Genomic DNA, 55,123 nt, shown 5'->3' on the forward strand with positions numbered 1-55,123 from the left:
GCGCGGGCTTCTTGATTCCTGACCGGTCTGGTGACGCGTTTCGAGACGCACGGCGGGATCCCCCCGGACAGGTCCGAGGCGCGCTCGCGGTAGGCGCTGGGCGGCACCCCGACAAGCTCCCGGAAGCGCGTGCTGAACGTCCCCAGGGAGGAGAAGCCGACGGCGAAGCAGATCTCGGTGACGCTCAGCTCGCCCCGGCGCAGCAACGTCATCGCGCGCTCGATGCGGCGGGTCATGAGGTAGGAGTAGGGCGGCTCGCCGTAGGCGCGGCGGAACTCCCTGCTCAGGTGCCCGGCGGACATGTGGACGCCACGCGCGAGGGCGGCGACGTCGAGGGGCTGCGCGTACTCCCGGTCGATCCGGTCGCGGACACGGCGGAGCAGCACGAGGTCCTGCAGGCGCTGCTCGGCGGCCGTGTCCACGGCGCCGATCGTGCCACGTCCGGCCCGGCCTGCCTAGGCCCCGTCGTCGTGGCTGGGGTCCCGGTGCGGGCGACCGCCGGGAGCTCGCGGTCCCTGCCGGGTCTTGCCCGGTGACCGCCCTGTCGTCACCGGGGCGTGCCGTGAGACCGTGGGCCGCGCCACGTCGTCGTGCCGGCTCCCGACTCCCGGCGAAAGGTCCACGTCTCGTATGGATGCTCGCCCCTCGCCACCGGGCCGCCGCTGGGAGGCCCTCCTCGCCGTCGCGCTCGTGGGTCTGGCCCTCGTCCCCGGTGTGGCGCGCCAGGGCGTGGACCTCGCCGAGCTCCCCGACCGGGCGATGGACCCCGTGGGATGGGCGCTGCTCGTCGCCCAGGGGGCGTCGATCGCCCTGCTCCGACGCTGGCCTGCCGCCGGCCTCGCCGTCGTCGGCACCGCGTTCGGCGCCCACCAGCTCCTCGGGTACCCGACGACGTTCGCCGCCCTCGGGCTCCTGGTCGCGCTCGTGGCGGCGGGAGCACTGACGCAGCGCCGTCGCGTGGTCACGGCCGGGTGCGCGCTGGCCGGCTACGTGCTCCTGTCCGCGGCACTGGCGGCCGCCGACTCACCCACCGGTGCCTGGGACTTCGTGGTGTTCGGGCTCATGCTGGCGTCGCTGTGGCTGGTGGGGAGCTGGCTGCGCGGTCGGGTCCGGGCCCAGGAGGGCCGCCGTCGTGAGGCGGAGCGAGCCGCCGTCGAGCGGGAACGCAGCCGCATCGCACGCGAGCTGCACGACGTCGTCACCCACCACGTCACCGCCATGGTCGTCCAGGCCGACGCCGCACAGTACAGCCCGGACCGCGACGCCACACGGACCGTGCTCACCACGATCAGCGACACCGGGCGGGCGGCGCTCACGGACCTGCGCGGACTCCTCGGCGCGTTGGACGGAGCCGACGACGGGACCACCAGGGAGCCCGCCGTCGTCGACGTCGAGGAGCTGGTCGCGAAGGCTCGTGCGGCCGGTCAACCCGTCGACCTCGTCCAGCTGGGTGAGTCACCGCCTCGCGGGGCGGCGACCTCTCTTGCGGTGTCGCGACTGGTGCAGGAGTCCTTGACGAACGCGATGAAGCACGCCCGCGGTGCCGCGACGCAGGTGCGGGTCCAGTACGAGGAGAGCGGGGTGGAGGTGTCCGTGACGACGGAGCGGGCTCTCGAACCTGGCCTGGGCCGCGGCAGCGGACAGGGACTCATCGGCTTGCGTGAGCGCGTCGCCCTGCTCGGCGGGGTCCTGGACGCTGGCCCGGTCGACGGCCGGTTCGTGGTGCACGCCCGGATCCCGGCATGAGAGCGGAGTCCGCCGCTCGTCCCGTCCGAGTCGTCGTGTGTGACGACCAGGAGCTCGTCCGCACCGGGTTCGCCACGATCATCGGCGCGCAGCCCGACCTGCAGGTCGTCGGGGAAGCGGCCGACGGCCTGTCCGCCGTCCATGTCGTCGCGCGGGAACGTCCCGACGTCGTCGTCATGGACATCCGGATGCCCCAGCTGGACGGCATCGAGGCCACGCGCCGGATCGCCGGACCGGACGTGAGCGGTCCCGCCAAGGTCCTCATCGTCACGACGTTCAACCTGGACGCGCTCGTCTTCGACGCGCTCCGGGCGGGGGCCAGCGGGTTCCTGCTCAAGGACGCCCGGCCGGCGGAGCTCCTTCACGCGATCCGGGTCGTCGCAGCGGGAGAGTCGCTGCTGTCGCCCGCGATCACTCGCGGTCTGATCGGGCGCTTCGCCGAGCGTGTGCGGCCCGCCGAATCCGACACCGGGGCGCTCGACACCCTGACGGCACGGGAGCGGGAGGTGCTGGCCCTCGTCGCGGAGGGGCTGTCCAACGCGGAGATCGCACGCGCTCTGGTCATCAGCCACGAGACCGTGAAGACCTACGTCTCCCGCATCCTCATGAAGCTCGACCTCCGGGACCGGGTGCAGGCGGTCGTCCTCGTCCACCGCCTGGGGCTGGCCGGAGGTCACTGATCTCCGGTCCTGGCGTCCCTCTGGAGAGCTACCCGAGATGTCCTCCCCGGGGTGACTACCCGGGCGCGCGTCGTCCGTAGCGTCGTTCTCGATCCCATACCGAACGAGAGGACGCACGATGAGCAGGACCCTCGATGTCACGCCACCGCCACCGCCCGGCCCCCGGACCACCGGCCCCACGGCCGATCCGGGGCGGACCGGAGTCTGGTCGACGGGCTGGGTGCGGACCGCGGCGCTGGTGGTCGCGCTCGTGGCGGGGATGGTGGTGACGAGCTCGATCGCCGCGGCGCTCGGCAACCCCGTCGTCGCGCTGCTGTCGGGCCCGCTCCTGGCGGTGCTCATGCTGTGGCTGTACCGGTTGCTCGTCGGCCGGATCGAACGGCGGCCCGTCCTGGAGGTCGCGCCGCGAGGCGCTGCCCGACGCGTCCTCACCGGACTCGTGGGCGGGCTCCTCCTGGCCACGACGACGATCGGCGTGCTCGCGCTCCTCGGCGGGTACCAGGTCACCGGCTGGGGCTCGGTGACCGGCGCGCTCACGGTCATCGGGATGATGTGCGCCGTCGCGGTCGCCGAGGAGGTCGTGTTCCGCGGCGTGGTCCTCCGCCTGCTCGAGCCGCGGTGGGGCACGTGGCTCGCCCTCGCCGGCTCCGGAGCCCTCTTCGGCCTCGTGCACCTGGTCAACCCCAGCGCCTCCCTCTGGGGCGCCACCGCGATCGCGGTCGAGGCGGGCCTCATGCTCGGCGCCGCCTACGTCGCCACGCGCTCGCTCTGGCTACCGATCGGGCTCCACCTCGGCTGGAACGTCACGCTCGTTGCGGTCTTCGGCACCGTCACCTCCGGCGCGGAGGCACAAGGCGCCCTGGTCACCGCCGGAACCTCGGGCCCGGCCTGGCTCACAGGTGGGAGCTTCGGCCCTGAGGCGAGCGTCGTCGCCATCCTCCTGTGCTCCGTCGTCACCGCGGGGCTCCTCGTGGTCGCGCACCGGCGGGGACGCCTCGTCGGTCGCCGGAGCTGAGGTGGTCGAGGGGGCGGCCGACACGAGGGTCCGCCCTCCTTCCGCCGGCCGCGCGTCCACCGGGGCACGGTCAGGACCCGGGGAGGCGACGCAGCCGCTGGGCCTTCACCTCGTAACGTGAGCCTCGTGCGCCGCCCGTGGCGAAGAAGCGGCGCCGCAGCGCGCCCTCGACGGCGACGACGGTCCCCTCCCCCACCCGTCCGGCGACCCGACGCGTGCGGCCGCTCCAGCAGGCGACGTCGATCGTGTCGACGCGGGCGCGTCCCTCGTCGCCGTCCGAGCGTGGGACGACGAGCCGGAAGGTCGTGAGGCGGTCACCGCTCGGCAGCTCCCGCTCCACGACCTCCCCGCTCACCCGGCCGACAAGGCTGACGGCGTTGTGCCCGATCTCCTCCATGGTGGCTCCCCTCCTCCACCGAGGGTGCCGTCAGCCGGACCCGCAGCGGGGACGCACCCTGGTCGTCCGTGGACAGCACGTGCCGGGAGGCGCGCTGTGGACCACTGCGGGAGATGTCAACAGGTCAGCAAGGGCGCGGCGCCGTCCACAGGCTGCACCGGGGCGGCGGACGTGAGCCCCTCGCTACTGGCACGGTGCAGGCATGACGACCGACGACGCAGTGTGCGAGACCACGGACGCCTGGGGCCGACCCGTCCTCGAGGAGGGACCCCGCTACGGCCCGCTGGACGGCGACGAGAACGCCTGGCCGGCGCAGCCGATGCTCGTGCTCAGCGACGAGGACGTGGTCGCCTGTGCCGTGGGGTTCGCTCGAGCCTTCAGTAGCGAGTACTTCTTCACCGTCTGGCTCATCGCCGTCGGCCCCGACGGATGGACCACCAGGGGCGCCGCCGAGCTGCTCGACCTGCCGCAGCGCCCGCCACGGGACGCGCGGCACCTCCTCGACCACATGGGTGCAGAGCTGGACGGTCTCTCGCCCGGGTGCGCCGTCGTCGCGGCGATCGCCTCACCGGACGGTGGGGACCGCGGCGCGCGCGAGGTCGCCTGGACGCGCGCGCTGCTCGACGCCGCTGGAGAGTGTCACCTCCCCGTGCTCGGGATCGTCGCCGTCGGCGCACACCGGGCCCGGTTGCTGCACGCGACGGTGCCGCGATGACCCGCTGCCCGGGAGTGAGCCGGCTCAGGCGGAGGTCGGGCCCGGGGCCGCCTCGTCGATCGCGACGAGCACGTCGGCGTCAGGCTCCCAGAGGCCCGCCGCGACGTTCTGCGCCACCTGCTCCGAGGTACGGGCGCCGGCGATGACGCTCGCGACGCCGGGCTGGGCGGAAAGTCCGCCCATGGCGAGCGTGAGGAGGGAGACACCGGCGTGCTCGGCGACCGCCTCCAGGGCCTCGATGCGACCGAAGTCGGCGTCCTCCAGGCGCTCCGGACGCTTCTCCAGGCGACTGCCTGCGGGGGCGTGCTCACCGCGCCGGTACTTGCCGGTGAGGAGGCCGGAGGCGAGGGGCCAGTACGGGAGGATGCCGGCGCCCACGTGCGCGGCCGCCGGGACCACCTCGGCCTCGATCCCGCGTGAGAGCAGGGAGTAGTCGTTCTGGACCGAGATGAACGGGGTCAGGCCGGCCGTGCGCGCCGTCCAGTCGGCGTCGACCAGCTGCCAGCCGGTCACCTGCGAGCAGCCGGTGTAGAGCACCTTGCCCTCACGCACGAGCTCGTCGAGGGCGCCGAGGGTCTCCTCCAGCGGCGTGACGGGGTCCATGCGGTGCAGTTGGTAGAGGTCGATGTGGTCGGTGCGCAGCCGGCGCAGCGAGCCCTCGACGGCCCGGCGGATGTAGCGGCGCGAGCCGCGCACCCCGTGGTCCTCGCCGTTGAGCCCCCGGGTGTCCATGCCGAACTTCGTCGCGATGACGACGTCGTCCCGGCGGCCCTCCAGAGCAGCGCCCAGGAGCTCCTCGCCCTGGCCCGGCTCCCCGCCGTAGACGTCGGCCGTGTCGAACAGGGTGATACCGGCCTCAATGGCAGCGCTCACCACGCGCGGAACCTCGTCCGGCGGTAAGGTCGCTCCGAAACTGTTGCACCCCAGGCCTACAGCGGACACCACGAGGCCGCTGGAACCCAGCTGGCGATACGTCATCTCGGTCACACCGGGACCCTACCCGGCAAAGGTCTGCGGGACCTTCACAGGACTTTCACCACGACCGTGGAACAACTCGACACCATCGTTCGTTGGGCCCAGTAGAAGCTTTCACACCGGCGCGTCTCGCACGCGCCCGAGAGGAGACGCGTCATGGCAGATCGATCACTGCGCGGAGTCGGGATCGGCGCGAAGAGCCTGGAGAGCGAGGTCGGCGTCCAGTACGCGGACCGCACCGAGGCCCACTACGAGTGCCCCAACGGCCACACCATCGTGCTGCCGTTCGCGGCCGACGCGGAGATGCCGGCCCTGTGGGAGTGCCGCTGCGGTGAGGAGGCGCTCCTGCGCGACGCCACCCGCCCCGAGCCCACCAAGCCCGTCAAGAAGCCGCGTACCCACTGGGACATGCTGCTCGAGCGTCGCACCGTCCCCGAGCTCGAGGAGCTGCTCACCGAGCGGCTGGAGCTGCTGCGCAGCGGTCAGCTGCGTCGCCGCAGCGCCTGACACACCCGAACCTCGAGAAGGCCCGCAGGCCCAACCTGCGGGCCTTCTCGCACGTCCGGAGGCGTCAGCGGCGTCCGAGGAGCCCGGCGAGCTGGCGGGTGCGGTGGGACAGTCCCCACACCGTCGTGCGGACCAGGGCCTCGGTGATGATCGACCGGCTCATCTTCGACACGCCCTCCGCGCGCTCGACGAAGCTGATCGGCACCTCCGCCACGCGCCCGCCGGCGCGGTGGACCCGCCAGGTCATGTCCACCTGGAAGCAGTAGCCCTGCGACTCGATCTCCTCCAGAGGGAGTGCAGCGAGCACGTCGGCGCGGAAGACCCGGAAGCCCGCGGTCGCGTCCCGCACCGGCAGTCCCAGCGCGAGCCGCACGTAGGTGTTGGCCCCCCGTGAGAGGAGCTCGCGGTGGCGGGGCCAGTTGACGACCGCTCCCCCGGGCACCCACCGTGAGCCGATGACGAGCTCGGGCGCGTCCGGCCGCTGAGCGCGGGCGAGGAGGTCCGGCAGCTGCTCGGGCCGGTGCGAACCGTCGGCGTCCATCTCGACGACGAGCTCGTAGCCGCGCTCTAGCGCCCACTGGAAACCGGCGACGTACGCCCGTCCCAGTCCCTGCTTGCCCGGCCGGTGCAGGACGTGGACCTGGTCGTCGCGGGCCGCCGCGGCGTCGGCGACGGCACCGGTGCCGTCGGGGCTGTTGTCGTCCGCCACGAGGACGTCCGCGTCCGGGACGGCCTGCCGGGTGCGCTCGAGCGCACCGGGGAGCGACTCCCGCTCGTTGTAGGTGGGGATGATGACGAGCGTCCTCACGCGGCCCTCCTCAGGCGACGGGACCGGACGGTGGCGACGACGCCGGCCACGGCCGCGAGTGCGGCGACGGCGGCAGCCACGAGCGTGGGCCACACCCCCAGCCGGTCGGCGACCGTGAGCGAGGTGCGCAGCGGCAGGTCGGCCACGAAGCGGTCGGCGGTGAACAGGCCGGAGGACTGGGTGACGACCCCGTTGGGCGAGATGACCCCGCTGACACCCACGGTGGAGATCTGGACGGTCGCCCGGCCGTGCTCCACGGCGCGGAAGACCGACATCGCCAGCTGCTGGGTCGACTCCTGGGTGTAGCCGAAGGAGGCGTTGTTGGTGGGGACGACGATGAGCTCGCCGCCGGCCAGGACCGCGTCGCGCATGAGACCGGCGTAGGCCACCTCGAAGCAGATCCCGACGGCGAGGTCGACCACCCGCTCCAGCCGCGGGCTGTCCAGCTCGATGATCCCGACCTCGTCGCCGGGCAGCATGTCGATGGACACGAGGTCGACGGCGTCGGTCACCTTCCGCGCGAGGTCGCGCAGCGGGATGTACTCGGCGAACGGGGCGGGGTGCTGCTTGGCGTAGACGTCCACCTGGCCCTCGCCGGGCTCCCACAGGATCGCCTCGTTGTACCGGTAGTCCTCCCCGTAGCGCTGCCCGCCGACGAGGATCGGTGCCTCGACGGCGGCGGCCGCACGGTCGACGAGGCGGCCGGCCTCGGCGTCCTCGCGCGGGTCGATGTCGGTGGAGTTCTCGGGCCACAGCACGACGTCGAGCTCTCCCGGCTCCACGTCCTCCAGGAGCGCCTCGGTGCCGGTGACGTGCCGCTCGAGGACGTCGCGGCGCACGGCGAAGGCGTCCAGGCCTGGGCCCGGGACGTTGCCCTGGACCGCGCCCACGCGCAGCGTGCCGCTCTCGGCGCGCGTGTCGACGGGCACGACGAGACCGACGGCGACGACCGCGGCGGCCACGACGAGCGCGCCACTGGCGCGTCCGACCCGGGCACGGCGCAGGTGGCTCAGGGCCAGGGCGACCAGCGCGCCGAGAACTACGACGGCACCGGACACGAGCGGCTCCCCGCCGAGGGAGGCCAGGCGCAGCAGCGGTCCGTTGGTCTGGGAGAAGGCGAGCTTGCCCCACGGCATGCCCCCGAAGGGCACGAGCCCTCGCGCGGCCTCGGTCGCGGCCCACAGGCACGCGACGACGACGACGCCGAGCGACGGGTGCCGGACGACCGGTCCCCAGCGGGCCGCGAGCACCCACCCGGCGGCGAAGACGGCGACGAAGAGGGCCTCGGCCACGCCGAGCAGCACCCACGGCGCCGCGCCGGCGGCCTCCTCGGCCCACCACAGGTGGATGAGGAAGAAGACCGCTCCCCAGATCCAGCCGTAGGCGAGGGCGCGCGGCACCGTGGCCCCCCGCAGCGCGAGGAGGAGCAGGGCCACCCCGACCGGGGCGAGGGGCCACCAGGAACGCCCGGGGAAGGCCGCGTCCGTCGCCAGGGCCCCGAGGACGCTGAGGAGCACGGCGACTCGACGGGAAGGCAGGGGCACCCGACAAGGATAGGTGCCCGCGAGAGCGGTCCTGACCCCGGTGACGACCTGCCGGGAGGGGCGGACGTGACCGACCCGCGTGTCCTTCGGACCGACGCTGCGGGGGCAGCTGTCGTTATCTACTGAACACGCGGGCCTGGCCACTGTCCGCCGCGGCGCGCGTCCCGGTCGGCTCCATGGCCGCCGGTCCGGGCGGGCGGTACGAGAGACGAAACTAGCGCCCGGCGACCCCGGCATCAAGCCCGCGAACGCGCAGGTCAGGGGCATGCACGCAGGTCAGCACCGGTGCTCGGCAGGCTCCGTGATCTCGCCGTGACCGGCGTGTCGCGGCGTGTCGTGGGATGTCTCACGGGCGCCCGGCCCGGTCGGCCCCGATTCGTCTCAGACGCTGGACCACGCGACGACGCCGCGTCGCACGAGCTCGATGGCGCGCCGGGCGGTGCGGCGTCCCTCGGCGTCGGGTGCGGCGGTGGCGAGCTGGTCGAGGACGTCGAGGATCTGCTTGCACCACCGCACGAAGTCCCCGGCCCCGATCTCGGTGCCGTCCAGGACCGAGTCGAGCGGCGCGCCCTTGGCCCACGCGTGGACGATGGACACGATCCCGGCGTCGACCGGCTCCGAGGACGGCACCCCGTGCTGGGACTCCCGCTCGGCGAGCTCGTCCGAGACACGCACGGTCTGGCGCACGGCGTCCCCCAGCGCCCCGCCCCCGGCGCCGGTGGGCGCACTGAGGGCGTCGTTGCGGGCGCTGTAGACGACGGTGGACACCACGGCGGCGAGCTGGGCGGCGTCGAGGCCCGCCCACAGGCCGCGGCGCAGGCACTCGGCCAGGACGAGGTCCTTCTCCGCGTACAGGCGCGCGAGCCAGCGGCCGTTGTCGGTGACGACCATGCCGCCGGCGCCGTCGGGCTCGAGGTAGCCGAGCTCTGTGAGAAGTGCGCAGACCTTGTCGAAGTCGCGGGCGATGGACGAGGTCCGGGTCTCGATGCGCTGGAGCAGGCGCTGGTGCTCGGCGTCGAGCGAGGCCCAGCGGTTCGCCCACCGGGCGTGCTCCTCGCGGTCGCTGCACCCGTGGCAGGGGTGGGCCCGCAGCCGGCGGCGCAGCTCGTCGATCTCCTCACCGATGTCGGCGCCCGCCTCGCCGGCCCGCGCGACGGGAGCAGCGGGCGGCGCGGCCTGGACGGCGCTGCGCAGCCGGGCGGCCAGGTCCCGGCGCTGACCGGCGTCCCGGAGGTTGGCGTGCTTGGGCACCGGCACGGTGGCCACGGTCGTGGCCCCGTGGGGCAGCTCGGTGCTCGTGAGGGTCCGCACGCGTGGCTCGGGGGTGAGGACGCGGACCACCGGGGAGTCGAGGCGGTCGGCGTCGACGTCCAGCACGAGTGCCCACAGGGTGCGCCGCCCGCGGCGGTACTCGAGGACGTCCCCGCGCCGCACGGCCGCGAGGGAGGCGTGGACGGCACGCTGCGCGGCCCGGGACCGTTCGCGTGACCGGTCCTTCTCCAGCTCGGTGATCTGCCGGCGCAGGCGTGCGTACTCGGTGAAGTCCCCGAGGTGGCACGTCATCGCGGTGGCGTACCCGGCCAGGGCCTCCTCGTTGCGCCGCGCCTGGCGGGCCAGCCCCACGACGCCGCGGTCCGCCTGGAACTGGGCGAAGGAGCCCTCGAGGGTCTCCCGCGCCTGCGGGTAGGCGAGCGTGCCGAGGAGGTTGACGGCCATGTTGTAGGTGGGGTGGAAGCTCGAGCGCAGCGGGTAGGTGCGGCGCGAGGCGAGGCCGGCCAGCCCGCCGGGGTCGACGTCCTCGCCGTACAGCACGATGGCGTGGCCCTCGATGTCGATGCCACGGCGACCGGCACGCCCGGTGAGCTGGGTGTACTCCCCCGGCGTGAGAGCGGCGTGGGCGGTGCCGTTCCACTTGTCCAGCCGCTCGAGGACCACCGAGCGCGCCGGCATGTTGATCCCCAGCGCCAGCGTCTCCGTCGCGTACACGACCTTGACCAGCCCAGCCGCGAAGAGCGCCTCGACGGTCTCCTTGAACACCGGCAGCAGGCCGGCGTGGTGGGCCGCCACGCCTCGCTGCAGCGCCTGCGACCACGCGTGGTAGCCCACGACCGCGAGGTCCTCCGGCGGCAGCGCCGCACAGCGCTCCTCGACGACCTGGGCGATGGCGCGGGCCTCGGCGGCGTTCGTCAGCCGGACGCGCGAGCGCAGGGTCTGCTCGACGGCCGCCTCGCAGCCCGCGCGGGAGAAGACGAAGACGATGGCGGGCAGCAGCCCCGCCTCGTCGAGCCGCTCGACCACGACCGGGCGCGGCGCGGGGCGCACGTGCCCCATCCGGGCGGGTGGACGGCCCCGCCCGCCCCTCGGGTCGCGCCGGCGACCGGGCGGTGCGGAGCCGGTGCGGGCGGCGCGCCGCACCGCCTCGAGGAGCTCGGGGTTGATCGGCGGGTTCGGGCCGGGGTCGGTGGGGTCCACGCGGGCGCTGTAGAGGTCGAGGACGCGGTCGCGGACCATGACGTGCTGCCACAGCGGCACGGGCCGGTGCTCGGACACGACGACGGCGGTGTCCCCGCGCACCATGCTGAGCCAGTCGCCGAACTCCTCGGCGTTGGAGACCGTGGCCGACAGCGAGACGAGGAGGACGTCGTCGGCGAGGTGGAGGATGACCTCCTCCCACACCGGGCCGCGGAAGCGGTCGGCGAGGTAGTGGACCTCGTCCATGACGACGTAGCCGAGGTCCACCAGGGTGGGCGAGCCCGCGTAGAGCATGTTGCGCAGCACCTCGGTGGTCATGACGACGACGTCGGCCTCCCCGTTGATCGTCGTGTCACCGGTGAGCAGGCCGACCTTGCCCTCCCCGTGCGCGGCGACGAGGTCGAGGTACTTCTGGTTGCTCAGGGCCTTGATGGGCGTGGTGTAGAAGGTCTTGCGGCCGGTGCGCAGCCCGAGGTGGACGGCGAACTCCCCCACGACCGTCTTGCCGGCGCCCGTGGGCGCCGCGACGAGGACGCTGCGTCCCTCCTCGAGCTGCTCGCAGGCCTCCCGCTGGAAGTCGTCGAGCTGGAAGCCGATGCCGGCGGCGAAGGCGGCGAGCTCGCTGCGCTCGGCGCGGGCCCGCCTGCGGGCGGCGGCGTACCGCTCGGCGGGGCTGGGCTCGGTGGAGGTGTCAGCCGCCTCGACCGTGGTCTCGGGGCGACGCTTGCGTCGTGGGCTCACCCCTCGACTGTATGCGTCAGCACCGACAGTGCACGCGGGTGCACGTCGCACTGGAGGGGCAGCGCGGTGAGCGGCTCGCCGTCGACGATCGCCACCGGCGGGTTGGCGCCCAGCGCGGTGAACGGCTCGACCCGCACGCTGCGCGCCCGTCGCACGCTCACGGCGGGGTGGTCGACGTGCCGCCCGGAGAACAGGAGCGGGAAGAGCCGCACGACGGCGGCACGCGACAGCCCGCGGGCGGTGACGAGGTCGAGCAGGCCGTCGTCGGGCACGGCGCCCGGCGCCACCCGCATCCCGCCGCCGAAGAGCGGGGTGTTGGAGACGGTGACGAGGGTGGCGTCCTGCTCCCACGTCTCGCCGTCGGCGGTGATCCGGAAGCCGTAGGGGCGGAAGGCGGACAGTTCGGCGAAGATCGCGCGGACGTACCGCCCGCCGTTCCCGGGCCAGCGCAGCCGTGAGGCGTGGTGCCCGACCGCGGCGTCCAGGCCCGCGCACAGCGAGCTCACGTACCAGCGGCTGGTCGGCTCCCCAGGGGTGCTGACGGCGACGGCGTCGACCTGCCGCACGCCGTCGTCGGCGGTGAGGGCGCGGCGCAGGACGGCGAGGGCCGCGGGGATGTCGTGGACGGGCAGGTCCAGGGCGCCGGCGATGTCGTTGCCGCTGCCGACGGCGACGATGCCGAGCGGCACGCCCGTCCCGGCGAGGACGTTCGCCCCGAGGTTGACCATCCCGTCCCCGCCGACGACGACGACCGCGTCCAGCCCCTCGGCGAGGGCGGCCCGGGCCCGGGAGAGCGCGTCGTCGTAGTCGCGGCCGGTGAGGTCGAGAGGCGTGTGGCCGGCCTCGCTCAGACCGGTGAGGACCTCGCTGCGGGCCCGGGCGGCCCGGCCGCGCCCCGCCGTGGGGTTGCAGACGACACCGACACGCCGCCTCACGCGTCGGGCTCGAGGAGCTCGGCCTCGTGGGCGGCACGGCGGCGTTCGGCCCGGCGGTCGTGGAGCGCCGCGATGCCCACGGCCCCGAAGTAGAGGGCGCACATGGGCACGGCCAGCGCGATCATCGTCCAGGGGTCCGGGGTGGGGCTGGCGATGCCGGCGAAGACGAAGACGAGGAGCACCGCCCAGCGCCACCCCCCGAGCAGCGCACGTGCCGACACCAGCCCGATCGCGTTGAGCAGCACCATGACGAGCGGGACGAGGAAGGCGATGGCGAAGGCGAGGACCACCCGCATGACGAAGCGCACGTAGTCCGTCGCGGGCATGTAGTTGAGCGCGCCCTCGGGGGTGAACTGGGTGAGCACCCGGATCGCGTTGGGCAGGACCATCCAGGCGAGGACCGCACCGGCGAGGAAGAGCGGCACCCCCGCGACGACGAAGAGCATGCTGCGGCGCTTCTCGCTGCGCGTGAGGCCAGGGGCGACGTAGGCCCACAGCTGGTAGAGCCACCACGGGCTGGCGAGGAACACGGCGAGCCACAGCGAGACCCGGACCTGCATGTCGAAGGCGGCGGCGGGGCTGGTGAAGTTCAGCGCCGCTGACAGCCCGGAGTCGTCGACCGCTCGGACGGGCGCCTGGATGGCGTCGAAGACGGGCTCGTAGAAGAACCAGCTGACGACGGCCATGACGACGATCCCCGCCAGGGCGAGCAGCACACGGCGGCGCAGCTCACGCAGGTGCTCGACCAGCCGCATGCGGCCCTCGGGGTTGCGGGCGTGCCCCGTCCTCAGCGCCACGGAGTCCTCGTCCTGCGGCGGGTGCTAGCGGCCCGTCCCGCCCGGTGGTGTGGTGCCGGGGTCGTCCGCGGACGGCGGGGCCGTCGTGGGGTTGGGCGTGGCGCTCGGGGAGGTCGGGCCGCCGGACGCGGGGCCGGAGGGCGGCGGCGTGGAGTCGTCCTCACGCAGCTCGGTGACCTCCTTCTTGAAGATCTTGAGGGACTTGCCGATGCTGCTCGCCACGTCCGGGAGCCGCTTCGCGCCGAAGAGCAGCACGATGATGAGGACGATGATGAGGATCTGCAGCAGAGAGGGGGGTCGCATGACGTGCCTTCGCGTCGGGTCCTGGGACTTCGAGTCTACGCCGCGGGCTCAGCGCAGTCCGACCCGCCGCCACCGGGCCATCGCCCGGGCGGCGCGGGCGGCGCGTCGCTCGCGGCGGGCGCGCAGGTTGTCCTCACGCCGGTGGCGGGCGTCGGCGACCTCCGCGGGCGGCGCGAGGTAGGCCGGGACGATCGGCGCCGGCGGCTCGGTGCCGGTCACCGCCGCCAGCCGCTCGCTCACCTGCTCGAGCCCGCGCAGCTCCGCGAGCAGCGTCTTGCCCCGCCGCCACAGGCCCAGGCCGATGACGGCGTACAGGGCCAGCGCCGCGAGCACGAGGAGGAGCCAGAGCCACCAGGTCATGAGCCCGAGGATATGTCGTCGTAGGCGGCGAGTGCCTCGGCGGCCTGCTGGGCGACGGCGGCGGCCAGCTCGGGCGGCGTCACGGCGCGCACCTCGGCGCCGAGGCCGAGGACGACGTTCGCCAGCCACGCCGGGTCTGCCACCCGCAGGCGCACCCGCATCCCGCCGTCGGGCAGGTCCTCGTGGTCGACGACGGGCACCCGCTCGGCCAGCCACCGTGCCCGGGGGGCGAGCTCGAGCTCGGCGAGGAGGTCGTCGTCGTCGAGCTCCGGCTCGGTGGTCCGGCCGGTGGCCTCGGGCGCGTGGACGGCGGCGGTGGCGAGGACCTCGGCGGCCAGGACGCGGTCGAGGCGGAAGTGGCGCAGCCCGTCCACGCGGTGGCACCAGGCGCGCAGGTACCAGCGGCTGCCGTCCCAGACGAGCTCGAGGGGGTCGACGTCGCGCTCGGTGACGACGTCGGCGGCCGAGACGTACCGCAGGTGGAGCCGGCGGCCGGCCGCGAGGGCCTGACGGACGGGGGCGAGGGCGGCGCTCGCGTCGCTCACGTGGACGTCCACGGCCTGCGCGGCACGGGCCGCCTCCCCGGCGGCGGCGGTGAGCTTGGCGGTGGTGCTGCGCAGGACGTCGTCGTCGATGCCGCCGTCGGCGCTCAGCGCCTCCAGCGGACGCAGGGCGACGAGCAGGGCCAGGGCCTCGTGGGCACCCAGGCGCAGCGGGCGGTCCATGCCGCGCGGGTTCGTCAGGGTGAGGACCTGGCGGTCGTACTCGTCGGCGGCGAAGTCGATGAGGTCGTCGGGCAGGTAGCCGGGCGTGCCCGTGACCCACAGGAGGTTGACGTCGGCGAGGACCTGCCGCTCGCTCACCGCGAAGTGGGCGGCGACCTCGGCGACGGGCACCCCGGGGTTCTCCCCGAGGTAGGCGATGAGGGCGAGCAGCCGGGTGAGGCGCTCACCGGTGGTCTCAGGCACGTGCGGCCTCCCCCAGGGCGGCGACGGCGCGCAGGCGGGCGAGGACCGCCTCGCGCAGCGCGGGCGGCTCGATGACGAGGACGGCCGGTCCGTAGGCGGCGATCTCCGCCGCGAGGGAGAGCTCGTCGTCGGTCTCGACGACGACGACGTCGCGCCCGTCCCGCTCCCCCCGCTCCTCGACGGCGCGGGCGCGCAGGGCGGCACCGCGCTCGGGGAGGACCGCGAGGACGGCGTGCACGCGGCCTCCGCCGCTGCCGGCGAGGATGGCCTGCGCGTCGTGCTCGGGCACCTCGTGGGCACCGGTCGGTCCCGTGGCTCGGACCGTGCCGACGACGCGGGAGAGGCGGAAGACGCGCGGGGCGTCGCGGTCGGCGTCGTAGCCGATGAGGTACCAGCCGCGGTCGCGGCTCACGAGGCGCCACGGCTGCACGCGGCGGGCCGTCTCCTCGCCGGTCGAGGCGGCCCGGTAGGTGAAGGAGACGGCCTGCCGGGCGCCGATCGCGTCGAGGAGCGGGCCGAGGGCCGTCTCGGCGGCCTGCACGCGCAGGGCGACACCGATGTGGGCGTCGGGGTCCGCGCCGGCGGCGACGGCGCGCAGCTTGGTGAGGCCGCGGTGCGCCGAGCCGTGGAGGTGGGCGTCCTGCCAGACCGTGGCGGCCAGGGACAGCACACCGATCTCCGCGGCGGTGAAGGTCACCTCGGGCAGGGAGTAGCCGGCCGTGTCGAGCCGGTAGCCGACGGCGTCCTCGTGGACCGGGTCGACGTCGGTGACGATCGGCACGCCGAGGTGGCGCAGGAGGTCCTTGTCGCGCTCGAACATCCGCTCGAAGGCGACGTCGTTCGCGGCGTCGTGGTAGCCGTTGACGGACGCGCGGATGTCCGCCTTGGTCAGCCGGCCCGGGGCGTGCCGGAGCGCGATGAGGAGGTCGAGCAGCCGCTCGGCCGGGTCCACGCGAGTCACGGTGCCCACCGTACTTGCTGGAGACACCCTCCCCCTCCCCGGCGCCCCCCTTCTCGCCGAGCGCCGCGCCTCCAACCCGCCGACAGCGCACTTTCCGCCGACAGCGCACTTTCCGCCGAGAGCGCACTTGCCGCCGAGAGCGCACTTTCCGCCGAGAGCGCACTTTCCGCCGAGAGCGCACTTTCCGCCGAGAGCGCACTTGCCGCCGAGAGCGCACTTTCCGCCGAGAGCGCACTTGCCGCCGAGAGCGCACTTTCCGCCGCCCCTCCCCGCCGAGCACTGACGTGTTCCTACGGCGCTCCCGGCGCCCGAGGGCAGGCGACGGTAGCGTGCGCCAGGTGATCTCCTGGCGTGACGGTGTGGTGAGGGCGGTGCGCGGCTCGTGGGCCGGCGCCGTCGAGCTCGAGGTCGACCTGGACCGGCCGGCCGGGGACCGCTCGTCGGTCCGCGCGCTGGCGTACACCGCCCTGGTCGGTGAGCCCGAGGTGGGCTACCGCGTGACCCTGACCGTCTCCGCGCTCGTCCGCGGGCTCGGCACGGGCGGCTACGCGATGGTCGTCGCCCTCCCCGACCGCCTGCCCGCCGACCCGCCTCCGGGCCCCGGCCACGTCGTCAAGGCCCGGTACACGCCGCTGCAGCCGATGCTCCTCGGGGTCGACGAGCAGGAGTCGCCCTGGCACGAGCGGATGCGCGACGCCGACGACGTCGGCGGGCTCGCCGTCGTCGTCGCGGACCTGCACTCCGCGCTGCCCGCGGTCATCGCGGGCGTGCGCGCCGCCGGCGGGGACCGGAAGGTCGCCTACGTCATGACCGACGGCGGGGCGCTGCCGCTGGCCTTCTCCCGCTCGGTCGCGCAGCTGCGCGAGGCGGGCTGGCTGGCGGCGACGATCACGGCGGGGCAGGCCTTCGGCGGGGACCACGAGGCCGTCAACGTCCACACGGCGCTGCTCGCGGCGCGCCACGTCGTGGACGCGGACGTCGTCGTCGTCACGCAGGGGCCGGGCAACCTCGGCACCGGGACGCGCTGGGGCTTCTCGGGCGTCGCCGCAGGCGAGGCCGTCAACGCGGCCGCGGCGCTGGGCGGTCGGCCGGTGGCGGCGCTGCGCGTCTCGCAGGCCGATCCGCGCGACCGCCACCGCGGCGTGTCGCACCACTCGACGACCGCCTACGGACGCGTGGCCCTGGGCCGCGCCGACGTCGTCGTGCCCGTGGCCGACGGCGAGCTCTGGACCCGGGTGCACGAGCAGGCCGCCGGCCTGTGCGAGCCGGTCGGCCGCCACCGCCTCGTCGAGGTGCCGGTGACGGGGCTGCGTGCCGCGCTGGAGGACTCCCCCGTGCGCCTGTCGACGATGGGCCGGGGCCTGGAGGAGGACGAGGCCGCCTTCATCGCCTCGGCCGCCGCCGGTGCCCACGCCGCCACCCTCACCACCTGACCCCGTCCACGAACGTCGCAACTGGTCGGTCCGACGACGCGGCAAGCGATGGCCGCCGTCGCCCGACCGACCAGTGGGGCGAGCGTGGTGGGAGGCGGGACGGACCCGTCAGGTGGGCTCGTCGGACTCGTGGAGCTGGACGAGGGCCGCGAGGCGACCGACCTCGCGGCGGGCGTAGTCGCCGTCGGCCGCCTGGATCGCCATGACCGCCAGGGTGGTGCCGTCGGAGAGGTCGAGCTGCGCCCACGGGCTGTTCGGGCCGAACCGCACCTCCACCACCTGCTCCCACGCCAGGCGGCGGACCTTGACGAGGTTCCGCACGGTCAGGCCGTCGTCGTCGGGCACGGCACGGACGGCCGCCTGCCGGAAGCACAGCCAGGCGAGGACAGCGGCGGTGACAAGGATCCCGACGACGTCGAAGAACGACATGTCGAGGTCGTTAGCCGCCATGACGGTGAAGAGCACGGGCGGGCCGAGCGCGGTGAGGACGAGCAGGACCGAGGCCACCCATCGCGCCGCCAGCGGGCGGAACGGGCGCAGCAGCTCGGCCGACAGGTTCACAGCCGCGAGGCGTGGATGGAGGTGACGATGATCGCCCGCGCCCCGACCTCGTACAGCTCGTCCATCACACGGTTGGCGTCCTCGCGGAGCACCATGGCGCGCACCGCACGCCAGTTGCCGTCGTGCAGCGGGGACACGGTGGGCGACTCGAGGCCCGGGGTGACCGCGACGGCCTCGTCGACGTGCTCGACCGGCACGTCGTAGTCCATGAGGACGTAGCGGCGCGCGACGAGGACGCCCTGGAGACGGCGGTCGAGGACGTCGACGGCGGCCTCGGCGGGACGGTCCGCGGGGCGGATGAGCACCGCCTCGGACTGCAGGATCGGGTCGCCGAAGACCTCGAGCCCGGCCGCGCGAAGGGTGGAGCCGGTCTCGACGACGTCCGCGACGGCGTCGGCGATGCCGAGCTGGACGGAGGACTCCACGGCGCCGTCGAGGTGGACGACGCTCGCGTTGATGCCGCGCTCGGCGAGGTAGTTGCCGACGAGGACGTCGTAGCTCGTCGCCACGCGCGCCCCGGCGAGCTCCTCGACGGAGCGGACAGTCCCGGCCGGCGCCGCGAAGCGGAAGGTGGACCGGGCGAAGCCGAGGGGCCGGTGCTCGACGGCGGAGGTGCCGGAGTCGAGGAGGAGGTCGCGGCCGGTGATGCCGACGTCGACGGTGCCGGTGCCGACGTACACGGCGATGTCACGGGGACGCAGGAAGAAGAACTCGACGCCGTTGGCGGGGTCGGGCAGGACGAGCTCGCGGTCACGGCGACGGCGGTAGCCGGCCTCGGCGAGCATCTGGGTGGCGGGCTCGGACAGCGAGCCTTTGTTCGGGACGGCGATACGCAGCACGGGGGGATTCTCTCCGGTCGGTCGGTCAGAGCTTGCGGTAGACGTCCTCGAGGCTGATGCCGCGAGCGACCATCATGACCTGGACGTGGTAGAGCAGCTGGGAGATCTCCAGGGCGGCGGCGTCCTCACCCTCGTACTCCGCGGCCATCCACACCTCGGCGGCCTCCTCGACGATCTTCTTGCCGATCGCATGGACCCCCGCGTCCAGCTGGGCGACGGTCCCCGAGCCCTCGGGTCGCGTGTCCGCCTTGTGCTTGAGCTCGGCATAGAGGTCGTCGAAGGTCTTCACGCCACTCAGGATAGGCCCCCGGCGCGGGCCGCCGGGGACGCCGTCCACGAGGTCAGGGGTGGGCCACGGCGTCGTTGGTCACGGCGGCGGTGACGTCGACCTCACCCTCGAGGAGCCCGGTCTCGGACATGAACGTGGCCATCGCCTCCCACCGCGCGAGGTCGTTGCCGCCCGACGCCGAGCCGTAGAGGGGGACCGTGGCCTCGACCGTGGCCAGGGCCGCGTCGCGGGCGGCGGGGTCCGCGAGCCCGGGGACGTGCTCGGCGGCGACGTCGACCGCCGCGGCCGGGTCCTCGACGACGTCCTGGACCCCGCGCATGGTGGCCGAGACGACCGCCGCCACCGTACCGCCGTCGTCCGCGAGGAGGTCCTCGTGGGTGCCGACACCGATCCCGACGAGGGGAACCTCACCGAGCGGGATCGTGCGCACGTCCACGCCCGCCTCCGCGAACTGGACGGCGTCGTTGTTGGCGTAGCCCATGACGGCGTCGACGTGACCGGCGCTGAGCGCAGCCTGCTGCGTGAAGCCGATGTGCTCGACGGTGAGGTCGTCCTCGGTCAACCCGGCGTCGGCCAGGAGGGCGAGGAGGCCGAAGTACGTCTCCCCGAACGGTCCGGGGATGCCGACCGAGCGGCCGGCGAGGTCCTCGGCACTGGTGATGTCGGAGTCGGCGGGCACGATGAGGACGACGGGGTACTCCTCGTAGAGCGTCGCGACGTTGACCACCGGGACGCCGGCCGAGCGTGCCTGGAGCATCTCGTCCCCGCCCGCGACGACGAGGTCCTCCTCCCCCGCCTCGAGGGCACCGAAGAGCGACTCGGAGGCGCCGTGGTGGCGCAGCGTGACGTCGACGCCCGCGTCCTCGTAGTACCCGCGCGCCTCGGCGACGTAGAAGGGGGCGAACTGGACGTCCGGGGTGTAGGTGAGACCGATGACCATCTCCTCCCCCGCGTCGGTGCTGGTGTCGGAGGACTCGTCGGGGCTCGCGCAGGCGGCGAGGACGACCGCGGTCGCGGCGGTGAGGGCGAGGACGGTGCGGCGGCGGGTCACGGGGTGGCGGGTCACGGGGTGCTCCTGGGTGAGGGACGGACGGCGCGGCGGGCGCCGAAGCGGGTGCGGACCGTGGGGCGGTCGTCGACGGCGAGGCGCTCGACGAGCCGCAGGGCGGCGTACATGAGGACGGCGAGGAGGGCGAGGACGGCGAGGGTCGCGAAGAGGCCGGTCGTGTCGGCGGAGTTCGCCTGGACCGACAGGACCATTCCCAGGCCCCGGCCACCCATGACGAACTCCCCGACGACGGCCCCGGTCACCGAGAGGGTGAAGCCGTTGCGCAGCCCGGTGAGCAGGCTGGGCAGCGACATCGGCACCTCCATGTGGCGCAGCATCGACCAGCCGTGGGCGCCGTCGAGGCGGGCGGCGTCGATGACCTCGGGGTCGAGGGTGCGCAGGCCGAGGATGGTGGCGAGGAGGATCGGGAAGAAGACGAGCAGCGCGCAGAGCAGGACGATCGGCAGCAGGCCGTAGCCCACCCAGATGACGAGCAGCGGGGCGAGCGCGACGGCGGGCAGGGCCTGGGAGGCCGCGACGTACGGCTGCAGGCCGGCCGCGGCCCAGCGGTTGCGGGCGATGAGGTAGCCGAGCGGGAAGGCGACGGCGGCGCCGAGGACGCTGCCGAGCACCGCCTCCACCCAGGTGATCCACGTGTAGGCGAGGAGGTTGCCCGCGGTGAGCTCGGTCCACAGTCGCACGGCGACGGCGCTGGGCGCGGGCAGGAAGAACGGGGAGACCACGCCGGAGCGGGTGACCGCCTCCCAGGCGAGGAGGACGACGGCGCCGAGCGCCAGCGGCGTGAGCCACACGACGCGGCGGGCGCGACGGTGGATGGCGAGCGTGCGCGCGAGCGGTGCCTGCTCCATGTCGTCCCTCCGGGTCACTGACGGTGTGATCCGGGGTCGGCGGACGCGTGAGCGTCCGCGGCGTGCACCGAGGGGTCGACGCAGCGCCCGTGCATCCTCCCATCCGGACTTTCACCGTCGGTCCTGGAGTTCCACCAGGTCAACCACCTCGGAAGGTGGGTCGCGGACTGTCACCGCCGGTTCGGAATCTCACCGACCCCGGAGCACGTTCTTGCAGCATCAAGCATGCCACAGACGGGATTGTTCCCGGGCAGGTGGGGGCGTGTGCCACAAGCGGGTCTGGTGGGCGCGGCGCGCCGGGCTACACGTCGGTCAGCGGGCTGCTGCTGCGAGCTCGCGCAGCGCACTGACCTCGGCGTTGGGGTCCTCGGCACCGTAGACGGCGGAGCCCGCGACGAAGGTGTCCGCACCGGCGCGGGCGGCGATCGCGATGGTGTCGCGGGAGATGCCGCCGTCGACCTGGAGCCAGATGTCTCGGCCGGAGGCGTCGATCGCCTCCCGGGCGGCGGCGATCTTGGTGACGGTCGACTCGAGGAAGCGCTGGCCGCCGAAGCCGGGCTCCACGGTCATGACGAGGAGCATGTCGAGCTCCTCGAGGTAGTCGAGGTACGGGGTGATGTCGGTGGTGGGACGCACGGCGACAGCGGCGCGGGCGCCGGCGTCGCGGATCTCGCGGGCGAGCCGGATCGGGGCGACCGAGGCTTCCGCGTGGAAGGTGACCGAGGCGCAGCCCGCCTCGGCGTAGCCGCGGGCCCACCGGTCGGGGTCCTCGATCATGAGGTGCGCGTCCACCGGCACCGGGCTCGCCGCGACGATCCGCTCGACCACCGGCAGCCCGACCGTGAGGTTGGGGACGAAGTGGTTGTCCATGACGTCCACGTGCACGAGGTCGGCGCCCGAGATACGCCCGAGCTCCCCCGTGAGGTCGGCGAAGTCGGCGTTGAGGATGCTGGGAGTGATGCGTACGGCCACGTCCCGAGCCTACCCATGCCGGGCACGGCAGGCCGTGCTCGCACACAAGACCGTCGGACGTCGGTGGGGTACGGGCTGCTGGACCGGCGGCACGACGGAGGCTCGGCGGTGGTGGACGGGGTGGCCTGGATGGTCGCCGGCACAGGGCCCGACTCGAATGTCAGTGGCCCCTGAGACGATGTGACCAGCAGCACATCGAGCTTGGCAGGGGGTGGGGACAGTGGCCGCAGAGGTGGCCGACGGCGCGGGCTCGGGCGGCGCGGGCGGCGGGGAGGCGTGGTCGCCCGCTCACCTGGTGGAGGGGCTGCGGTCCATGCTTGCCGAGTCGGGCGGCCTGGCGGGGACGAGCTGGCACGAGGTCGACGGCCACCAGCTGCACGAGGCGCTCGGCGTGCTGGAGCAGGTGGAGCGGCAGCTCTCGGGGGCACGTGCGGCGATGCTGGCGACGATCGAGGCCAACGGGCTGTGGGCGCTGGGCGGTCAGCGGACCTTCAGCGCCTGGCTGCGGACCCGGACCGACGCCACCGCCCCGAGTGCCTCGCGGCAGGTGCGCCAGGCGCGGGCGCTGCGGGACCTGCTGCCGTTGACGCGGGCGGCCCTGGAGGCGGGCCGCGTCAGCGAGGACCATGTCGGCGTCCTGGTGCGTGGGGCGATCACCACCAACCGGCTGCGGGCTCAGCTGTCCGATGATGAGTTCGGTGAGGCGTTCCTCGTGGAGCAGGCCCAGCGGATGGATGCCGGGTCCTTCGCCAAGCTCGTGGCCACCTGGGCCATCGCATCGGATCCCGAGGCCGCCGACGGCGCATGGCGGGACGACACCACCAAGGAGCAGCTGACGCTCTCGCGGACCATGGACGGCTACCACCTCAACGGGTGGCTGGACGAGCTGTCGGGGCAGAGCGTGGACACCGCGCTGCGCGCGCACATGGGCCGCAAGGCCAAGGACGATGAGCGCACCCCGGCCCAACGGCGGGCCGCGGCGCTGACGTCGCTGGCGCGGCAGTCGCTGGACGCCGGGGAGCAGGGCAAGGGTGCCCGCATCCGCCCCCACGTCACCGTGACCGCCGACATCGAGACCCTGCGGGCGCTGGCCGCGGCCACCGGTTCGCCGCGGCCGCCGGTCACCTCCGGTGGGCGCGAGCACGAGCCGGGCGGCGGGTTCGGCTTCTGGGAGGAGGCCACCTTCACTGCCTCAAGCGGCCCGCGCGACCCCGACCGCTCCCAGGAGGACCTGTTCCCCCTGTCGCCCGAGGCGCAGGCGTGGATGGACACCTGGCAGCCCGGCGACACCCATGTCATCTCCGCGGCCATCGACCCCCAGGCGATGATCGGGGTGCAGCCGGCCACCCTGGAGGACGGCACGCCCATCCCACCGGCCATGCTCGCCCGCCTGGTGTGCGAGTCGAGCCTCTCCCGGGTGGTGTTCGGACCAGAGTCCACGGTGCTGGACGTGGGTAGGGAGCAGCGGATCTTCCCCGCCCACATGGTGCGGGCGATCATCGCCCGCGACAAGACGTGCCAGGTCCCCGACTGCGACGAACCACCCGGTAACGGGGAGATCCACCACTCCATCCAGTGGTACCGCGACGGCGGGGCCACCTGTGTGGAGCACGGCATCCTGCTGTGCTGGCACCACCACGACTGGGTCCACGCCTACGGCATCACCATCGTCAGAGCCGCCGGCCGCTGGTACTTCTACACCCGCCACGGCCAGCTCATCACCGCCAAGCACGAACAGACCTAGCAGCCCCAGGGGACAGGTCTGCCCACCGGCCGGTGAGCGAGCGGCCGGAGCTCGGCGTGGACCGGGCGCGGGCGCGGCCGCGGCTGGCGGTCAGGCGTTCTTACGCAGCAGCGCGAGGAACATCGCGTCGGTGCCGTGCAGGTGGGGCCACAGCTGGACGTCGGGGCCCTCGCCGAGGTCGGGCACCTCCGTCCCTGTCGCGACGGTCAGGGCCTCGCGGGCGTCGAGACGAGTGACGTCCTCACGGCCGCGCAGGACGTCCTCGACCACGGCGCTGGTCTCCGCCAGGTGCGGCGAGCAGGTCACGTAGGCGACCACTCCCCCGGGCCGCACCGCTTCCAGCGCCGAGCCCAGCAGCTCGCGCTGCAGCGACGTGAGGCCGGGCAGGTCGCTCGGCTGGCGCCGCCAGCGTGACTCCGGTCGACGGCGCAGCGCTCCCAGGCCCGTGCACGGCGCGTCGACGAGCACCCGGTCGTACACGCCCGGCTCGGCCTCACCGACCTCCCGGCCGTCCCCGGTGCGGACGTCGACGCTCTCGCGAAGCGCGGCGGTGGACTGACGCACCAGGCGGGCACGGTGCGGAGCGACCTCGTTGGCGAGCAGGTGGACCTCGCGCTCCGCGGCGATCGCGCCGAGCAGGGCCGACTTGCCGCCCGGCCCTGCGCACAGGTCGAGCCAGCGGCTCTCCTGCTCGCCGTCCGGCCCTGGGAGCGTCTCGGCCGCGGCGAGAGCGAGGGCAACGAGCTGGCTGCCCTCGTCCTGGACCCCGGCGAGGGCGTCACGCACCGCGGGCAGGGAGGCCGGGTCACCGCCGGCGAGCCGCAGCGCCGTGGGGGCCCAGCTGCCGGGCGTGCCGCGCTCCCCCAGCGTCTGAGTCACCTGCTCGGCGAGCTCCTCGGTGGAGACCAGGCCCGGGCGGGCGACGAGCGTGACCGCCGGCGGGGTGTTGTCCGCCTCGAGGAGCTCGGCGAGCTCGGCGCCGGGCCGGTCGGCCGCGCGCAGCGAGGAGCGCAGGGCGCGCACCACCCACGCGGGGTGCGACTCGACGGCCGCCAGGTACGCGCCGTCGTCGGGAATCTCCTCGCGGAGCTGGGCCAGCCAGGTGTCGAGGTCCTGCCGGCCGACCGCGCGGAGCACCGCGTTGGCGAAGCCGCTCGCCCCGGTGCCGACACGGGCCCGCACGAGGTTGACCGTCTGGGAGACGGCGGCGTGCGACGGCACGCGCATGCCGAGGATCTGGTGGGCGCCCATGCGCAGCAGGTCGAGGACGGGCGGGTCGAGCTGGTCGAGGGGTCGGCCGTTGGTGCAGCGCGCCAGGATCGCGTCGTATCTGCCGCGCAGGCGCAGCGTGCCGTAGACGAGCTCGGTGGCGAAGGCCGCATCACGGCCGGTGAGCCCGCGCTCGCGCAGCAGCTTGGGCAGGGCGAGGTTGGCGTAGGCGTCGCTCGTCGCGACGGCCTCGAGGGTGTCGGCGGCCGCGGTGCGGGCGGCGTCGGCGGCCTCCCGACGGCGGGGGCCGGTCGGGCGGCCACCGCCGCGGCGGGGACCGCGGGAGCCCGGGCGCTGCTCGCTCATGCTGCCTCCCCGCCGAGACGCGCCTCCTCGGGCAGCCGGGCGCCGCGTGCCCAGTCGGCCGCGGCCATCCACGAGCGACCGGCCGGCGCCACCTGCCCGAGCTCGACGGCGCCGTTCCCCGTACCGACGAGCACCTCCGCCTTCGCCGCGTGCAGCGCGCCGGGGGCCAGGTCGTCGACGTCGGCGCGCACCTGGACGGGGCCGAGCTTGAGCCTGGAGCCGTCGGGCGCCGTCGTCCACGGGCCCGGCGCGGGCGTGGTGCCGCGGACGAGACGGTCCACGGCGACGGCTGGGGCCGCCCACTCCACCCGCGCGTCGGTGACCTCCAGGCGCGGGGCGTGGCTCACGCCGTCGGCGGGTTGCGGGACGGGGACCGCGCTGCCGGACTCGAGCGCGTCGAGGGTGGCGAGGAGGAGCGGCGCGCCGGACCCGGCGAGGCGGGCGAGGAGGTCGCCGGCGGTGTCGGTCGGGCGGACTGTCTCCGTGAGGGTGCCGAGCACCGGGCCGGTGTCCAGGCCCTCCTCGATGCGGAAGGTGGTGGCGCCGGTGACGTCGTCGCCGGCGATGACGGCGTGCTGGACGGGTGCGGCACCGCGCCACGCGGGCAGCAGGGAGAAGTGGAGGTTGACCCAGCCGTGGCGCGGGACGTCCAGCAGCGCAGGCGGGATGAGGGCGCCGTAGGCGACGACGGGCGCGGCGTCGACGCCGAGGGCGGCGATCTCCTCCTGCGCCTCGGCGTCACGCAGGGTGCGCGGCGTGAGGACCGGGATGCCCTGCTCGCGGGCCCACGCGGCGACGGGGCTCGGGTGGAGGGTGCGGCCGCGGCCGCGTCGGGCGTCGGGCCGGGTGAGGACGGCGACCACCTCGTGCTCGGACTCCGCGAGGGCACGCAGTGACGGGAGGGCGACCTCGGGGGTGCCGGCGAAGAGGAGGCGCATGGGCCAAGAGTCTAGGCGCCCGAGCGGGGCGTCAGACCGGCAGGCCGAGCTCGCGCAGGTCCGCCCGCAGCTGGTCCGCGCCGGTGAAGTGACGGGCCACGAGACCCGCGCCGGAGGCGGCGTCGACGTTGCGCAGGGAGTCGTCGGTGAAGAAGGTGAGCGGCGGGTCGAGCTTGAAGCGCTGGATGAGCAGGTCGTAGATCGCCGGGTCCGGCTTGGCCACGCCCACCTCGCCCGAGACGAGGACGCCTTCGAGCCGGTTGATCACCGGGGCCGACGCGGCCGCCTCGTGGAAGTTCTCCGCCGACCAGTTCGTCAGGCCCAGGACGCGGATGTCGGCGGCGATGAGCTCCTCGACGATCTCGGTGGTGCCGGGGACCGGACCGCCGAGCGACTGCGCGAAGTTCGTCACGTAGTGCTCGAAGTCGGCGGCGCGGTGGGGGTGGCTGCGCTCGAGGGCGGCGCGGGCGTCGGCGAAGCTGCGTCCGGCGTCCTGCTCGTGGTTGAAGCTCGGGAAGTCGATCTCGGCGTGGAAGGCGTCGAACTCCTCGCGGGTCCAGCGCTCGGCGAAGGCCTCGTAGGGGTCCCACCTCACCAGCACCTGTCCGAGGTCGAACACGACGGTGGTGATCGGGCCGGTCACCGGGACGGAGGACTGCATCGCGGATCGCCTTCCAGTAGGGGTCGTCCCGACCCTAGACGACGCCGTCATTCGGCGCGGCACGGTGCCGGAGGCGAGGATGGAGGCCATGTCGACCGACCGCAGCGCGCCCGCCGTCCCCGCCACCGGCACGTGGCGCGCCAAGGTCCCCGGTCTCGCGCTGGCGGTCGCGCTGGCTCTGGTCGCGACGGCGGTCGGGACCGCGGTGCCGGTGGTCGGCGGCCCGGTGGCCGGCGTCGTCCTCGGGGTGCTCGTCGGCGTCCTCGTCCGACGGCGTGCGGACCCGTCGTCCGTGGCGGTGCTGTCCCCCGGGCTCACGCTGGCGAGCAAGCTCGTGCTCCAGGTCGCCGTCGTGCTGCTGGGCGCCCGGCTGTCGCTGGCGCAGGTGGCCCAGGTGGGAGTCGGCTCGCTGCCCGTCATGCTGGGAACCGTGGTCGTCTGCCTCGTCGCGGCGGCCGTGCTGGGGCGGCTGCTCGGCATCGACCGCGAGCTACGTGTCCTCATCGGGACGGGGACGGCGATCTGCGGGGCCTCGGCGATCGCAGCGGTCACGCCGGTGGTGCGGGCCTCGGGCAGCAACGTCGCCTATGCGCTGTCCACGGTGTTCGCCTTCAACATCGGGGCCGTGCTGCTGTTCCCGCCGCTGGGGCAGCTGCTCGGCATGGACCAGGAGACCTTCGGCCTCTTCGCGGGCACGGCGGTCAACGACACCTCCTCCGTGGTCGCGGCGGCAACGACCTTCGGCTCCGTGGCCGCTGACCACGCGGTGGTCGTCAAGCTCGTGCGGACGCTGCTCATCATCCCGATCGTCATCGGCCTCGCCGTGCTCGTCGCGCGGCGCGACCGCCTGGCTGCCGGGGACGCGGTCGGGGCACCGCGGCCGCCGGTGTGGCGGCTCGTGCCGTGGTTCCTCGTCGGCTTCCTCCTGCTCGCGACGCTCAACAGCATCGGGCTCGTGCCCGAGTCGTGGCACGGCCCGCTCGCGACGGCCGCGGCCTTCCTCATCACCGTGGCGCTCACCGCCATCGGCCTCTCGACCGACGTGCCGGCCCTGCGGGCTGCGGGGCTCAAGCCACTGCTGTTCGGCGGAGCTCTCTGGCTGCTCGTCACCCTGAGCGCGCTCGGCCTCATGGCGCTGACCGGCGCGCCCTAGCGCACCGACGGCCCGCTGTCGCGGACGGCTGCACGCCGCACCCGTCGGCATTGCCGTGGTGGGGCGCAGCGAGCGGCATGATGTCGGGATGCCGACGAGTGCCACATGAGGATCTGGCCCAGGAGGACTGCTGACGCTCCTGCCGTCGAGCCGGAGCTGGAGCGGTTCCGCGACGGTCTTGCCGTCCTGCTGCGCGACGGTCGACCGGCCGGCCACGTGGCGACGTCACTGGGTCACTTCACGACGCCCTTCGCTCCCCGCACGCCGAGACCTTGGGTGTGGATGGTCGTCGTCTGGGCTGACGGGACGAAGGAGCCGTCGGTCGAGGACTACCCGCCGTGGTCCTACGTCGCAGACATGCGAGATGGCTTCCTCGACTGGCAGGACGGCCGCGACCGGCAGCGCTCGGGTCACTACGAGATCCAGTGGGTGACGCACGAGCGGGCGCTCGCCGAGCGTGAGCGGCTCGGTATCCACCTCCGCGACTTCTGACCAACGGCCGCGTGTCCCCCTCGCAGGCGGAGCGGTGCCGCGCACGAGTCAGAGCCCGGAGCGCGAGACTGCCGGGGGCCCGGGGTGCCCAGCCGTGGGTGAGCTCACGGAGGGCGGGCGTCGCCGCTTCGAGTCGATCCGCAGGCAAGTCCTGGACATCGCAGCGCCCGGAGCTCGAGCCGTCCCGGTCACGGCCACCGCCCTCCTGGGGCTCCTCTCCCCACTCGTCGCGGCGCTTGCCGGGGCCGTCGTCCTCGGGGAGACCCTGACGCCGGTCCAGCTCTCAGGCTTCGCGATCGCGCTCGCCGCGCTCGTCGCCGGGCAGCTCACGGTCGGCGCAGCACGCGGGCAGCGCCGGGACGCTCAGGACGTCTCGTCCGCCTCGTACCCGATGAGCCACTGCACGCCGTAGCGGTCGATGACCTGTCCGTCGGTGGCTCCCCACGAGCGTCCCTGGAGGTCGTCGACCACCTGACCGCCCTCGGCAAGCTTCTGGAACCACTCACGCAAGGTGTCCGGAGGGGCTGTCCCGAGCAGCGAGAGCAGCATGCCTTCGCAGCGCAACGCACGCTGGTCCCCCGTGGCGTCGGCGGCGTACAAGGTGATCGGCCCGTCGGAGAGCACCCCGTGGGCGATCGCCTCGGGCGGGCCGTCCGTCCTGCCGAAGTCCCCCAGCGTGTGCAGCTGCACCGAGCAGCCGAAGACCCCGGCGTAGAAGTGCAGTGCCTCCCGCGCAGTGCCCGGGAGGAACACGTACGGGACCGGTGCGGTCATGTGCGGCAGCGTAGTCCGGTCCACCGTGTCCACGCCCCTGAACATGCTGAGCCCCGTACCCGCCGCTCAGAGCTCGGTGGGGTCGACCTGGATACGCACGGAGTCCGGCTCCTTGTGGGCGCTGCGCACGGCGGCAGCCTGCGCCAGGGCCTTCGTCAGCCGGCTCCCCTGCCCGAGGTCGCTGCGCACGAGCGCCTGAACCTCCTCCTCCGTGAACGGCACGGGACCGAGGACCTCCACCCCGTCGGGCCGTTCGAGGTGGCGCAGCAGGCCCGCCACCGCGCGGGCGCTGCCGCGGACCGAGGCCATCCGGCTCGCCGGTGGCAGGTGGAGCTCTCTCCGCTCGGCGAGCTCCCGCTCGGCGAAGCCGGCCGGGTCCCACCGCACGAGCGCCTGCGCGGGGACCGGGGCCGGGTCACCGAGCAGCATGACCCGTCCGCCCTCGGACGCCGGTCGCACGAGCGCGGCCGCCGCCAGCCAGCGGCGCAGCGCCTCCGACGGCGCGGCGAGGTCCTGCCGGCCCGAGATCGCCGCGGCGTCGAGCAGCAGCGCCCCCTGGTAGCCGCCACGGGCGACCGGCTCGGCCCCCGGCGTGGCGACGACCAGCCGCGCCCTCTCGTCGACCTCCCGCACGATCCCGTGGTCGGCGCGCGCGCCGGACAGCACCACCGGCACCTTGGGGAAGGCACGGCCGAGCTCCTCGGCGGTGCGGGCCGAGCCCACGCGGCTGGCGCGCATCGCCGAGCTGCCGCACGTGGGGCAGGCCCACGTGCGGTCGGGGCGCCCGCACCAGCGGCACGAGGGCACGCTCGTGCGCCCGCCGAGCTGGAGCGGACCGTGGCACTCGCGGCAGCGGGCGGGCTCACGGCAGCCCTGGCAGGCGACGACGGGCAGGTAGCCGGAGCGCGGCACCTGGACGAGGACCGGCCCCTTCTCCAGCGCCTTGCGCACGAGCTCCCACGCCGGGCGCGGGATCCGCGCCGCGGCCGCGGGACCCTCCCGGGCGAGGTCGACCTCCCCCGGTGCCTCGACCCGGGGCGTGCGCTCACGCACCGTCGCGCGGGAGGCCGTGACGGAGGCGGCCCATCCGGTGGCGACGAGCAGCCCGGCCTCGACGCTGCGCGACCACCCGCCCAGCAGCAGGCCCGCGCCCTCCTGGGCCGCGCGCAGCGTGAGGACCTCCCGGGCGTGCGGGTAGGGCGCCCGCGGCTCGGCGAGGAGGTCGTCGCCGTCGTCCCAGCACACGAGCAGTCCCACGCGCTGCACCGGCGCGAAGGCGGCGGCCCTCGTGCCGACGACGACGCGCGCCTGGCCCGTGAGCAGCCGGACGAAGGCGCGGTACCGGCGCGAGGGCCCGTGGTCGGCCTGCAGCGACACGACCGGCTCCCCCGGCAGCGCCGCCGTCAGCGCCGCCTCGACCACCTCGGCCTCGTGCGCCGAGGGCACGACGACGACGACCCCGCGCCCCGAGGCGAGGGTGGCGGCCGCCGCCTCCGCGATCGACGCGAGCCGGTCCGCGACGCCGGGCTCGTGCGCAGGCAGCGCCGACCACACCGCCCGCGGCGACTCCCCCGCCGCGAGCCGCCGCACGTAGGCCGCTCCGCCGACGTAGTGGTCCCACGCCGTGCCCGGCAGGTGGGCGGCCGTGGTGCCGGTGCGGTCCGCCGCGGCGCCCTCGAGGACGGCCTTCTCCGTGGTGGCGTGCCGCGGTGGCACGGCGAGCCGGGCGACGTCCATGAAGGTGCCGGCGTAGCGGTCGGCCACCGCCCGGCACAGGGCGGTGATCTCCGGCGTGAGGACCGGCAGTGCGGAGACCACCCGGCGCAGCGCCATGAGCGTGCCGTGGTGGTCGGTGGTGGCGGCCCGCTCGAGGACGTAGCCCGTGCGGTCCTTGCCGGCGAAGCGCACAGAGACGCGTGTGCCGGGCTGCGCCGCGGCGTCCTGCTCGGGCGTGACGCGGTAGTCGAAGGGGCGGTCCAGGTGGGGCAGCGACATGTCGACCGCCACCCGCGCGACGGGCAGCTCGACACCCGCCGCCTCGGCGCCGGAGACCGTGCGCACGGCGACGGTCTGCTCGAGCAGGGCGGGCTGGTGCACCGGTCTCACCTCCGCTCCCATCTCACCACGCGCCACCGACACGGCGGGGGCCGTCCACAGGAGGACCGCCCCCGGGCCGGCGGACGTCAGCCGACGGCGCGGCGCAGCTCGTCGACGCGGTCGGTGCGCTCCCAGGTGAAGCTCGGCAGCTCGCGCCCGAAGTGCCCGTAGGCGCTGGTGTCCCGGTAGATCGGGCGCAGCAGGTCGAGCGCGTCGACGATCGCGGCGGGGCGCAGGTCGAAGACCTCGCTGATCGCGGCGTTGATCCGCTCGACCGGCACCGTCTCGGTCCCGAAGGTCTCGACGTACAGGCCCACCGGGTGGGCCTTGCCGATGGCGTAGGCGACGTGCACCTCGCAGCGGCGGGCGAGCCCGGCGGCGACGACGTTCTTCGCCACCCAGCGGGTGGCGTAGGAGGCCGAGCGGTCCACCTTCGAGGGGTCCTTGCCGGAGAACGCTCCCCCGCCGTGACGGGCCATGCCCCCGTAGGTGTCGACGATGATCTTGCGACCGGTGAGGCCGGCGTCGCCCATGGGTCCGCCGACGACGAACTTGCCGGTCGGGTTGACGTAGAGGGTGTGCCCGGCCGTGTCGAGCTCACCGGCGTGCTCGGCGAGCACGGGCGCCACGACCTCCGCAGCGACGGCGGAGCGCAGCCACTCGGAGGTGACGTCGGCGTCGTGCTGGGTGGAGACGACGAGCGAGTCGAGGGCGACGGGACGGTCGCCGTCGTAGCCGATCGTCACCTGGGTCTTGCCGTCGGGGCGCAGGCCGGGAACGATCCCCTCCTTGCGCACGTGGGTGAGGCGCTCGGCGAGCCGGTGGGCGAGCCAGATCGGCAGCGGCATGAGCTGGGGGGTGTCGTCGCTCGCGTAGCCCACCATGAAGCCCTGGTCACCGGCGCCCTGCGCGTCGTACGCGTCGCGGCTCTCCCCGGCGCGGTCCTCCCACGAGGTGTCCACACCCGTGGCGATGTCCGGGGACTGCTGGCCGATCGACACCTGCACACCGCAGGAGTGGCCGTCGAAGCCGATGGACGAGGAGGTGTAGCCGATGGCGTTGATTTCGGCGCGCACGAGCTGGGGGATCTCGACGTAGGCGGAGGTCGTCACCTCCCCGACGACGGTCACCAGACCGGTCGTCACGAGCGTCTCCACGGCGACGCGGGCGCCGGGGTCCTCCCGGAGGATCGCATCGAGGATGGAGTCGGAGATCCGGTCGCACACCTTGTCGGGGTGGCCCTCGGTCACCGACTCGGAGGTGAACAGACGCAGGTTGGGCTTGGAGGTCACCGGTCGATCCTAGTTCAGCGCAGCCGCGGCACGACGAGGTCCCACAGCCCGCGGGCGACGTCGTCCTTGGTGCCGGCGGCCTCGCCGACCACCTCGCCCGCGCCGTCGATGACGGTCACGGCGTTGGCGACGTCACCGAAGCCACGTCCCCCGCCGACGGCGTTGACGGCGAGCAGGTCCGCGCCCTTGCGGCGCGCCTTGGCGCGCCCGAGCTCGAGCACCTCGTCCCGGTCCCCCGTCTCGGCCGCGAAGCCGACGACGACGAGCCGCGCCCGCTCCCGCCGGGCGACGGTCGCGAGGATGTCGGGGTTCTCGACGAGCTCGACAGCCGGCGGGCCCGAGCCGTCCTTCTTGATCTTGCGGGCCGCCGTCGTCGCGGGGCGGAAGTCGGCGACGGCGGCAGCCATCACCAGGACGTCCGCCTCGGCGGTGGCGGTGTCGACGGCGTCGGCGAGCTCACGCGTGGTCTCGACGTCGACGACGTCGACGGCGGGGTGCTGGGCGGCGCGGCGGGCGGCCTCGTCGACCGAGGCGGCGAGCAAGGTCACACGGGCGCCGCGGCGGGCGGCCTCGAGGGCGATCGCGGCGCCCTGGCGGCCCGAGGAGCGGTTGCCGAGGAAGCGCACCGGGTCGAGCGGCTCACGCGTGCCGCCGGCGCTGACGACGACGGTGCGCCCGGCCAGGTCCTGCGGCGCCACCAGCGCGAGGGCGGCGGCGGTGATGGCCTCCGGCTCGGGCAGCCGGCCGGGGCCGGTGTCCGAGCCCGTGAGCCGCCCGGAGTCGGGCTCGAGGACCGTGATGCCGCGGGCGCGCAGGGTGGCGACGTTGGCGACGGTCGCCGGGTGCTGCCACATCTCCGTGTGCATCGCCGGGGCGAGCAGCACGGGGGCGGTGACGGTGAGGAGCGTCGTCGTCAGCAGGTCGTCCGCCCGGCCGGTGGCGGCCCGTGAGAGCAGGTCCGCGGTGGCGGGGGCGACGACGACGAGGTCGGCGCTGCGACCGAGGGCGACGTGGTCGACCCCGGTGGCGCCGTCGAAGACGCTCGTCGTCACCGGCTCACCGGACAGCGCCTCCCAGGTGGGCCGCCCGACGAACTCGAGGGCGGCCTCGGTGGGGACGACCCGCACGCGGTGCCCGGCCTCGCGCAGCGCGCGCAGCACGAAGACCGCCTTGTAGGCGGCGATCCCCCCGGTGACCCCGAGGAGGACGCGCAGCCCGGCCGCCCCCGGCACGCTCACTCCTGGGTCGGGTTGACCGTCAGCAGTCCCTCGTTGATCTCGCGCAGCGCGATCGACAGGGGCTTGTCGGTCTGGCCGTGCGGGACGAGCGGGCCGACGAACTCGAGCAGCCCCTCCTGGAGCTGGGAGTTGTAGGCGTTGATCTGACGGGCGCGCTTGGCGCCGTAGATGACGAGGGCGTACTTGGAGTCCGCGGCCTCGAGCAGCTTGTCGATCGGGGGATTGGTGATGCCAACGGGCTGGGCAACGGTTCCGGACATGCTCACCTCACGTGTTCGTTTCGGGGCGCGCCCGTACGGGGCGGGCACGCGCAACGTCCGAGTCTACTCGGTCGGCAGTCCCATGAGGGAGACGAGCTCGTCGGTGGCGCGTGTCACGACGTCGTTGACGACGACGTCGTCGAACTCGTCGGCGTGCGCGAGCTCCTCGCGGGCGGTGCGCAGGCGGCGTTCGCGCTCCTCCGGGCCCTCGGTGCCACGGCCGACGAGCCGGCGCTCGAGCTCCTCGAAGGACGGCGGGGCGAGGAAGACGAAGTGGGCGTTGGGCATGGTCCGGCGGACCTGCCGCGCGCCCTGCAGGTCGATCTCCAGGAGCGCGGGCTCGCCGCTGCGCAGCTGCTCCTCCACGGGGCCACGCGGGGTCCCGTAGCGGTTCTGGCCGTGGACGACGGCCCACTCGAGCAGCTCCCCCTCGGCGGCCATCCGCTCGAACTCCTCCTCGGAGACGAAGTGGTAGTGGACGCCGTCGACCTCGCCCGGGCGAGGTGCCCGGGTGGTCGCGGACACCGACAACCACACTTGCGGGTAGCGACGGCGGATGTCGGCGGAGACGGTGCCCTTGCCGACGGCGGTGGGCCCGGCGAGGACGGTGAGCCGCGCCTCGGAGGCGGGTGACGTGTCGGGCACGGTCACCCGAACCGCTCGACGAGGGACTCGACCTGGTTGTGGCCCAGGCCGCGGACGCGGCGGGCCTCGGAGATGCCGACCTCGGCCATGATCGCCCGGCTCTTGACCTTGCCGACGCCGGGGAGGGACTCGAGGAGCTCGACGACGCGCATCTTGCCGAGCGCCTCGTCGTCGGCGGCGTCGGCGATGACCTGGGAGAGGGAGGTCTGGGAGTACTTGAGGCGGTTCTTCACCTCGGCCCGCCGGGTGCGGGCGGCCGCTGCCTTGGCCAGCGCGGCGGCGCGTTGCTCGGGGGTCAAGGAGGGCAGAGCCACGGTCATCACCTCGGGGACGGGGACACGGGAGGGGCTGAGGGCAAGGTACCCAGCGACCGTCTCAGTGTGCCAGTACCCGCAAGGCTCGAGAGCCGGCCCGGCGGGAGCGGCGGCGTCGTCTCCACCACACTTCACCGGCCCGCGCCACCGGAACGCGCTGACCTCCCCGGTTCTCCTCTCACCTCCCCGGTTCGCAAGGGCTGTGGTGAGGAGAAGCGGGGAGGTCGGCGACGGCGTCGGCCGGTCAGTCGGCGAGGGCGGCGCGGACGTCGGCGACCGCCTGCTCGGCGGCTGCCACGAGACCGTCCGGGCCGGCGGCGAGCACGGCGCGGGAGGTGCTGGCGAGCACCGCCTGCTCGGCACCGGCGAAGACCTCGGCGACCTCGGCCCGCCCGGCGCCCTGGGCACCGAAGCCGGGGGCGAGCAGCGGGGCCCGCGAGCCCGCGAGGTCGATGCCGAGCCGGCGTGCGGCGTCACCGATGGTCGCGCCGACGACGAGACCGACCGACCCCAGCCCCTGCGGTGCCGGGCCGCTCGCGTTGAGCGCGCCCACCCCGTCGACGATGCCCGCCGCCACCGCACGCCCGTCGGCGCCGACGGCGTGCTGCACCGCAGCCCCCTCCGGGTTGGAGGTGAGGGCGAGGACGAACACTCCCCTGCCGGTGGTGTGGGCGAGCTCGACCGCCGGCGCGAGGGACCCGAGGCCCAGGTACGGCGAGAGTGTGACGGCGTCCGCGGCGAGCGGGGCGCCGTCGGCGAGGTACGCCTGGGCGTAGCCGGCCATCGTCGAGCCGATGTCCCCGCGCTTGACGTCGAGCACGCTGAGGGTGCCGGTCCCCCGGCACGCCGTGAGGACGTCCTCGAGCACGGCGACGCCCGCCGACCCGTGCCGCTCGAAGAGCGCCGACTGCGGCTTGAGGGCTGCCACCCGTCCGCCGAGCACCTCGACGACCCGCATCGCGAACACGCGCAGGCCGCTCGCGTCGTCGGGCAGCCCCCACGCGGCGAGCAGGCTTGGGTGGGGGTCGATGCCTACGCACAGCGGGCCGTGCTCGGCCATCGCCGACGCCAGGCGGGTGCCGAAGGGGGTCGGAGAGCCGGCGGTAAGTGCGCTGTCGGCGACAAGTGCGCTGTCGGCGGGAGGGGTGGGGGGCGTGGGGGCGGCGGGCGTGGGGGCGGCGGGCGGGGTGGCGGCGGCGGCCCGGTGGTCGGTCACCGGGCCGCCCGGGCGGCGTCGTGCTCCTGGAGGGAGGTGACGGTCATCGGGCCGAGGCCGGCGGCCTCGATCGCCTGCACCGCGGCGGAGAGCTCCTGGACGGTCGTGATGATCGGCTTGTCGGCCGCCGTCGTCGCCGTGCGGATCTCGTAGCCGTCGGCGCGAGCACCCTGGCCGGACGGGGTGTTGACCACCATGTCGACCTGGCCGGTCTCGATGAGGTCGACGATCGTCGGCTCGCCGTCCGGGCCACGCCCGTCGGAGGCCTTGCGCACGAGCCGCGCGGCGATCCCGTTGCGGCGCAGCACCGAGGCGGTGCCCTCCGTCGCGAGGATCTCGAAGCCGAGGCTCTGCAGGCGCGCCACCGGGATGGCCAGCGCCCGCTTGTCGCGGTCCGCGACGGACACGAACACGGTGCCGGTGGTCGGCAGCCCGCCGTAGGCGGCGGCCTGGGACTTGGCGAAGGCGCGCGGGAAGTCGACGTCGTACCCCATGACCTCGCCCGTGGAGCGCATCTCCGGGCCGAGCACGGTGTCGACGACGGAGCCCTCGCGGGTGGCGAAGCGCTTGAACGGCAGCACCGCCTCCTTGACGGCGATGGGCGCGTCGAGGTCGAGGCGCGTCGCGTCGTGCCGGGGCAGGATCCCCCGCTCCCGCAGCTCGGCGATCGTCGCGCCGGCCATGACGAGCGAGGCGGCCTTGGCCAGCGGCACCCCGGTGGCCTTGGCGACGAAGGGCACGGTGCGCGAGGCACGCGGGTTGGCCTCGATGACGTAGAGGACGTCGGAGACGAGCGCGAACTGGATGTTGATGAGCCCGCGCACCCCCACGCCGTCGGCGATGGCGCGGGTGGACTCGGCGATCCGCGCGATCTCCCGCTCGGAGATCGTCACCGGCGGCAGCACGCAGGCGGAGTCGCCGGAGTGGATGCCGGCCTCCTCGATGTGCTCCATGACGCCGCCGAGGAAGAGCTCGGTGCCGTCGTAGATGGCGTCGACGTCGATCTCGGTGGCGTCGTCGAGGAAGCGGTCGATGAGGAGCGGGCCGGTCGTGGCACCGATCCCGGCGCGGACCGCGTAGTCGCGCAGCTGCTCGACATCGTAGACGATCTCCATGCCGCGCCCGCCGAGCACGTAGGACGGGCGCACGAGCACCGGGTAGCCGATGCCCTGGGCCACCTCCTCGGCCTGCGCGAGCGTCGTCGCGGTGCCGTACGCGGGGGCGGGCAGACCGGCCCGGTCGAGGACGGCGCCGAAGCGCCCGCGGTCCTCGGCGGCGTCGATCGCCTCCGGCGGGGTGCCCATGATCGGCACGCCGGCGTCGGCCAGGCGCTGGGCCAGGCCGAGCGGCGTCTGCCCGCCGAGCTGGACGACGACGCCGGCCACCGGGCCGACGGCGAGCTCGGCGTGGTAGACCTCGAGGACGTCCTCGAAGGTGAGCGGCTCGAAGTAGAGCCGGTCGGAGATGTCGTAGTCGGTGGAGACCGTCTCCGGGTTGCAGTTGACCATGACGGTCTCGAACTGCTCGGCCAGCGCCATGGTGGCGTGGACGCAGGAGTAGTCGAACTCGATGCCCTGACCGATCCTGTTCGGCCCGGAGCCGAGGATGATGACCGCGGGGCGCTCGCGCGGCTCGACCTCGGTCTCCACGTCGTAGGAGGAGTAGTGGTAGGGCGTCTGCGCGGCGAACTCCGCGGCGCAGGTGTCCACCGTCTTGTACACGGGGCGCAGGCCGTAGGCGTGACGGACCTCGCGGACGGTGTCCTCCGTCAGGTCGCGCAGCTCCCCGATCTGGACGTCGGAGAAGCCGTGCCGCTTGGCCTCGGCGAGCAGCTCCGGGGTGAGGGCCGGCGCCTCGCGCAGCTCGGTGGCGACCTCGTCGAGGAGCACCATCTGGTCGAGGAACCACGGGTCGATGGAGGTGGCCGCGAAGAGCTCCTCGACGGTGGCGCCGCCGCGGATGGCCTGCTGGACCTGGACGAGACGCTCCGTGGTGGGCGTGCGCACCGCCTCGAGGAGCGCGGCGGTCTGCTCGGCGTCCGGCCTCTCGCCCTGCCAGTGGAAGACGCTGCCCTTGGCGTCGATGGAGCGCATGGCCTTCTGCAGGGCCTCGGTGTAGCTGCGGCCCAGGGCCATCGCCTCGCCCACCGACTTCATGGTCGTCGTGAGGACGGGGTCGGCGGCGGGGAACTTCTCGAAGGCGAAACGCGGGACCTTGACGACGACGTAGTCCAGCGCCGGCTCGAAGGAGGCCGGCGTCGTCCTCGTGATGTCGTTGGGGATCTCCTCGAGCGTGTAGCCCACGGCCAGGCGCGCGGCGATCTTGGCGATCGGGAAGCCGGTGGCCTTGGAGGCCAGCGCGGAGGAGCGCGAGACGCGCGGGTTCATCTCGATGACGACGATGCGCCCGGTGTCGGGCTCGACGGCGAACTGGACGTTGCACCCACCGGTGTCCACGCCCACGGCGCGGATGATCGCGATGCCGATGTCGCGCATCCTCTGGAACTCGCGGTCGGTGAGCGTCATCGCCGGCGCGACGGTGATGGAGTCACCGGTGTGGACGCCCACGGGGTCGACGTTCTCGATGGAGCACACGACGATGACGTTGTCGGCCTTGTCGCGGATGAGCTCGAGCTCGAACTCCTTCCACCCGAGGATCGACTCCTCGAGGAGGACCTCGGTCGTGGGCGAGTAGTGCAGGCCGGCGCCGGCGATGCGCTCGAGGTCCTCGGGGTTGTAGGCGAGGCCCGAGCCGAGGCCGCCCATGGTGAAGGAGGGGCGCACGACGAGCGGGTAGCCCAGCTCCTCCGCGGCGGCGTGGCACTCCTCCATCGAGTGGCAGATCGTCGAGCGCGCCGAGCTGGCGCCGCACTGCTCGACGATGTCCTTGAAGGCCTGACGGTCCTCCGCGGCGTGGATGGAGGCGACGGACGCGCCGATGAGCTCGACGTCGTACTCGGCCAGCACCCCGGCCTCGTCGAGCGCGATCGCGGTGTTGAGCGCGGTCTGGCCGCCGAGGGTGGGCAGCAGCGCGTCGGGACGCTCCTTGGCGATGATCGTCGCGACCACCTCGGGGGTGATCGGCTCGACGTACGTGGCGTCGGCGATCTCCGGGTCGGTCATGATCGTCGCCGGGTTGGAGTTGACGAGGATGACCCGCAGGCCCTCCTCGCGCAGCACCCGGCACGCCTGGGTCCCGGAGTAGTCGAACTCGGCGGCCTGCCCGATGACGATCGGCCCGGAGCCGATGACGAGAACGGAACGCAGGTCGGTACGACGCGGCATCAGGCGTCCTCTCCGGTCGTCTGGGAGCGCGCCTGCCGCCGGGCGGTGACGAGCTCGAGGAAGCGGTCGAACAGGTGGGCGGCGTCGTGCGGGCCGGCGGCCGCCTCGGGGTGGTACTGGACGGAGAACGCGGGGATGTCCAGGGCGCGCAGGCCCTCGACGACACCGTCGTTGAGGCTGACGTGGGAGACCTCGACGCGGCCGAAGCGACCGTCGTCGTAGGGCGCCACGCTCTCCTCCCCCACCGGGGCGTCGACGGCGAAGCCGTGGTTGTGCGCGGTGATCTCGACCTTGCCGGTGGCGCGGTCGAGCACGGGCTGGTTGACGCCGCGGTGGCCGTAGTCGAGCTTGTAGGTCCCGTAGCCCAGGGCGCGGCCGAGGAGCTGGTTGCCGAAGCAGATGCCGAAGAAGGGCAGGCCCTGGGCGAGCACGCCGCGCAGCACCTCGATCTCGTGGTCGGCGCTGCCCGGGTCGCCCGGGCCGTTGGAGAAGAACACGCCGTCGGGCTCGAGGGCGACGATCTCCGCGAGGGTGGTGTGCTGCGGCACGACGTGCACGCGGGCGCCGCGCTCGGCGAGCTGGGCGGGGGTGCGCGCCTTGATCCCGAGGTCGACGGCCACGATCTCGGCGAGCGGCTCCTTGCCGGCGAACTCCCCGGTGGGCTCGACGACGTAGCGCTCCTGGGTGGACACCTCACCGGCGAGGGCGGCGCCGCTCATCGCCGGCGCCTGGCGGACGAGGTCGACGAGGACGCCGATCGCGGAGGCGTCCAGCCCCATCGCACCGGCGGGCAGCGCCGAGCCGGAGAAGATGCCGGCGCGCATGACGCCGCGGTCGCGCAGGTGGCGGGTGAGCGCGCGGGTGTCGAGGTGGCAGATGCCGACGACGCCCTGCTCGCGCAGCTCGTCCTCGAACCCGCCCGTCGAGCGCCAGCTCGAGGCGCGCCGCGCGGGCTCGCGCACGACGAGACCGGCCACCCAGATGCGGGTCGACTCCGGGTCCTCGTCGTTGGCGCCCGTGTTGCCGATGTGCGGGGCGGTCATCGTGACGATCTGACGGTGGTAGGAGGGGTCGGTGACCGTCTCCTGGTACCCCGTCATCGCCGTCGCGAAGACGATCTCCCCGACCGTGCGGCCCTCGGCGGCGTAGGCCTGCCCGGCGAGGACGTAGCCGTCCTCGAGGACGAGCAGGGCGTCCTCACGCTGGTTCCTCAACGGGTTCCTCCTGTGTGGTCGGCGACGGGCTGGGCGTCGAGCACGGTCGCACGCCCGCGGAGGAACGTGGCCACGACGCGCCCTGGAAGGGTACGGCCCTGGAACGGGGTGTTGCGGCTGGTGGTCGCCTGGTGGGCGCCGTCGACGACGACGCGCGCGGCCGGGTCGACGAGGGTGAGGTTGGCGGGCTCGCCGACGGCGATCGGGCGCCCGTGCCCCTCGGCGCGCCCGATCCGGGCGGGCGTCGTCGACAGCACGCGGGCCACGCCGGCCCAGTCGAGCAGGCCGGGCTCGACCATCGTCTCGATGACGACGGGCAGCGCGGTCTCCAGGCCGGTCATCCCGAAGGCGGCGTCGGCCCACTCGCAGTCCTTGGCCTCGACCGGGTGGGGGGCGTGGTCGGTGGCGACGATGTCGATGGTCCCGTCGGCCAGGGCGGCGCGCAGGGCCAGGACGTCCTCCTGCGTACGCAGCGGCGGGTTGACCTTGTAGACGGGGTCGTAGCTGCGGGCGAGGTCGTCGGTGAGGAGCAGGTGGTGGGGGGTGACCTCGGCGGTGACGTCGATGCCGCGCGCCTTGGCCCAGCGGACGATCTCCACCGACCCGGCGGTCGAGAGGTGGCAGATGTGGACGCGGGATCCGACGTGCTCGGCGAGGAGGACGTCGCGGGCGATGATCGCCTCCTCCGCGACGGCCGGCCAGCCGGTGAGCCCGAGCTCGGAGGACACGACGCCCTCGTTCATCTGGGCGCCCGCGGTGAGGCGGGGCTCCTGGGCGTGCTGGGCGATGACGCCGTCGAAGGCCTTGACGTACTCCAGCGCCCGGCGCATGAGGACCGGGTCCCACACGCACAGGCCGTCGTCGGAGAAGACCCGCACGCGGGCCTGGGAGGCGGCCATGGCGCCGAGCTCGGCGAGCTGCTCCCCCGCCAGGCCCACGGTGACGGCACCGACGGGCAGGACGTCGGTCCAGCCGGCCTCGCGGCCCAGGCGCCACACCTGCTCGACGACACCGGCGGTGTCGGCGACGGGCTGGGTGTTGGCCATCGCGTGGACGGCGGTGAAGCCGCCGAGCGCGGCGGCGCGCGTGCCGGACCACACCGTCTCGGCGTCCTCGCGGCCCGGCTCGCGAAGGTGGGTGTGGAGGTCGACGAGCCCGGGCAGGGCGACGAGACCGTCGGCGTCCAGGACGCGGGTCTCGCTGCCCGCCTGCGCGGCGGCGTCGGGGCCGGTGGCGGTGATGACGCCGTCGGCGAGGAGGAGGTCGGTGGGCTCGGCGCCCACGGGGGCGGCGCCCCGGATGAGGTGGCTGGTCACGCGGAGGCTCCCTGCGTCGTGGCCGCCGGCGCGCCGGCGAGGAGGTGGTAGAGGACGGCCATGCGGACGGAGACGCCGTTGGCGACCTGCTCGACGATGGTCGAGCGGGGGCTGTCGGCGGCCTCGGCGGAGATCTCCAGGCCGCGGTTCATCGGGCCGGGGTGCATGACGATGGCGTGCTCGGGCAGGCGCGCGAGTCGGGCGCCGGTGAGGCCGTAGCGGCGGTGGTACTCCTGCGGGGAGGGGAAGAACCCGCCGCCGGAGCTCGACATCCGCTCGCGCTGGACGCGCAGCATCATGACGGCGTCCGGACCGGTGGCGAGGGCGGCGTCCAGGTCGTACTCGACGTCGGCGGGCCAGGCGTGGGCCCCGACGGGCACGAGGGTCGGCGGGGCGACGAGCGTGACCTGTGCACCGAGCGTGGTGAGGAGGTCGACGTTCGAGCGCGCCACCCGCGAGTGGAGCACGTCCCCCACGACGACCACGCGCAGACCCGAGAGGTCGCGGCCGCGGGAGTCGCCGTCGTCGTCGGCCGCGAGGTGACGGCGCACGGTGTACGCGTCGAGCAGCGCCTGCGTGGGGTGCTGGTGGGTGCCGTCACCGGCGTTGACGACCGGCACGTCGATCCAGCCCGAGTGGGCCAGGCGGTGCGGCGCACCGGAGGCGCTGTGCCGGATGACGACGGCGTCCGCGCCCATGGCCTGGAGGGTCTGGGCGGTGTCCTTGAGGGACTCGCCCTTGGAGACGCTCGAGCCCTTGGCGGCGAAGTTGATGACGTCGGCCGAGAGCCGCTTGGCGGCGGCCTCGAAGGAGATCCGGGTGCGGGTGGAGTCCTCGAAGAAGAGGTTGACGACGGTCCGGCCGCGCAGCGTGGGCAGCTTGCGGATCTCCCGGGACTGGGTGACGGCCATCTCCTCGGCGGTGTCGAGGAGCGCCACGGCCGCGTCGCGGTCGAGGTCGGCGGCGGAGAGCAGGTGCCTCATCGCTCCTCCCCCTCGGCCGGCTTGACGATGGTGACGGCGTCCTCGCCGCCGTCGAGGTCCGCGAGGGCGACCTGCACCCGCTCGTGGCGGGAGGTGGGCAGGTTCTTGCCGACGTAGTCGGCGCGGATCGGCAGCTCGCGGTGGCCGCGGTCGACGAGGACGGCGAGCTGGACCCGGGCCGGGCGGCCGAGATCGGACAGCGCGTCGAGCGCGGCGCGGATGGTGCGCCCGGAGTAGAGGACGTCGTCGACGAGGACGACCGTGGCGCCGTCCACCCCGCCGGCGGGCAGCTCGGTGCGCAGCAGGGTGCGGGTGGGCTGGGACCGCAGGTCGTCGCGGTACATCGTGACGTCGAGCGTGCCGAGCTCGGCGCTGCCGCCGGCGGCGAGCACGCGCTCGTGCAGGCGCTGGGCGAGCGGGGCGCCGCGGGTGGGGATGCCGAGGAGGACGAGACGGTCCTCCGGGTCGGTGCGCTCGAGGATCTCGTGGGAGATGCGGGTCAGCGCCCGGGTGATCTCCGGGGGGCCGAGCACGGGGACGACAGAACCAGGGGACATCTGGCGGGCTCCTTCCCCGCCTCACAGGACGGGTCTTAAAGGACGGGCAGATCGCGGTCCATCGTAGCGGCGGCTCCCGGGCGGTCAGGCGACCGCGCCGCAGTGTGGACGACTGCGACCCACCTCACACCCCCGCCGACACCCGACCTGCCGACACCGGACCTGCCGCCGACACCCGACCTGCCGCCGACAGCTCACTTGTTACCCGCGTCCTCCAGGCCCGCGCCGAGGAGCTCGAGCGCCCGGGTGGTCGTCGCGTCGAGGATCTCCTGCGGGTCGCCGTCGAAGTGGTGCTCCTCGCAGGTCGTGCCGGCCGGGGTGTGGATGGCGATGAACACCGTGCCGACCGGCTGGTCCTCCTGCCGGTCGGGTCCACCGACACCGGTGACGCCCACCGCGCAGTCCGCGCCCAGCACCCGGGCGGCACCCTCGGCCATCGCCCGGGCGCACTCCTCACTGATGACGGGGACGTCGGGCACGCCGAGCGCCTTCTGCTTGGCCTCCACCGTGTAGGTGACGGCGCCTCCGGAGAACCAGCTCCCGGCGTTGGGAGCCGCGCCGAGGTGGACGGCGATCTGCCCGCTCGTGAGGGACTCGGCGGTGGCGACGGTGACTCCGCGCTCGCTCGCGTTCTCGGCGACGATCGTGGCGAGCTGCTCGGCGTCGCCGGTCATGTGGGGTTCGTTGGCCATGGACGCGATTGTCACGGCGGCGTGCGCAGACGGCATCCGCTGGCCCCGGATGCGGCCCGTGGCGCCCACCACGATCATGGCGGGACCCGACCAGTGCAGGAGGACGTCATGTCAGGCACCCGAGCTCCCGCGCCTCGCCGCGGGACCCACCAGTGGCTCGCGCTCCTCATCGGAGCGGTCTACCTCGTCGTCGGCATCGCCGGCTTCGCCGTCACCGGGTTCGACGGCTGGACCGAGCACGACCACAGCCAGACCCTGCTCGGCTTCGCGATCAACCCCGCCCACAACGTCGTGCACCTGCTCATCGGGCTGCTCGGTGTCGTGCTGTGGCGCAGCGCGAGCGGGGCTCGCACCTTCGGCTGGCTCCTCGTCATCGGCTACGGCGCCGCCTTCGTCTACGGCCTGGTCGTCGTCGACAACCCGGACGCGAACTTCCTCAACATCAACTGGGCCGACAACTGGCTCCACCTCGCCTCGGTGATCGGTGGCCTGCTCGTCGCCCTCCTGCCCTACCGGACCACGGCGACGGGAGCCGACCGATGACAGCACAGGACTCCGTCGGCGCCCGCCTGGCCGCCGTCGTCGAGAAGGACGAGCGGCTCGACGGGATCGTCTCCCGGCTCACCGGCCCCACGCAGCGGCTCATCGCCTCGCCGGGGCGCCGCGACCTCCTCCTCGGCAAGCAGCTCGGGCACGCGCTGCACCCCATCCTCACCGACCTCCCGATCGGCCTGTGGGCCAGCTCGGTGGTCCTCGACGTCACGATGCCGGGCTCCCGGCCCGCGGCCCGCCGACTCGTCGGACTCGGTGTCCTGGCCGCCGTCCCGACGGCGGTGACGGGCTGGGCGGAGTGGGCGCGGACCGGCAAGCGCGAGGACCGGCGCACCGGCGTCGTGCACGCGGCGGCGAACGGCGCGGCCGCCGTCCTCTTCGGCGGCTCGTACCTCGCGCGGCGCTCCGGGCGCCACGGGACGGGCGTGGTGCTCAGCCAGCTCGGCACCCTCGCGCTGGGGGCCGGCGGAGCGCTCGGCGGTCACCTCGCGATCGGGCGCAAGGTGGGCAGCAGCTTCAGCTGACCTCAGCCCTCGCCGCGACGGTCCTCGGCGGGGGCCGGCGTCGGGTCGTCGTCGAGCGTCGCGTCGTCCTCGACGGCGGGACGGGCAGTCGTGTCGTCGTCCTCGACGGCGCCGCTGTCCTCCTGCGCGGGTCCGTGGCCGGGCAGCCAGATCTCCTCCTCCTGCCCGCGCGTGCGCCGGCCGATGCGGACGAAGATCGCCATGGCGAGGAGGAACACGAGGACCGAGGTCCACACGTTGAGGCGCACGCCGAGGACGGTCTCGGCGGTGTCGATGCGCAGGTACTCGATCCACACCCGGCCCAGCGTGTAGAGCATGACGTAGAGCCACATGACGCGGCCGTGGCGCAGGCGGAAACGACGCTCCGCCCACAGGAGCACGCCGACCATCGCGAGGTTCCACACCATCTCGTAGAGGAAGGTGGGGTGGAAGAGGAGGTCGGGGTCGGTGTAGCCGCTCACGCGGTGCGCGGCGTCGATCTCCAGGCCCCACGGCAGCGTGGTGGGGGCGCCGTAGAGCTCCTGGTTGAAGTAGTTGCCGAGGCGACCGATCGCCTGCGCGACGAGCAGCCCGGGGGCGAGGGCGTCGGCGAAGGGCGCCAGACGCAGGCCGCGGCGGTGCATCGCGATCCACGCGCCGACGGCTCCGCCCGCGACGGCGCCCCAGATCCCCAGACCCCCGTTCCAGATCTCGACGATCCGCGCGGGGTTGCCGTTCTCGCCGAAGTAGGCGTCGGGCGAGGAGACGACGTGGTACAGCCGCGCGCCGACGATCCCGAAGAGGACCATCCACAGCGCGACGTCGACCGCGGTGTCCTTGGGACCGCCCTTGGCGGTGTACCGGCGATCGAGGATCCACCAGGCGGCGACGATGCCGAGCCCGATGGCCAGGGCGTAGGCCCGCAGCGGCAGCGGCCCGAGGTACCACTCGGCCTGGGCGGGGCTGGGGATCGATGCGGGGAGGATCAGCACCCGGGCAGCGTAACGTGCCGCGCGCGGGCCGATTCGCGACGGCGTGGGCCGGGTGTCAGGAACAACTCAGCTGTCGGCGCGGGGAGGGCGTCGCGGGCTCGGCGCGGGGAGGGCGTCGGGGGCTCGGCGCGGGGAGGGCGTCGCGGGCTCGGCGCGGGGAGGGCGTCGCGGGCTCGGCGCGGGGACTACGGGCGGGCTCGGCGCGGGGAGGGCGTCGCGGGCTCGGCGCGGGGAGGGCGGCGCGGGGCGGGGCGTCAGCGGCGGACGCCGGTGGCGAGGTCCTCGACGAGGGTGCCGAGAGCGGACAGGGCCGCCTTCTCGTCGGGCTCCTGGAGGGTGCGCACGAGGGCGGAGCCGACGATGACGCCGTCGGCGTACTCCGCGACCTCCGCGGCCTGCTCCCCCGTGGAGACGCCCAGCCCCACGCAGACGCGCTGCGCGCCGGCGGAGCGGGTGCGGGCCACGAGCTCACGGGCGTGGGTGTCGACGGCGGAGCGCACCCCGGTCACGCCCATGGTGGAGGCGGCGTAGACGAAGCCGCGGGAGGCCTCCGCCGTCATCGCCAGACGCTCGTCGGTGGAGCTGGGCGCGACGAGGAAGACCTTGTCGAGGTCGTGCTCGTCGGCGGCGGCGACCCAATGGCCGGCCTCGTCGGGGATGAGGTCCGGCGTGATGAGCCCCGCGCCACCGGCGCTGGCGAGGTCGCGCGCGAAGCGCTCGACGCCGTAGCGCAGCACCGGGTTGTAGTACGTCATGACGAGCACGGCGGCACCGGTCTCGGCGACCTCCTCGACCGCGCGCAGCACGTCGGTGATGCGCGTGCCCTGGGCCAGCGCCTGGGTGGTCGCGTGCTGGATGACCTCCCCGTCCATGCCCGGGTCGGAGTACGGCAGCCCGAGCTCGACGACGTCGGCTCCGGCCGCGACGGCGGTGCGCGCGGCCGCGACCGACCGCTCGACGGTCGGGAAGCCCACCGGCAGGTAGATGACGAGGCCCTTGCGGCCCTCGGCGAGGGCGGCGTCGATCGCGGCGCCGGAGCCCCGGCGCGAGGTGGTCGTCTGCTGGTCCATCAGTGCTCCACGCTGCCCGTCGCCTCATAGCCGGCGCCGTCCACGGCACCGGTCTTCGCCTCGTCCTGCGGCTTCGCTGCCGACTCCTCGTCGAGCAGCCCGAACCACGCCGCCGCCGTCTCCACGTCCTTGTCCCCGCGCCCGGAGAGGTTGACGAGGATGGTCGGGGCCGGCTCGCCGGCCTCCGCCGCGGCCCTGCCGAGCTGGATGGCCCCGGCCAACGCGTGGGCGCTCTCGATCGCCGGGATGATGCCCTCGGTGCGGCACAGCAGCCGGAAGGCCTCCATCGCGGCGGCGTCGGTGACCGGGACGTACTCCGCCCGGCCGAGGTCGGCGAGCCACGCGTGCTCGGGACCGACACCGGGGTAGTCCAGGCCGGCGGAGATCGAGTGCGACTCGACCGTCTGCCCGTCCTCGTCCTGGAGGAGGAAGGTGTGCGCGCCGTGGAGCACGCCGGGGATCCCTCCGCTGATCGAGGAGGCGTGGCGGCCGCTGTCGACACCGTCGCCGGCGGCCTCGCAGCCGACGAGGCGCACGCCGTCGTCGTCGAGGAACGCGTTGAAGATGCCGATCGCGTTGGAGCCGCCGCCGACGCAGGCGACGACGGCGTCGGGCAGGGAGCCGGTGAGCTCGAGCACCTGCTCGCGCGCCTCCTCGCCGATGATCTTCTGGAGGTCGCGGACCATGCCCGGGAAGGGGTGCGGCCCGGCGGCGGTGCCGAAGACGTAGGTCGTCGTCCCGACGTTCGTCACCCAGTCGCGGAAGGCCTCGTTGATGGCGTCCTTGAGGGTGCGCGAGCCGCTGGAGACGGGCACGACGGTGGTGCCGAGCAGCTCCATGCGCGCGACGTTGAGCGCCTGGCGGCGCACGTCCTCCTCGCCCATGTAGATGACGCACTCCAGCCCCAGCAGCGCGGCCGCGGTGGCGGTCGCGACGCCGTGCTGGCCGGCGCCCGTCTCGGCGATCACCCGCTTCTTGCCGAGCTTGCGGGTGAGCAGCGCCTGCCCGAGGACGTTGTTGATCTTGTGGGACCCGGTGTGGTTGAGGTCCTCGCGCTTGAGGATGACGCGTGCACCCCCGGCGTGCTCGGCGAAGCGCGGCACCTCGGTGATGATGCTCGGGCGGCCCGTGTAGGTGCGGTGCAGCTCGTCGAGCTCGGCCTGGAACGCGGGGTCCTCACGCAGCTCGCGCCACGCGGCGTCGAGCTCGTCGAGCGCGGCGACGAGCGCCTCGGCCACGAAGCGTCCGCCGAAGCGACCGAAGTACGGCCCCTCGGCCTGGCCCAGGCTCACTTGCGCACCGACCGGAGGGCGGGGTGGGCGCCGGCGGCGACCATGTCGGCCACGGCCTGGCGGGGGGTGCCCTGGGTGACGAGGGCCTCGCCGACGAGGACGACGTCCGCCCCAGCGCGGGCGTAGTCGAGCACGTCGTGCGGGCCGCGGACACCGGACTCGGCGACCCTGATGAGGCCGCTGGGCACGACGTCGACGACGTTCGCGAAGACGGACCGGTCGACCTCGAGGGTGTGGAGGTTGCGGGCGTTGATCCCGATCACCTGGGCGCCCGCGTCGACCGCGCGCCTGGCCTCCTCGCGGTCGTGCGCCTCGACGAGGGCGGTCATCCCGAGGGAGTGGACACGCTCGACGAGCGAGGTGAGGACCGTCTGCTCGAGGGCGGCGACGATGAGGAGGACGAGGTCCGCGCCGTAGGCCCGGGCCTCCCACACCTGGTAGGGCGTGACGACGAAGTCCTTGCGCAGGACCGGCACGTCCACCGAGGCCCGCACGGCGGCGAGGTCCTCGAGGGACCCACCGAAGCGGCGACGCTCGGTGAGGACGGAGATCGCGCTGGCGCCGCCCGCCTCGTAGTCGACGGCCAGGCCGGCGGGGTCGGCGATGTCGGCCAGCGCACCCTTGGAGGGGCTGGAGCGCTTGACCTCGGCGATGACCGTGACGGCCTCCTCGCCGCCGCGCAGCGCCGCGACCGCGTCCATGGCGCCCGGCTGCTGCTGGGCACGCTCCTTGAGCGCGTCGAGCGGCACCCGCTCCTCACGCTCGGCAAGGTCCTCACGAACCCCGGCAACGATGTCTTCCAGGACCGTCACGGTGTCTCCCTCCCCTGGTTCCGACCCCCATGGTAGGTGCCACGGGGGACGCCCCCGCCCACCGTCCGGCTAGCGGGCGGGCGTCAGACGCCGATGACCACGCCGACGACGGCGAGCAGCCACAGCAGGGAGCCGACGGCCCCGAGGAGGATGCCCGCGACCGCCTGGGGGCGGTTGGTCGCCCGCCCCGCGGACACGGCGAGCACCCCGTTGACCCCGAGGACGACGGCGGTGATGCTCACGACCGTCCCCACGAGCACGACGGCGGTCGCCGCCGGCGCGAGCAGCGCGACCAGGCCGAGGACGCCCAGGCCGAGCGACCAGCTGCCGTGGCGGTTGCCCTCCGTGGAGGGGTCGCTCACGCGTACCAGTTGTGCTCGCCGCCCTGCGGCGGGTTGTCCCGGTTCCGCGGCTGGCCCATGCCCATGACGCTGAGGACCTTGCTCGCGACGAGCGCGAGGACGAGGACCGCGACGCCCACGATGAGGATCCAGGTCTCCCACAGCACGATCGCGAGGGCGACGACGACCGCACCGAGGCACACGCCCCAGAACATCACCCAGCCGGCGACGGTCTTGCCCTCGTTGTGGAACGGGGCGACCGGCGGCAGGTCGTAGTCGCGGCTCGTGCCGTCTTGCACCATGGGTCGGGTCCTCTCAAGCGGTCGTGGTCTGCGGGCCAGCCTATCGGTGCTCGGGCTCGGTGGGGTCCTCGCCCCGCCCGAGCGCGTCCCAGTCGTCCATGGCGCGCACCCGCTCGTCGCGGGTCTCGGCGCCCGCGGCGGGACCCGGACGCGCCCCCGCGCCGGGCGCCCGCTCGAACCGGCGCGTGCCCGCCGTCGTCGTCCTCGCGGCCCGCAGGACGAGGACGGCGGCGGCCGCGACGAGCACACCGGCCACGACCGTGACGTACGGCCAGACGGTGGTCGAGGGCTCGGCTGAGATCTCGCGCACACCGCTGACGGTGGCGGCGGCGGCGAGCACCGGGGGCCGCGGGTCGAGGAGGAAGCCGACCGCCGAGGCGGCGAGCAGCGCCCCCAGGGCGACGAGGGCGACGGCGCACAGCCGGCTCACCCACCGGCCGCCCAGGGCCACGGCCAGCGCCGTCGCGAGGACGGCCAGGCCGGTGGCGGTGGTGGCCGGGGCGGCGTCGCCACCGGTGACGGTGACGGTCTGCTCGGCCAGCACCGTGGGCACGAGCGCGCTCGCCCAGGGCAGCAGCGACAGGCCGAAGGTGACGGCGCCCAGGACGAGGACGACGACGACGGCGCGTCCCCGGGTCACCGGACGCGGCCGCGTCGTGCCCTCCGCCGTCGTCATCCCTGCTCCGCGGCGGGGCGCAGGGCCGCGGCGACCTGGACGGCCCGCAGCGCGGCGGCGGCCTTGTTGCGGGACTCCTCGTACTCGAGCTCGGGCACGGAGTCCGCGACGATCCCCGCCCCGGCCTGGACGCTCGCGACGCCGTCGCGGATGTAGGCGGTGCGGATCGCGATGGCCATGTCGGCGTCACCGGCGAAGTCGAGGTAGCCGATCGTGCCGCCGTAGATGCCGCGGCGCGCGGGCTCGAGGTCGTCGATCAGCTCGATGGCGCGCGGCTTGGGGGCGCCGGAGAGCGTCCCGGCGGGGAAGGTCGCGACGAGGCTGTCCAGGGCCGTGGACGTCTCGCGCAGCCGGCCGGTCACCGTGGAGGAGATGTGCATGATGTGGCTGAAGCGCTTGACCTCCATGAGCTCGACGACCTCCACCGTGGTGGGCTCGCAGACCTTGACGAGGTCGTTGCGGGCGAGGTCGACGAGCATGATGTGCTCCGAGCGCTCCTTCGGGTCGGCGAGGAGCTCCTCCCCCAGGGCGTGGTCCTCCTCCGCGCCCGCGCCGCGCGGCCGCGAGCCGGCGATGGGGAAGGTGACGACGGTGCCGTCGGTGACCTTGACGAGCGTCTCGGGGCTCGAGCCGACGACGGCGAAGCTCGCCGAGCGGCCCTCGGCCGGCTCGTCGGGCAGCTCGAGGTAGTACATGTACGGGCTGGGGTTGATGGTGCGCAGCGCCCGGTACACCTCGAGCGGGTCCGCCGGGGAGTCGACGTCCACGCGCTGGGACAGGACGAGCTGGAACACCTCCCCGTCCCGGATGGCCTGCTTGGCCGCCTGGACGCCGCGCTCGAACTCCTCGCGGGTGGAGCGGTAGCGCAGCTCGGCGGCCACCGGCGCCGCGGGGGCCGTGACCGCGGCGTGGCTGGTGACGGGCTCGAGCAGCGCGGCCTGCATGGCGTCGAGCCGGGCGACGGCGTCGGCGTGGGCCTGGTCGACGCGCTCGTCGGTGTCGTCGAAGTTGATGGCGTTGGCGATGAGCCACACCGAGCCGTCGGCGTGGTCGACGGCGGCGAGGTCGGTGGCCAGGCACAGCGCGACCTCCGGGGCGTCGAGCTCGGTGGGCGCGTTGGCGCGCAGCCGCGGCTCCCACTGGCGCAGCACGTCCCAGCCGAGCGAGCCGACGAGCCCGCCGGTGAGCGGCGGCAGGCCGGGCAGGGCCGGGGTGTGCAGGACGCGCAGCGTCTCGCGCAGGACGTCGAGGACGGGGCCCTCGGTGGGCACGCCCACCGGGACCTCACCGAGCCAGGTCGCGCGCCCGCCGCGGGACAGCAGGGTGGCGTGGGAGCGGACACCGACGAAGGACCACCGGGTCCAGGCGCCGTGCTCCGCGGACTCGAGGACGAAGGTGCCGGGCCGGCCGGCGGCGAGCTGGCGGTACAGGCCCACGGGCGTGACGTCGTCGGCGAGGAGGCGGCGCACCACCGGGATGACGCGGCGGTCGGTGGCGAGCTCGCGGAAGGTCGGCAGGTCCGGCCAGGTCGTGCCCCACTCGGGGGCGCTCACGCCGGCCCGCTCTCGCCGACGACGGCGCCGAGGTCGCCGCCGGCCGCGAAGCACGTGCGGGTGCCGGTGTGGCACGCGGGGCCGACCTGCTCCACGCGCACGAGCAGGGCGTCGCCGTCGCAGTCGAGCGCGACCGAGCGCACGTGCTGGACGTTCCCGGACGTGTCCCCCTTGCGCCAGTACTCCTGGCGCGAGCGCGACCAGTAGGTGGCGCGGCCGGTGGCGAGGGTGCGGGCGAGGGCCTCGTCGTCCATCCAGCCGACCATGAGGACCTGGTCGGTGGAGTCGTCCTGGACGACGGCGCAGACGAGACCGGTGCTGTCGCGCTTGAGCCGGGCGGCGATCGTGGGGTCGAGGCTGGACACCCGTCGATCTTGCCAGATCGGGTGCCGTCGGCCGCCCCGGTGTCAAGTGGTGACGGTGACGTCCAGCACGGCGCGGGTCAGTGCGGCCACCTCCGACGGCGGCACCGCGCTGCCCTCGACGTCGACGCGGCGCAGTGCGGGCAGGCCGTGCAGCGGCCGGAGGCTGCTCACCCGGGTGTGCGCGACGTCGAGGGCCTCGAGCTGCTCGAGGGACGACAGCGGCGAGAGGTCGGCGACGCGCGTGGCGCGCAGCCGCAGCTCGCGCAGCTCGCGGAGCCCGGCGAGCGGCCCGAGGTCGCTGACGGGGGCGTGCGCGAGGTCGAGGACGCGCAGCGCCCGCAGCTCGCGCAGCGGTTCGGTGCTCTCGAGGGGGTAGTGCTGGAGCACGAGGACCTCGAGCGCCCCGAGCTGGGCGAGGGGCGCGATGTCGACGGGCATGCCCCCCGGGGACACGTGGGGGTTGGTGTGCGTGAGCTCGAGCGTGCGCAGGTGCACGAGCCCGGTGAGCGGCGCGAGGTCGGGCCACTCGACGTTGACGAGAGCGACGGACTCGGTGTCGGGCCCGAGCTCCTCGCCTCCGAAGTGCACGGTGCTCATGGCGCCGCCGGCAGCGAGCGGTAGTGGGCGACGAGCCAGTCGACGAGGTCCCGGTCGCGCGTCGCGTTGCCGAGCAGCTGGCCGTAGCCGCTGATGCCCGCCTCGATGAGTACGTGCGTGGCGAAGACGTCCTCGTCACCCGGGTGGAGGAAGGGACCCATCGGTCGCTGGGGCGTCTCGCGCCCGGCGATCTGCTTGATGAGCTGCATGGCCCTGGCGATGCTCTCGGTCAGCGTGACGTCGACGGCGCTGATCTCGGGCACGGGACCCGTCTGCTGGTGGACGGTGAGGTCCATGAGCCTCGAGACGGTCATGATGAGTGCCCTCTCCGTCGTGAAGGGTGTGCGGTCCCCGCCGAGGGCTGCCCGCCGCACCCCACGCAGCCACATGTGGACGTCCACCGCAGCGTCCCACGCCTTGCGCAGGTGCTCGCTCGCCCGGCGGCGGATGGTGTCCTCCCACGTGAGTGCCGCACCGCCCTTGGCCACGCCGGGGGTGAAGGTCAGCCCCGCGTAGGAGCTCGTCGCGAGCTCCCGTCGGGGCAGCTCCTCGAAGTGGGCGGCGTTGCCGACCTTGGTCGTCTCGTCGAGCGCCTCGAACCCGGGGGAACCGTAGTAGCCGTGGTCGTCGACGCTCGGGTCCGCCAGGTGGGCCGCCTCGTGGATGAGGGTGCTCTTGGTGCCCTTCGGGTCGACGACCTTGACCACGCCGACGAGCAGGTGCATGTGTCGCGCGCCGTGGCTGGCCCACCCGCCGAGGAAGACCTCGGGGTCGTCGAGGTTGTAGTCGGTGGAGACGTGCTTGGCCATGTCGGCGGCGACCTCGCCCAGGGAGGTCCGTGCCTTGGCGTAGATCGTCTTCGCCGCACCGGCCTTCGCGCCGAAGACCTCCTTGAGGCCGGTGGCGTTGCCCTCGGCCTTGCTGACGAGGGCCTGGGCGTCGCTGATCGCGGCGGTCAGCTTGGCGGTGTCCACGGCCTTGACGGTGGTGTCGGCATCGAGCACGGACTGGTAGATGACGGACCGGTCGGCGACGTCGAGCGCCTTGGTGAACTCGGCCTCGACGATGGTCCCGGGCGCCGGGAAGATGCGCTTGACGATGTCCGCCACGGGGTCGGTCGACTTCAGCCGCTTCTCGCGCGCCATACGACCGAGGAGCTGCGTGACGGCCTTCTCGATCGTGCCCGCCGCCACCTTGGTGCCCGGGCTCGTGTAGGCCGCCTTGAGGTCGCTGAACGTCGGCACCCGGAAGCGGACGTCGGACCGTCCCCGCGCCGCCACGACCGGCAGATCCACGCCGGGGGACGGTGGGACGGTGACGGTGCCCTGCGCCGGGGGCCTGCCGAGCAGGTCGGTCACCGCCCGGTTGCCGGCAGCGCGCTGGAGGCCGAGCACCCGGTGCGCCCCACCCGGTCCGGGACCGGGTACGGCGTGGCCACGGGGCCGCGGTGCCGCCAGCGTCCCCTCGTCGGCCGTGCGAGGCGTCGCGCGTGCGTGGTGCGCCACGCCGCCCATCCTCGGCCCCGGTGAACCGGCCTGTCGAGAGCCGATCGGGCAGGTCTCTAGCAGAGGGCCGCACCACGGGGAAGCCGGCCCCGGCCCCGTCTCGCCGTGCGGGCCACCTCCCGGTCGCGGGTCCCGCCGGACGGGCACCGGCGGTGACGACCGGCGGGCCTTCCTAGCGTTCGA

58 protein-coding genes and 1 riboswitch (1 of these 59 cut by a window edge) are annotated in these 55,123 nt (G+C 74.1%); of the genes, 12 read left to right on the forward strand and 46 right to left on the reverse strand.

Annotated features, from left to right (window positions below; all coding sequences use genetic code 11):
- Positions 1 to 422, reverse strand: partial view of a helix-turn-helix transcriptional regulator gene (locus DSZ44_RS03760; protein WP_181424521.1) — the 5' portion only. The gene continues 22 nt to the left of window position 1, outside the view; 422 of the gene's 444 nt are visible here — the first part of the coding sequence; its start codon is at positions 420 to 422; its stop codon lies beyond the left edge, outside the window.
- Between the two features lie 208 nt (positions 423 to 630).
- On the opposite strand from DSZ44_RS03760, the gene DSZ44_RS03765 reads away from it, so the two are divergent.
- From DSZ44_RS03765 to DSZ44_RS03775, 3 genes are all read left to right on the forward strand, one after another.
- Positions 631 to 1,746 carry a sensor histidine kinase gene (locus DSZ44_RS03765; protein WP_110851202.1) on the forward strand — a complete coding sequence of 372 codons (1,116 nt, stop codon included), beginning with the start codon at positions 631 to 633 and terminating at the stop codon, positions 1,744 to 1,746.
- Positions 1,743 to 2,426: a response regulator gene (locus DSZ44_RS03770; protein WP_110851203.1), complete on the forward strand. Its 684-nt coding sequence runs from the start codon at positions 1,743 to 1,745 to the stop codon at positions 2,424 to 2,426. Before DSZ44_RS03765 ends, DSZ44_RS03770 begins: the two co-directional genes overlap by 4 nt.
- Before the next feature lie 118 nt (positions 2,427 to 2,544).
- Positions 2,545 to 3,441 carry a CPBP family intramembrane glutamic endopeptidase gene (locus DSZ44_RS03775; protein ID WP_220035073.1) on the forward strand — a complete coding sequence of 299 codons (897 nt, stop codon included), beginning with the start codon at positions 2,545 to 2,547 and terminating at the stop codon, positions 3,439 to 3,441.
- 70 nt (positions 3,442 to 3,511) lie between these two features.
- Here DSZ44_RS03775 and DSZ44_RS03780 read toward each other — a convergent pair whose 3' ends face one another.
- Positions 3,512 to 3,838 (reverse strand): single-stranded DNA-binding protein, encoded by a 327-nt coding sequence (locus DSZ44_RS03780; protein WP_110851204.1) that lies wholly within the window; start codon positions 3,836 to 3,838, stop codon positions 3,512 to 3,514.
- Positions 3,839 to 4,040: 202 nt separating this feature from the next.
- On the opposite strand from DSZ44_RS03780, the gene DSZ44_RS03785 reads away from it, so the two are divergent.
- Positions 4,041 to 4,553, forward strand: coding sequence for a hypothetical protein (locus DSZ44_RS03785; protein ID WP_110851205.1), 513 nt, complete (start codon positions 4,041 to 4,043; stop codon positions 4,551 to 4,553).
- A gap of 24 nt (positions 4,554 to 4,577) precedes the next feature.
- Here the strand turns inward: DSZ44_RS03785 and DSZ44_RS03790 are convergent, their stop codons facing one another.
- On the reverse strand, positions 4,578 to 5,531 hold the full coding sequence (locus DSZ44_RS03790; protein ID WP_110851351.1) for an aldo/keto reductase: 954 nt from the start codon (positions 5,529 to 5,531) through the stop codon (positions 4,578 to 4,580).
- Between the two features lie 153 nt (positions 5,532 to 5,684).
- On the opposite strand from DSZ44_RS03790, the gene DSZ44_RS03795 reads away from it, so the two are divergent.
- Positions 5,685 to 6,035, forward strand: a complete 351-nt coding sequence (locus DSZ44_RS03795) for an RNA polymerase-binding protein RbpA (protein WP_110851206.1) — start codon at positions 5,685 to 5,687, stop codon at positions 6,033 to 6,035.
- Between the two features lie 64 nt (positions 6,036 to 6,099).
- On the opposite strand, the gene DSZ44_RS03800 is transcribed toward DSZ44_RS03795, so the two are convergent.
- The 9 genes from DSZ44_RS03800 to DSZ44_RS03840 all read right to left on the reverse strand — a co-directional run bounded on the left by DSZ44_RS03800 (position 6,100) and on the right by DSZ44_RS03840 (position 15,924).
- Entirely contained in the window at positions 6,100 to 6,843 is a 744-nt protein-coding gene (locus tag DSZ44_RS03800) for a polyprenol monophosphomannose synthase (protein ID WP_110851207.1), read from the reverse strand.
- A complete protein-coding gene (lnt, locus tag DSZ44_RS03805; RefSeq protein WP_110851208.1) occupies positions 6,840 to 8,387 on the reverse strand; it encodes an apolipoprotein N-acyltransferase in 1,548 nt (515 codons plus the stop codon). Before lnt ends, DSZ44_RS03800 begins: the two co-directional genes overlap by 4 nt.
- A gap of 381 nt (positions 8,388 to 8,768) precedes the next feature.
- Positions 8,769 to 11,600 (reverse strand): DEAD/DEAH box helicase, encoded by a 2,832-nt coding sequence (locus DSZ44_RS03810; protein WP_110851209.1) that lies wholly within the window; start codon positions 11,598 to 11,600, stop codon positions 8,769 to 8,771.
- Entirely contained in the window at positions 11,597 to 12,535 is a 939-nt protein-coding gene (locus tag DSZ44_RS03815; RefSeq protein WP_110851210.1) for a diacylglycerol/lipid kinase family protein, read from the reverse strand. The genes DSZ44_RS03810 and DSZ44_RS03815 overlap by 4 nt, the downstream gene beginning before the upstream one ends.
- Positions 12,532 to 13,332 (reverse strand): twin-arginine translocase subunit TatC, encoded by an 801-nt coding sequence (tatC, locus tag DSZ44_RS03820; protein WP_258369193.1) that lies wholly within the window; start codon positions 13,330 to 13,332, stop codon positions 12,532 to 12,534. The genes DSZ44_RS03815 and tatC overlap by 4 nt, the downstream gene beginning before the upstream one ends.
- Positions 13,333 to 13,356: 24 nt before the next feature.
- The gene (gene tatA / locus DSZ44_RS03825; RefSeq protein ID WP_110851211.1) at positions 13,357 to 13,635 is read right to left on the reverse strand and encodes a twin-arginine translocase TatA/TatE family subunit; all 279 of its coding nucleotides are present in this window, start codon (positions 13,633 to 13,635) and stop codon (positions 13,357 to 13,359) included.
- Between the two features lie 48 nt (positions 13,636 to 13,683).
- The gene (locus tag DSZ44_RS03830; RefSeq protein WP_110851212.1) at positions 13,684 to 13,995 is read right to left on the reverse strand and encodes a hypothetical protein; all 312 of its coding nucleotides are present in this window, start codon (positions 13,993 to 13,995) and stop codon (positions 13,684 to 13,686) included.
- Positions 13,992 to 14,963: a helix-turn-helix transcriptional regulator gene (locus tag DSZ44_RS03835; RefSeq protein ID WP_110851213.1), complete on the reverse strand. Its 972-nt coding sequence runs from the start codon at positions 14,961 to 14,963 to the stop codon at positions 13,992 to 13,994. The genes DSZ44_RS03830 and DSZ44_RS03835 overlap by 4 nt, the downstream gene beginning before the upstream one ends.
- Positions 14,956 to 15,924, reverse strand: a complete 969-nt coding sequence (locus tag DSZ44_RS03840; protein ID WP_258369195.1) for a helix-turn-helix transcriptional regulator — start codon at positions 15,922 to 15,924, stop codon at positions 14,956 to 14,958. Before DSZ44_RS03840 ends, DSZ44_RS03835 begins: the two co-directional genes overlap by 8 nt.
- A gap of 338 nt (positions 15,925 to 16,262) precedes the next feature.
- Here DSZ44_RS03840 and DSZ44_RS03845 point away from each other — a divergent pair, with 338 nt between their 5' ends.
- Positions 16,263 to 17,357: a DUF3866 family protein gene (locus DSZ44_RS03845; RefSeq protein ID WP_110851353.1), complete on the forward strand. Its 1,095-nt coding sequence runs from the start codon at positions 16,263 to 16,265 to the stop codon at positions 17,355 to 17,357.
- 108 nt (positions 17,358 to 17,465) lie between these two features.
- Here DSZ44_RS03845 and DSZ44_RS03850 read toward each other — a convergent pair whose 3' ends face one another.
- From DSZ44_RS03850 to rpe, 6 genes are all read right to left on the reverse strand, one after another.
- Complete coding sequence (locus tag DSZ44_RS03850; RefSeq protein ID WP_110851215.1) at positions 17,466 to 17,918, reverse strand: PH domain-containing protein; 453 nt, start codon at positions 17,916 to 17,918, stop codon at positions 17,466 to 17,468.
- The gene (hisG, locus tag DSZ44_RS03855) at positions 17,915 to 18,757 is read right to left on the reverse strand and encodes an ATP phosphoribosyltransferase (RefSeq protein WP_110851216.1); all 843 of its coding nucleotides are present in this window, start codon (positions 18,755 to 18,757) and stop codon (positions 17,915 to 17,917) included. The genes DSZ44_RS03850 and hisG overlap by 4 nt, the downstream gene beginning before the upstream one ends.
- A gap of 25 nt (positions 18,758 to 18,782) precedes the next feature.
- The gene (locus tag DSZ44_RS03860; protein WP_110851217.1) at positions 18,783 to 19,046 is read right to left on the reverse strand and encodes a phosphoribosyl-ATP diphosphatase; all 264 of its coding nucleotides are present in this window, start codon (positions 19,044 to 19,046) and stop codon (positions 18,783 to 18,785) included.
- A 52-nt stretch (positions 19,047 to 19,098) separates the two neighbouring features.
- Positions 19,099 to 20,112 (reverse strand): ABC transporter substrate-binding protein, encoded by a 1,014-nt coding sequence (locus DSZ44_RS03865; RefSeq protein WP_220035074.1) that lies wholly within the window; start codon positions 20,110 to 20,112, stop codon positions 19,099 to 19,101.
- A complete protein-coding gene (locus DSZ44_RS18945; RefSeq protein WP_110851218.1) occupies positions 20,109 to 20,963 on the reverse strand; it encodes an ABC transporter permease in 855 nt (284 codons plus the stop codon). Before DSZ44_RS18945 ends, DSZ44_RS03865 begins: the two co-directional genes overlap by 4 nt.
- An 86-nt stretch (positions 20,964 to 21,049) precedes the next feature.
- Positions 21,050 to 21,173, reverse strand: a riboswitch (FMN riboswitch).
- A gap of 102 nt (positions 21,174 to 21,275) precedes the next feature.
- Positions 21,276 to 21,935, reverse strand: coding sequence for a ribulose-phosphate 3-epimerase (gene rpe, locus DSZ44_RS03875; RefSeq protein WP_110851219.1), 660 nt, complete (start codon positions 21,933 to 21,935; stop codon positions 21,276 to 21,278).
- A gap of 220 nt (positions 21,936 to 22,155) precedes the next feature.
- Between rpe and DSZ44_RS03880 the strand changes: the two genes are divergently transcribed.
- A complete protein-coding gene (locus DSZ44_RS03880; protein ID WP_146237469.1) occupies positions 22,156 to 23,679 on the forward strand; it encodes an HNH endonuclease signature motif containing protein in 1,524 nt (507 codons plus the stop codon).
- Between the two features lie 90 nt (positions 23,680 to 23,769).
- On the opposite strand, the gene DSZ44_RS03885 is transcribed toward DSZ44_RS03880, so the two are convergent.
- From DSZ44_RS03885 to DSZ44_RS03895, 3 genes are read right to left on the reverse strand one after another with little or no spacing between them, the layout of a single operon-like run.
- Entirely contained in the window at positions 23,770 to 25,254 is a 1,485-nt protein-coding gene (locus tag DSZ44_RS03885) for an RsmB/NOP family class I SAM-dependent RNA methyltransferase (RefSeq protein WP_110851221.1), read from the reverse strand.
- Positions 25,251 to 26,192: a methionyl-tRNA formyltransferase gene (fmt, locus tag DSZ44_RS03890; RefSeq protein ID WP_110851222.1), complete on the reverse strand. Its 942-nt coding sequence runs from the start codon at positions 26,190 to 26,192 to the stop codon at positions 25,251 to 25,253. Before fmt ends, DSZ44_RS03885 begins: the two co-directional genes overlap by 4 nt.
- A 31-nt stretch (positions 26,193 to 26,223) precedes the next feature.
- Complete coding sequence (locus DSZ44_RS03895; RefSeq protein WP_110851223.1) at positions 26,224 to 26,853, reverse strand: HAD family hydrolase; 630 nt, start codon at positions 26,851 to 26,853, stop codon at positions 26,224 to 26,226.
- An 88-nt stretch (positions 26,854 to 26,941) separates the two neighbouring features.
- On the opposite strand from DSZ44_RS03895, the gene DSZ44_RS03900 reads away from it, so the two are divergent.
- The 3 genes from DSZ44_RS03900 to DSZ44_RS18515 all read left to right on the forward strand — a co-directional run bounded on the left by DSZ44_RS03900 (position 26,942) and on the right by DSZ44_RS18515 (position 28,910).
- A complete protein-coding gene (locus tag DSZ44_RS03900; protein ID WP_110851355.1) occupies positions 26,942 to 28,006 on the forward strand; it encodes a YeiH family protein in 1,065 nt (354 codons plus the stop codon).
- 105 nt (positions 28,007 to 28,111) lie between these two features.
- Positions 28,112 to 28,498 carry a hypothetical protein gene (locus DSZ44_RS03905; RefSeq protein WP_110851224.1) on the forward strand — a complete coding sequence of 129 codons (387 nt, stop codon included), beginning with the start codon at positions 28,112 to 28,114 and terminating at the stop codon, positions 28,496 to 28,498.
- A 94-nt stretch (positions 28,499 to 28,592) separates the two neighbouring features.
- On the forward strand, positions 28,593 to 28,910 hold the full coding sequence (locus DSZ44_RS18515; RefSeq protein WP_220035075.1) for a DMT family transporter: 318 nt from the start codon (positions 28,593 to 28,595) through the stop codon (positions 28,908 to 28,910).
- Here the strand turns inward: DSZ44_RS18515 and DSZ44_RS03915 are convergent.
- The 14 genes from DSZ44_RS03915 to DSZ44_RS03980 all read right to left on the reverse strand — a co-directional run bounded on the left by DSZ44_RS03915 (position 28,862) and on the right by DSZ44_RS03980 (position 44,380).
- Entirely contained in the window at positions 28,862 to 29,272 is a 411-nt protein-coding gene (locus DSZ44_RS03915) for a VOC family protein (RefSeq protein WP_110851356.1), read from the reverse strand. The two genes, DSZ44_RS18515 and DSZ44_RS03915, sit on opposite strands and share 49 nt — an antisense overlap.
- A gap of 66 nt (positions 29,273 to 29,338) precedes the next feature.
- The gene (locus DSZ44_RS03920; RefSeq protein ID WP_110851225.1) at positions 29,339 to 31,369 is read right to left on the reverse strand and encodes a primosomal protein N'; all 2,031 of its coding nucleotides are present in this window, start codon (positions 31,367 to 31,369) and stop codon (positions 29,339 to 29,341) included.
- Positions 31,370 to 31,455: 86 nt separating this feature from the next.
- Positions 31,456 to 32,661: a methionine adenosyltransferase gene (gene metK, locus DSZ44_RS03925; RefSeq protein WP_181424522.1), complete on the reverse strand. Its 1,206-nt coding sequence runs from the start codon at positions 32,659 to 32,661 to the stop codon at positions 31,456 to 31,458.
- 14 nt (positions 32,662 to 32,675) lie between these two features.
- Positions 32,676 to 33,875, reverse strand: coding sequence for a bifunctional phosphopantothenoylcysteine decarboxylase/phosphopantothenate--cysteine ligase CoaBC (gene coaBC, locus DSZ44_RS03930; RefSeq protein WP_110851358.1), 1,200 nt, complete (start codon positions 33,873 to 33,875; stop codon positions 32,676 to 32,678).
- A 20-nt stretch (positions 33,876 to 33,895) separates the two neighbouring features.
- On the reverse strand, positions 33,896 to 34,159 hold the full coding sequence (gene rpoZ / locus DSZ44_RS03935; protein WP_110851226.1) for a DNA-directed RNA polymerase subunit omega: 264 nt from the start codon (positions 34,157 to 34,159) through the stop codon (positions 33,896 to 33,898).
- Positions 34,160 to 34,222: 63 nt separating this feature from the next.
- The gene (gene gmk, locus DSZ44_RS03940) at positions 34,223 to 34,804 is read right to left on the reverse strand and encodes a guanylate kinase (RefSeq protein ID WP_110851359.1); all 582 of its coding nucleotides are present in this window, start codon (positions 34,802 to 34,804) and stop codon (positions 34,223 to 34,225) included.
- A 2-nt stretch (positions 34,805 to 34,806) separates the two neighbouring features.
- Positions 34,807 to 35,118 carry an integration host factor, actinobacterial type gene (mihF, locus tag DSZ44_RS03945; protein ID WP_110851360.1) on the reverse strand — a complete coding sequence of 104 codons (312 nt, stop codon included), beginning with the start codon at positions 35,116 to 35,118 and terminating at the stop codon, positions 34,807 to 34,809.
- 244 nt (positions 35,119 to 35,362) lie between these two features.
- The gene (pyrF, locus tag DSZ44_RS03950) at positions 35,363 to 36,190 is read right to left on the reverse strand and encodes an orotidine-5'-phosphate decarboxylase (RefSeq protein WP_258369210.1); all 828 of its coding nucleotides are present in this window, start codon (positions 36,188 to 36,190) and stop codon (positions 35,363 to 35,365) included.
- 140 nt (positions 36,191 to 36,330) lie between these two features.
- The gene (carB, locus tag DSZ44_RS03955) at positions 36,331 to 39,618 is read right to left on the reverse strand and encodes a carbamoyl-phosphate synthase large subunit (protein ID WP_110851228.1); all 3,288 of its coding nucleotides are present in this window, start codon (positions 39,616 to 39,618) and stop codon (positions 36,331 to 36,333) included.
- Entirely contained in the window at positions 39,618 to 40,832 is a 1,215-nt protein-coding gene (gene carA / locus DSZ44_RS03960) for a glutamine-hydrolyzing carbamoyl-phosphate synthase small subunit (RefSeq protein ID WP_110851229.1), read from the reverse strand. The genes carB and carA overlap by 1 nt, the downstream gene beginning before the upstream one ends.
- On the reverse strand, positions 40,829 to 42,148 hold the full coding sequence (locus DSZ44_RS03965) for a dihydroorotase (protein WP_110851230.1): 1,320 nt from the start codon (positions 42,146 to 42,148) through the stop codon (positions 40,829 to 40,831). The genes carA and DSZ44_RS03965 overlap by 4 nt, the downstream gene beginning before the upstream one ends.
- Complete coding sequence (locus tag DSZ44_RS03970; protein WP_110851231.1) at positions 42,145 to 43,131, reverse strand: aspartate carbamoyltransferase catalytic subunit; 987 nt, start codon at positions 43,129 to 43,131, stop codon at positions 42,145 to 42,147. Before DSZ44_RS03970 ends, DSZ44_RS03965 begins: the two co-directional genes overlap by 4 nt.
- Positions 43,128 to 43,688 (reverse strand): bifunctional pyr operon transcriptional regulator/uracil phosphoribosyltransferase PyrR, encoded by a 561-nt coding sequence (pyrR, locus tag DSZ44_RS03975; protein ID WP_110851232.1) that lies wholly within the window; start codon positions 43,686 to 43,688, stop codon positions 43,128 to 43,130. The genes DSZ44_RS03970 and pyrR overlap by 4 nt, the downstream gene beginning before the upstream one ends.
- A 194-nt stretch (positions 43,689 to 43,882) precedes the next feature.
- Entirely contained in the window at positions 43,883 to 44,380 is a 498-nt protein-coding gene (locus DSZ44_RS03980) for a CinA family protein (RefSeq protein ID WP_181424523.1), read from the reverse strand.
- A gap of 108 nt (positions 44,381 to 44,488) precedes the next feature.
- On the opposite strand from DSZ44_RS03980, the gene DSZ44_RS03985 reads away from it, so the two are divergent.
- Complete coding sequence (locus tag DSZ44_RS03985; protein WP_110851361.1) at positions 44,489 to 44,923, forward strand: DUF4383 domain-containing protein; 435 nt, start codon at positions 44,489 to 44,491, stop codon at positions 44,921 to 44,923.
- Positions 44,920 to 45,456, forward strand: a complete 537-nt coding sequence (locus DSZ44_RS03990; protein ID WP_110851234.1) for a DUF2231 domain-containing protein — start codon at positions 44,920 to 44,922, stop codon at positions 45,454 to 45,456. The genes DSZ44_RS03985 and DSZ44_RS03990 overlap by 4 nt, the downstream gene beginning before the upstream one ends.
- A gap of 2 nt (positions 45,457 to 45,458) precedes the next feature.
- Here the strand turns inward: DSZ44_RS03990 and lgt are convergent, their stop codons facing one another.
- The 11 genes from lgt to DSZ44_RS04045 form a co-directional block, all read right to left on the reverse strand.
- A complete protein-coding gene (gene lgt / locus DSZ44_RS03995; protein WP_220035077.1) occupies positions 45,459 to 46,427 on the reverse strand; it encodes a prolipoprotein diacylglyceryl transferase in 969 nt (322 codons plus the stop codon).
- A 254-nt stretch (positions 46,428 to 46,681) separates the two neighbouring features.
- Positions 46,682 to 47,497, reverse strand: a complete 816-nt coding sequence (gene trpA, locus DSZ44_RS04000; RefSeq protein WP_110851235.1) for a tryptophan synthase subunit alpha — start codon at positions 47,495 to 47,497, stop codon at positions 46,682 to 46,684.
- On the reverse strand, positions 47,497 to 48,789 hold the full coding sequence (trpB, locus tag DSZ44_RS04005; protein ID WP_110851236.1) for a tryptophan synthase subunit beta: 1,293 nt from the start codon (positions 48,787 to 48,789) through the stop codon (positions 47,497 to 47,499). Before trpB ends, trpA begins: the two co-directional genes overlap by 1 nt.
- Positions 48,786 to 49,601 (reverse strand): indole-3-glycerol phosphate synthase TrpC, encoded by an 816-nt coding sequence (gene trpC / locus DSZ44_RS04010; protein WP_110851237.1) that lies wholly within the window; start codon positions 49,599 to 49,601, stop codon positions 48,786 to 48,788. The genes trpB and trpC overlap by 4 nt, the downstream gene beginning before the upstream one ends.
- Positions 49,602 to 49,684: 83 nt before the next feature.
- Positions 49,685 to 49,963: a hypothetical protein gene (locus DSZ44_RS04015; protein ID WP_110851238.1), complete on the reverse strand. Its 279-nt coding sequence runs from the start codon at positions 49,961 to 49,963 to the stop codon at positions 49,685 to 49,687.
- Positions 49,960 to 50,244, reverse strand: a complete 285-nt coding sequence (locus DSZ44_RS04020) for an HGxxPAAW family protein (protein WP_110851239.1) — start codon at positions 50,242 to 50,244, stop codon at positions 49,960 to 49,962. Before DSZ44_RS04020 ends, DSZ44_RS04015 begins: the two co-directional genes overlap by 4 nt.
- A gap of 40 nt (positions 50,245 to 50,284) precedes the next feature.
- A complete protein-coding gene (locus DSZ44_RS04025; RefSeq protein ID WP_110851240.1) occupies positions 50,285 to 50,920 on the reverse strand; it encodes a Trp biosynthesis-associated membrane protein in 636 nt (211 codons plus the stop codon).
- Positions 50,917 to 52,473 carry an anthranilate synthase component I gene (locus DSZ44_RS04030; protein ID WP_110851241.1) on the reverse strand — a complete coding sequence of 519 codons (1,557 nt, stop codon included), beginning with the start codon at positions 52,471 to 52,473 and terminating at the stop codon, positions 50,917 to 50,919. The genes DSZ44_RS04025 and DSZ44_RS04030 overlap by 4 nt, the downstream gene beginning before the upstream one ends.
- On the reverse strand, positions 52,470 to 52,838 hold the full coding sequence (hisI, locus tag DSZ44_RS04035) for a phosphoribosyl-AMP cyclohydrolase (protein WP_220035078.1): 369 nt from the start codon (positions 52,836 to 52,838) through the stop codon (positions 52,470 to 52,472). The genes DSZ44_RS04030 and hisI overlap by 4 nt, the downstream gene beginning before the upstream one ends.
- Positions 52,839 to 52,880: 42 nt before the next feature.
- A complete protein-coding gene (locus DSZ44_RS04040) occupies positions 52,881 to 53,435 on the reverse strand; it encodes a leucine-rich repeat domain-containing protein (RefSeq protein WP_110851243.1) in 555 nt (184 codons plus the stop codon).
- Positions 53,432 to 54,940: a hypothetical protein gene (locus DSZ44_RS04045; RefSeq protein WP_146237470.1), complete on the reverse strand. Its 1,509-nt coding sequence runs from the start codon at positions 54,938 to 54,940 to the stop codon at positions 53,432 to 53,434. Before DSZ44_RS04045 ends, DSZ44_RS04040 begins: the two co-directional genes overlap by 4 nt.
- Positions 54,941 to 55,123: the final 183 nt, after the last annotated feature.

Source organism: Georgenia satyanarayanai, assembly GCF_900116375.1.
Lineage (GTDB): Bacteria > Actinomycetota > Actinomycetes > Actinomycetales > Actinomycetaceae > Oceanitalea > Oceanitalea nanhaiensis.

Excerpts from the sequence above, each read along its gene's own strand:
- rpoZ (WP_110851226.1), bottom strand. The coding sequence starts at position 34,159 with ATGTCCGGAACCGTTGCCCAGCCCGTTGGCATCACCAATCCCCCGATC.
- tatA (WP_110851211.1), bottom strand. The coding sequence starts at position 13,635 with ATGCGACCCCCCTCTCTGCTGCAGATCCTCATCATCGTCCTCATCATC.
- DSZ44_RS03790 (WP_110851351.1), bottom strand. The coding sequence starts at position 5,531 with ATGACGTATCGCCAGCTGGGTTCCAGCGGCCTCGTGGTGTCCGCTGTA.
- DSZ44_RS03775 (WP_220035073.1), top strand. The coding sequence starts at position 2,545 with ATGAGCAGGACCCTCGATGTCACGCCACCGCCACCGCCCGGCCCCCGG.
- DSZ44_RS03885 (WP_110851221.1), bottom strand. The coding sequence starts at position 25,254 with ATGAGCGAGCAGCGCCCGGGCTCCCGCGGTCCCCGCCGCGGCGGTGGC.
- DSZ44_RS03795 (WP_110851206.1), top strand. The coding sequence starts at position 5,685 with ATGGCAGATCGATCACTGCGCGGAGTCGGGATCGGCGCGAAGAGCCTG.
- carB (WP_110851228.1), bottom strand. The coding sequence starts at position 39,618 with ATGCCGCGTCGTACCGACCTGCGTTCCGTTCTCGTCATCGGCTCCGGG.
- pyrR (WP_110851232.1), bottom strand. The coding sequence starts at position 43,688 with ATGTCCCCTGGTTCTGTCGTCCCCGTGCTCGGCCCCCCGGAGATCACC.
- DSZ44_RS03785 (WP_110851205.1), top strand. The coding sequence starts at position 4,041 with ATGACGACCGACGACGCAGTGTGCGAGACCACGGACGCCTGGGGCCGA.
- DSZ44_RS03915 (WP_110851356.1), bottom strand. The coding sequence starts at position 29,272 with ATGACCGCACCGGTCCCGTACGTGTTCCTCCCGGGCACTGCGCGGGAG.
- DSZ44_RS03895 (WP_110851223.1), bottom strand. The coding sequence starts at position 26,853 with ATGCAGTCCTCCGTCCCGGTGACCGGCCCGATCACCACCGTCGTGTTC.
- DSZ44_RS03990 (WP_110851234.1), top strand. The coding sequence starts at position 44,920 with ATGACAGCACAGGACTCCGTCGGCGCCCGCCTGGCCGCCGTCGTCGAG.
- DSZ44_RS04040 (WP_110851243.1), bottom strand. The coding sequence starts at position 53,435 with ATGAGCACCGTGCACTTCGGAGGCGAGGAGCTCGGGCCCGACACCGAG.
- DSZ44_RS03765 (WP_110851202.1), top strand. The coding sequence starts at position 631 with ATGGATGCTCGCCCCTCGCCACCGGGCCGCCGCTGGGAGGCCCTCCTC.
- DSZ44_RS04020 (WP_110851239.1), bottom strand. The coding sequence starts at position 50,244 with ATGGTGCAAGACGGCACGAGCCGCGACTACGACCTGCCGCCGGTCGCC.
- DSZ44_RS03770 (WP_110851203.1), top strand. The coding sequence starts at position 1,743 with ATGAGAGCGGAGTCCGCCGCTCGTCCCGTCCGAGTCGTCGTGTGTGAC.
- trpA (WP_110851235.1), bottom strand. The coding sequence starts at position 47,497 with ATGGACCAGCAGACGACCACCTCGCGCCGGGGCTCCGGCGCCGCGATC.
- DSZ44_RS04025 (WP_110851240.1), bottom strand. The coding sequence starts at position 50,920 with ATGACGACGGCGGAGGGCACGACGCGGCCGCGTCCGGTGACCCGGGGA.
- DSZ44_RS18945 (WP_110851218.1), bottom strand. The coding sequence starts at position 20,963 with ATGGAGCAGGCACCGCTCGCGCGCACGCTCGCCATCCACCGTCGCGCC.
- fmt (WP_110851222.1), bottom strand. The coding sequence starts at position 26,192 with ATGCGCCTCCTCTTCGCCGGCACCCCCGAGGTCGCCCTCCCGTCACTG.
- DSZ44_RS03830 (WP_110851212.1), bottom strand. The coding sequence starts at position 13,995 with ATGACCTGGTGGCTCTGGCTCCTCCTCGTGCTCGCGGCGCTGGCCCTG.
- DSZ44_RS03985 (WP_110851361.1), top strand. The coding sequence starts at position 44,489 with ATGTCAGGCACCCGAGCTCCCGCGCCTCGCCGCGGGACCCACCAGTGG.
- DSZ44_RS03905 (WP_110851224.1), top strand. The coding sequence starts at position 28,112 with ATGAGGATCTGGCCCAGGAGGACTGCTGACGCTCCTGCCGTCGAGCCG.
- DSZ44_RS03980 (WP_181424523.1), bottom strand. The coding sequence starts at position 44,380 with ATGGCCAACGAACCCCACATGACCGGCGACGCCGAGCAGCTCGCCACG.
- DSZ44_RS03780 (WP_110851204.1), bottom strand. The coding sequence starts at position 3,838 with ATGGAGGAGATCGGGCACAACGCCGTCAGCCTTGTCGGCCGGGTGAGC.
- DSZ44_RS03900 (WP_110851355.1), top strand. The coding sequence starts at position 26,942 with ATGTCGACCGACCGCAGCGCGCCCGCCGTCCCCGCCACCGGCACGTGG.
- DSZ44_RS03970 (WP_110851231.1), bottom strand. The coding sequence starts at position 43,131 with ATGAGGCACCTGCTCTCCGCCGCCGACCTCGACCGCGACGCGGCCGTG.